This window comes from Pontibacter sp. Tf4 (assembly GCF_014212495.1).
In the GTDB taxonomy this organism is placed as follows: Bacteria; Bacteroidota; Bacteroidia; order Cytophagales; family Hymenobacteraceae; genus Pontibacter.
Window position 1 is genome coordinate 57,672 of the sequence record NZ_JACKZC010000007.1, and the last position, 57,671, is coordinate 115,342.

Annotated in this window: 47 protein-coding genes (2 of these 47 cut by a window edge); 30 read left to right on the plus strand and 17 right to left on the minus strand. The window is 49.0% G+C overall.

Translation table 11 applies throughout. The annotated features are described in order from the left end of the window. From H7F15_RS12515 to H7F15_RS12525, 3 genes are all read left to right on the plus strand, one after another. Positions 1–1,061, plus strand: partial view of an AMP-binding protein gene (locus H7F15_RS12515; RefSeq protein ID WP_185197331.1) — the 3' portion only. The gene continues 52 nt to the left of window position 1, outside the view; only the last 1,061 of its 1,113 coding nucleotides appear in the window; the start codon falls outside the window, past its left edge; its stop codon occupies positions 1,059–1,061. A 56-nt stretch (positions 1,062–1,117) separates the two neighbouring features. Further along, positions 1,118–1,984 carry an SMP-30/gluconolactonase/LRE family protein gene (locus H7F15_RS12520; RefSeq protein ID WP_185197332.1) on the plus strand — a complete coding sequence of 289 codons (867 nt, stop codon included), beginning with the start codon at positions 1,118–1,120 and terminating at the stop codon, positions 1,982–1,984. 171 nt (positions 1,985–2,155) lie between these two features. After that, the gene (locus tag H7F15_RS12525; RefSeq protein WP_185197333.1) at positions 2,156–2,545 is read left to right on the plus strand and encodes a T9SS type A sorting domain-containing protein; all 390 of its coding nucleotides are present in this window, start codon (positions 2,156–2,158) and stop codon (positions 2,543–2,545) included. 424 nt (positions 2,546–2,969) lie between these two features. Here H7F15_RS12525 and hutG read toward each other — a convergent pair whose 3' ends face one another. The 3 genes from hutG to hutU all read right to left on the minus strand — a co-directional run bounded on the left by hutG (position 2,970) and on the right by hutU (position 7,730). Continuing rightward, entirely contained in the window at positions 2,970–3,944 is a 975-nt protein-coding gene (gene hutG, locus H7F15_RS12530) for a formimidoylglutamase (RefSeq protein WP_185197334.1), read from the minus strand. Between the two features lie 168 nt (positions 3,945–4,112). Next, complete coding sequence (hutI, locus tag H7F15_RS12535) at positions 4,113–5,354, minus strand: imidazolonepropionase (RefSeq protein ID WP_185197335.1); 1,242 nt, start codon at positions 5,352–5,354, stop codon at positions 4,113–4,115. Positions 5,355–6,017: 663 nt separating this feature from the next. Then, positions 6,018–7,730 (minus strand): urocanate hydratase, encoded by a 1,713-nt coding sequence (gene hutU, locus H7F15_RS12540; protein WP_185197336.1) that lies wholly within the window; start codon positions 7,728–7,730, stop codon positions 6,018–6,020. A 120-nt stretch (positions 7,731–7,850) separates the two neighbouring features. Here hutU and H7F15_RS12545 point away from each other — a divergent pair, with 120 nt between their 5' ends. Beyond that, positions 7,851–8,471: a bifunctional 2-polyprenyl-6-hydroxyphenol methylase/3-demethylubiquinol 3-O-methyltransferase UbiG gene (locus tag H7F15_RS12545; protein ID WP_185197337.1), complete on the plus strand. Its 621-nt coding sequence runs from the start codon at positions 7,851–7,853 to the stop codon at positions 8,469–8,471. A gap of 151 nt (positions 8,472–8,622) precedes the next feature. On the opposite strand, the gene H7F15_RS12550 is transcribed toward H7F15_RS12545, so the two are convergent. The 5 genes from H7F15_RS12550 to H7F15_RS12570 form a co-directional block, all read right to left on the minus strand. After that, positions 8,623–9,057, minus strand: a complete 435-nt coding sequence (locus H7F15_RS12550; protein WP_255481232.1) for a thioesterase family protein — start codon at positions 9,055–9,057, stop codon at positions 8,623–8,625. Positions 9,058–9,141: 84 nt separating this feature from the next. After that, on the minus strand, positions 9,142–10,185 hold the full coding sequence (locus H7F15_RS12555) for an NAD(P)-dependent alcohol dehydrogenase (RefSeq protein ID WP_185197338.1): 1,044 nt from the start codon (positions 10,183–10,185) through the stop codon (positions 9,142–9,144). Positions 10,186–10,251: 66 nt separating this feature from the next. Then, on the minus strand, positions 10,252–11,154 hold the full coding sequence (locus tag H7F15_RS12560; RefSeq protein WP_185197339.1) for an SMP-30/gluconolactonase/LRE family protein: 903 nt from the start codon (positions 11,152–11,154) through the stop codon (positions 10,252–10,254). Positions 11,155–11,242: 88 nt separating this feature from the next. Further along, positions 11,243–11,719 (minus strand): c-type cytochrome, encoded by a 477-nt coding sequence (locus H7F15_RS12565; RefSeq protein WP_185197340.1) that lies wholly within the window; start codon positions 11,717–11,719, stop codon positions 11,243–11,245. Positions 11,720–11,962: 243 nt separating this feature from the next. Next, on the minus strand, positions 11,963–12,217 hold the full coding sequence (locus tag H7F15_RS12570) for a hypothetical protein (protein ID WP_185197341.1): 255 nt from the start codon (positions 12,215–12,217) through the stop codon (positions 11,963–11,965). Between the two features lie 221 nt (positions 12,218–12,438). Between H7F15_RS12570 and H7F15_RS12575 the strand changes: the two genes are divergently transcribed. The 5 genes from H7F15_RS12575 (at position 12,439) to H7F15_RS12595 (ending at position 19,664) form a co-directional block, all read left to right on the plus strand. Continuing rightward, entirely contained in the window at positions 12,439–13,995 is a 1,557-nt protein-coding gene (locus H7F15_RS12575) for a M20/M25/M40 family metallo-hydrolase (protein WP_185197342.1), read from the plus strand. Between the two features lie 178 nt (positions 13,996–14,173). After that, positions 14,174–15,085, plus strand: a complete 912-nt coding sequence (locus H7F15_RS12580) for a universal stress protein (RefSeq protein WP_185197343.1) — start codon at positions 14,174–14,176, stop codon at positions 15,083–15,085. Between the two features lie 174 nt (positions 15,086–15,259). Then, a complete protein-coding gene (brnQ, locus tag H7F15_RS12585) occupies positions 15,260–16,624 on the plus strand; it encodes a branched-chain amino acid transport system II carrier protein (RefSeq protein ID WP_185197344.1) in 1,365 nt (454 codons plus the stop codon). Between the two features lie 172 nt (positions 16,625–16,796). Continuing rightward, positions 16,797–17,771, plus strand: coding sequence for a 23S rRNA pseudouridine(2604) synthase RluF (gene rluF / locus H7F15_RS12590; protein WP_185197345.1), 975 nt, complete (start codon positions 16,797–16,799; stop codon positions 17,769–17,771). Between the two features lie 906 nt (positions 17,772–18,677). Beyond that, positions 18,678–19,664, plus strand: a complete 987-nt coding sequence (locus tag H7F15_RS12595; RefSeq protein WP_185197346.1) for a pseudouridine synthase — start codon at positions 18,678–18,680, stop codon at positions 19,662–19,664. Between the two features lie 95 nt (positions 19,665–19,759). On the opposite strand, the gene H7F15_RS12600 is transcribed toward H7F15_RS12595, so the two are convergent. The 4 genes from H7F15_RS12600 to H7F15_RS12615 form a co-directional block, all read right to left on the minus strand. Beyond that, on the minus strand, positions 19,760–20,614 hold the full coding sequence (locus H7F15_RS12600; RefSeq protein WP_255481233.1) for a pirin family protein: 855 nt from the start codon (positions 20,612–20,614) through the stop codon (positions 19,760–19,762). A 130-nt stretch (positions 20,615–20,744) separates the two neighbouring features. Beyond that, the gene (locus H7F15_RS12605; protein WP_185197347.1) at positions 20,745–21,440 is read right to left on the minus strand and encodes a type 1 glutamine amidotransferase domain-containing protein; all 696 of its coding nucleotides are present in this window, start codon (positions 21,438–21,440) and stop codon (positions 20,745–20,747) included. A gap of 276 nt (positions 21,441–21,716) precedes the next feature. Beyond that, the gene (locus tag H7F15_RS12610; protein WP_185197348.1) at positions 21,717–22,553 is read right to left on the minus strand and encodes an oxidoreductase; all 837 of its coding nucleotides are present in this window, start codon (positions 22,551–22,553) and stop codon (positions 21,717–21,719) included. A 69-nt stretch (positions 22,554–22,622) separates the two neighbouring features. Continuing rightward, positions 22,623–26,954 carry a T9SS type A sorting domain-containing protein gene (locus H7F15_RS12615; protein ID WP_185197349.1) on the minus strand — a complete coding sequence of 1,444 codons (4,332 nt, stop codon included), beginning with the start codon at positions 26,952–26,954 and terminating at the stop codon, positions 22,623–22,625. 397 nt (positions 26,955–27,351) lie between these two features. Here H7F15_RS12615 and dinB point away from each other — a divergent pair, with 397 nt between their 5' ends. The 11 genes from dinB (at position 27,352) to H7F15_RS12670 (ending at position 42,925) form a co-directional block, all read left to right on the plus strand. After that, positions 27,352–28,398, plus strand: coding sequence for a DNA polymerase IV (gene dinB / locus H7F15_RS12620; protein ID WP_221627074.1), 1,047 nt, complete (start codon positions 27,352–27,354; stop codon positions 28,396–28,398). Between the two features lie 1,016 nt (positions 28,399–29,414). Further along, complete coding sequence (locus tag H7F15_RS12625; RefSeq protein ID WP_185197350.1) at positions 29,415–31,907, plus strand: zinc-dependent metalloprotease; 2,493 nt, start codon at positions 29,415–29,417, stop codon at positions 31,905–31,907. Between the two features lie 236 nt (positions 31,908–32,143). Continuing rightward, on the plus strand, positions 32,144–33,205 hold the full coding sequence (locus H7F15_RS12630; protein ID WP_185197351.1) for a PA0069 family radical SAM protein: 1,062 nt from the start codon (positions 32,144–32,146) through the stop codon (positions 33,203–33,205). 960 nt (positions 33,206–34,165) lie between these two features. Next, positions 34,166–35,779: a CTP synthase gene (locus tag H7F15_RS12635; RefSeq protein ID WP_185197352.1), complete on the plus strand. Its 1,614-nt coding sequence runs from the start codon at positions 34,166–34,168 to the stop codon at positions 35,777–35,779. A gap of 28 nt (positions 35,780–35,807) precedes the next feature. Further along, complete coding sequence (gene yidC, locus H7F15_RS12640) at positions 35,808–37,646, plus strand: membrane protein insertase YidC (RefSeq protein ID WP_185197353.1); 1,839 nt, start codon at positions 35,808–35,810, stop codon at positions 37,644–37,646. Positions 37,647–37,757: 111 nt separating this feature from the next. Next, positions 37,758–38,342 (plus strand): hypothetical protein, encoded by a 585-nt coding sequence (locus tag H7F15_RS12645; protein WP_185197354.1) that lies wholly within the window; start codon positions 37,758–37,760, stop codon positions 38,340–38,342. A gap of 207 nt (positions 38,343–38,549) precedes the next feature. Continuing rightward, on the plus strand, positions 38,550–39,038 hold the full coding sequence (locus tag H7F15_RS12650; RefSeq protein ID WP_185197355.1) for a DUF6438 domain-containing protein: 489 nt from the start codon (positions 38,550–38,552) through the stop codon (positions 39,036–39,038). A 376-nt stretch (positions 39,039–39,414) separates the two neighbouring features. Continuing rightward, positions 39,415–40,017: a hypothetical protein gene (locus H7F15_RS12655; RefSeq protein WP_185197356.1), complete on the plus strand. Its 603-nt coding sequence runs from the start codon at positions 39,415–39,417 to the stop codon at positions 40,015–40,017. A 506-nt stretch (positions 40,018–40,523) separates the two neighbouring features. Continuing rightward, positions 40,524–41,249 (plus strand): VIT1/CCC1 transporter family protein, encoded by a 726-nt coding sequence (locus H7F15_RS12660; RefSeq protein ID WP_185197357.1) that lies wholly within the window; start codon positions 40,524–40,526, stop codon positions 41,247–41,249. A gap of 279 nt (positions 41,250–41,528) precedes the next feature. Beyond that, on the plus strand, positions 41,529–42,032 hold the full coding sequence (locus tag H7F15_RS12665; protein ID WP_185197358.1) for a YsnF/AvaK domain-containing protein: 504 nt from the start codon (positions 41,529–41,531) through the stop codon (positions 42,030–42,032). 53 nt (positions 42,033–42,085) lie between these two features. Further along, the gene (locus tag H7F15_RS12670) at positions 42,086–42,925 is read left to right on the plus strand and encodes a YsnF/AvaK domain-containing protein (RefSeq protein WP_185197359.1); all 840 of its coding nucleotides are present in this window, start codon (positions 42,086–42,088) and stop codon (positions 42,923–42,925) included. A gap of 181 nt (positions 42,926–43,106) precedes the next feature. Here H7F15_RS12670 and H7F15_RS12675 read toward each other — a convergent pair whose 3' ends face one another. Beyond that, positions 43,107–44,783, minus strand: coding sequence for an ABC transporter substrate-binding protein (locus H7F15_RS12675; protein ID WP_185197360.1), 1,677 nt, complete (start codon positions 44,781–44,783; stop codon positions 43,107–43,109). Between the two features lie 82 nt (positions 44,784–44,865). On the opposite strand from H7F15_RS12675, the gene H7F15_RS12680 reads away from it, so the two are divergent. From H7F15_RS12680 to H7F15_RS12710, 7 genes are all read left to right on the plus strand, one after another. Next, the gene (locus H7F15_RS12680) at positions 44,866–45,546 is read left to right on the plus strand and encodes a metal-dependent hydrolase (RefSeq protein WP_185197361.1); all 681 of its coding nucleotides are present in this window, start codon (positions 44,866–44,868) and stop codon (positions 45,544–45,546) included. A 7-nt stretch (positions 45,547–45,553) separates the two neighbouring features. Then, entirely contained in the window at positions 45,554–46,336 is a 783-nt protein-coding gene (locus H7F15_RS12685) for a ParA family protein (protein WP_185197362.1), read from the plus strand. Between the two features lie 12 nt (positions 46,337–46,348). Continuing rightward, positions 46,349–47,263, plus strand: coding sequence for a ParB/RepB/Spo0J family partition protein (locus H7F15_RS12690; protein WP_185197363.1), 915 nt, complete (start codon positions 46,349–46,351; stop codon positions 47,261–47,263). A 9-nt stretch (positions 47,264–47,272) separates the two neighbouring features. Further along, on the plus strand, positions 47,273–47,905 hold the full coding sequence (locus H7F15_RS12695; protein ID WP_185197364.1) for a DUF5683 domain-containing protein: 633 nt from the start codon (positions 47,273–47,275) through the stop codon (positions 47,903–47,905). Then, positions 47,905–48,618, plus strand: a complete 714-nt coding sequence (gene dapB / locus H7F15_RS12700; RefSeq protein ID WP_185197365.1) for a 4-hydroxy-tetrahydrodipicolinate reductase — start codon at positions 47,905–47,907, stop codon at positions 48,616–48,618. Before H7F15_RS12695 ends, dapB begins: the two co-directional genes overlap by 1 nt. 23 nt (positions 48,619–48,641) lie before the next feature. After that, positions 48,642–49,742 carry a signal peptidase I gene (lepB, locus tag H7F15_RS12705; RefSeq protein ID WP_185197366.1) on the plus strand — a complete coding sequence of 367 codons (1,101 nt, stop codon included), beginning with the start codon at positions 48,642–48,644 and terminating at the stop codon, positions 49,740–49,742. A 204-nt stretch (positions 49,743–49,946) separates the two neighbouring features. Next, positions 49,947–50,294, plus strand: coding sequence for a DUF1622 domain-containing protein (locus tag H7F15_RS12710; RefSeq protein WP_185197367.1), 348 nt, complete (start codon positions 49,947–49,949; stop codon positions 50,292–50,294). A 50-nt stretch (positions 50,295–50,344) separates the two neighbouring features. On the opposite strand, the gene ung is transcribed toward H7F15_RS12710, so the two are convergent. Continuing rightward, a complete protein-coding gene (ung, locus tag H7F15_RS12715; protein ID WP_185197368.1) occupies positions 50,345–51,007 on the minus strand; it encodes a uracil-DNA glycosylase in 663 nt (220 codons plus the stop codon). A gap of 100 nt (positions 51,008–51,107) precedes the next feature. Here ung and apaG point away from each other — a divergent pair, with 100 nt between their 5' ends. Both apaG and H7F15_RS12725 read left to right on the plus strand, forming a co-directional pair. Then, positions 51,108–51,494, plus strand: a complete 387-nt coding sequence (apaG, locus tag H7F15_RS12720) for a Co2+/Mg2+ efflux protein ApaG (RefSeq protein WP_185197369.1) — start codon at positions 51,108–51,110, stop codon at positions 51,492–51,494. A gap of 157 nt (positions 51,495–51,651) precedes the next feature. Further along, on the plus strand, positions 51,652–52,437 hold the full coding sequence (locus H7F15_RS12725; RefSeq protein WP_370523717.1) for an O-methyltransferase: 786 nt from the start codon (positions 51,652–51,654) through the stop codon (positions 52,435–52,437). A 974-nt stretch (positions 52,438–53,411) separates the two neighbouring features. Here the strand turns inward: H7F15_RS12725 and kdsA are convergent. Next, complete coding sequence (gene kdsA, locus H7F15_RS12730; protein WP_185197370.1) at positions 53,412–54,221, minus strand: 3-deoxy-8-phosphooctulonate synthase; 810 nt, start codon at positions 54,219–54,221, stop codon at positions 53,412–53,414. 124 nt (positions 54,222–54,345) lie between these two features. Then, on the minus strand, positions 54,346–54,933 hold the full coding sequence (locus H7F15_RS12735) for a methyltransferase (RefSeq protein ID WP_185197371.1): 588 nt from the start codon (positions 54,931–54,933) through the stop codon (positions 54,346–54,348). 95 nt (positions 54,934–55,028) lie between these two features. On the opposite strand from H7F15_RS12735, the gene H7F15_RS12740 reads away from it, so the two are divergent. Then, positions 55,029–55,970, plus strand: coding sequence for a hypothetical protein (locus H7F15_RS12740; protein WP_185197372.1), 942 nt, complete (start codon positions 55,029–55,031; stop codon positions 55,968–55,970). 173 nt (positions 55,971–56,143) lie between these two features. Here H7F15_RS12740 and cphA read toward each other — a convergent pair whose 3' ends face one another. Continuing rightward, positions 56,144–57,671 carry the 3' portion of a cyanophycin synthetase gene (gene cphA, locus H7F15_RS12745; RefSeq protein ID WP_185197373.1) on the minus strand. 1,100 nt of this gene lie beyond the right edge of the window, so only the last 1,528 of its 2,628 coding nucleotides appear in the window; the start codon falls outside the window, past its right edge — the gene reads right to left on this strand; its stop codon occupies positions 56,144–56,146.

Sequence of the window (57,671 nt, forward strand, 5' to 3'; positions counted from 1 at the left end):
TCGCGGAATATTCCTTCCGGAACAGCATTCCGCTGGATGGTTATGAATCAAAAACACTGGAATTCTGCCGCAGCTGGCTGACCGGTGTACAGGAATTCCCGATACAGACGTCAGGCTCAACAGGCACACCTAAAACCATACAGCTCACGCGGCAGCAACTCGAAGCCAGCGCCCGCAAAACGATAAACATCCTGAACCTGCAGCCCGGCGACACGGAACTGGTGTGCCTGAATACCGAATATATTGCCGGTATGATGATGCTGGCACGCGGATTTATGGCCGAAATGCAGATGATCGTGGTAGACCCTATCTCGAACCCGCTGAAACTGGTACCGGAAAATACGCCCATCGCCTTCGCCTCGTTTGTGCCCATGCAGTTGCAGAAGATACTGCAGGATACTCCGGAATTCATTCCGCAGCTTAACCATATGAAAGGCATTTTGCTGGGCGGCGCCCCGGTAAACTTTACACTGCAGCGCGAGCTTCAGAAATTAACTGTACCGGTTTACCACACCTATGGAATGACCGAAACAGCATCGCATGTGGCGCTGCGCCTGCTCAACGGCCCCGATGCTGCCGCCTATTATGATGTGCTGGATAACATTTCCTTAGGCTTTGATAACCGTGGTTGCCTGACCATACAGGGCGACGTGACCAACAACGAGCTCATCGTTACCAACGACCTGGTGGAAATGCTCACTCCTACCCGCTTCCGCTGGATCGGGCGCGTAGACAATACCATCAACTCCGGTGGTGTAAAAGTGCAGAGCGAGGTGGTAGAGGTAGCTGTGGCCGAAGCCCTGGCCGACCTGGACCCGATGCCGCGCTTCTTTATTACCTCGCAACCCGACGAGCTGCTTGGAGAGCGGGTAGTGCTGATACTGGAAACAGAACCGTTTACCGAAGACCAGGAGAAAGAACTGAAAGCGAGGTTAAAACAGCTACTCAAAAAATTTGAGCGCCCTAAAAAATATTACTACAGCCCTGCTTTCTCTGAGACACCAACCGGTAAAGTTTCGAAGCAGCGTACCCTGCGTAAACTTGGGCTGGAAGTACACTAAACAAACTGTTGCCCCGCCAAAGCGTAGGTAAGAGGTATAAACCAACAGATAAAATCATGCGGCTTATACTTCGCTATACTTTTGTGGGGCTTTTACTTGCTACGCTGCATAGTTGCGGCTCCATTTTCACGCCCAAAGGCCCCGTAGAACTTAAACAGGTCTGGGCTTCCGACAACACGCTGCGCACCCCGGAATCGGTAGTTTACGACCCGGACCGCGAGGTGCTGTATGCCTCCAACATCAACCAGAGCAACGACCGCAGAGATGGTGACGGCTTTATTTCGAAGCTTAACCCAAACGGCGAGATTGAAGAACTATACTGGGTTACCGGCCTGAACAACCCCAAAGGCATGGCCCTGCATAACAATGTGCTGTATGTGGCCGATGTAGATGAAGTGGTAGCCATCTCGATCCAAACCGGCGCCATATTAGGCAAATACGAGGCCCCGAAAGCACGCGAACTGAACGACGTTACGGTTGATGATGCGGGTACAGTTTATATTTCTGACATGGACAGAAGGGCTATTTACCAGATGCGCAATGGCCGCATTACAGAGTGGTTCGATAAAACCAGGCGCCAACGCCCGAATGGCCTTTACTGGGACAATGAACAGTTGGTAGTCGCCTTTTTCAGCAATGGTGATATACAGTTGTTGGATACAGAAACAAAAGAATTAAAAGATCTTACTGATAAGATAAAGAACGCGGATGGCATTACTAAGGCTGGCACAGACGGGTATTTTGTATCGAACTGGGAAGGCGAAGTATTTTATGTGAACCAGGAAGGTAAAAAATGGAAAGTGCTTGACACAAAAGGTAAAAACATGAACGCTGCCGACATTTATTACTCCGATAAAACACAGCTGCTTTATATTCCAACTTTTAAAGACAATAGAATCGTAGCTTATTCCGTTACTTTCTAGAGAGTCTATTTTCATGATGAAGGGCAGTTGACGTATGGCGGCTGCCCTTTGTTTTTGCCCGTCTTCCAACCTGCCTGAAAAAATTTTATCTCAGTAGAGAACTCAAGGCGAATTCTGGCCTTAAAAATGCAGTAGCCCTTGCTGAACGGTACTTTTAACTACGAGAAGTTTATGAAGACAAAACAAACCTATGCCTGGCTGATAGCTGTAACAGCGCTGATTGTAATGCAGACAGCTCCTGCAAAAGCCCAGAAACACGAGACAGAGGAACACGAACTGCATACCGCCTGCACCAATTACTCCGAAACCCTGTCTGGCATTTATCTGAAGCCGGATAAAAAGGGCACTTTTAAGCTTGATTTTGAGCAGGCGCTGAAAGAAGATGCGGTGCTGGAGATAACCAATACCGCCGGGCAGAAAGTGTTTCAAAAACCGGTTAACAATACCAAAACCCAGCACGCCTGGAGCTACAACGTAGGCAAACTAAAACCCGACACTTATCTGGTAGAGGTAAAAACATCCGATACTACTTACTGGACCAGATTCAAGGTCGGGAGGTAAAATAAAAAGGCCTTGCAAAATGACTGCAAGGCCTTTTTATATACCGCAAGTTTAGCGTTAGCGTAACTTGTGGTTATCAATGACGCCAGTTTGCAACTGGCTTTCTACACGAGCAGAAAACTATAGTTTTGCGGAAGCCTATAGTTGGGAAGAGCTATAGTTGGAATAATGACCATGGTACGAACGTCCACGCTCGTGTCGAACTATAGTTTGGGCCTCTGGCCCAGTTGGATTGCAAATCCAACATGATAGGTAAGGCACGGATCACAGATCCGCGCCAGCGTGAAATTATGGAGTTTGGCAAACTATAGTTCTATAGTTGCAGCTATAGTTTGCCTTGCTTATCCAAAACAAAGCCAGTTGCAAACTGGCACCAACGTTAACCACAAGTTACCGCTGCGCTCAAACTTGCGGTATGATACTTTTACACCTGACTCCATTGTTGTACCACATGGTAAAGCAGGGAGGCTCCCAATTTTGCTGTGCGGTTATCAATGTCGAGTTTTGGGTTGAGCTCAACAATATCCAGTGATAATAATTTGCCGCTTGCGATGATCTCCTGCAACAGGATAAGCACAATTTCGGGGTGGATGCCTAATGCAGCGGGGGCGCTTACACCGGGTGCATAAGCGGCTGCAAACACGTCCATGTCGATACTCACATACAATACATCTACCAGTTCCGTGAACTGCTGTAGTTTTTCGCGCAGCTGCTCGTAGTTGTACACCTGCATGGCTGGGGCAAATACATAGTTTACACCGTAGCTTTCGGCTGTATTAAACAGTTTATGCGTATTTCCGGATTGCTGAATACCCAGGCACAGGTAATTGAATTCTTTTCCATCTGCTACAAGCTCATCGGCAATCTGAAGAAAAGGTGTGCCCGAACTGGGTTGCTTCTCATAACTACGCAGATCAAAATGTGCGTCGAAATTAATGATGCCCAGTTGCTGCCCTTCCGGTAAGGCCTGTTTTATACCTAAAAAGTGTCCGTAAGCGGTTTCGTGCCCGCCGCCAAGAACTATAGTTTTATAGGTGTTTGAAAGCAGGGTATTCACTTTTTTGCCGAGCTGCTTCTGCGCTTCTTCCAGGTTCTGGTTGGTGCAGTACACATCGCCGGCGTCAAACAGCGCCACATCATCATCCAGGTGCCAGGCAAACGAGCCCATTGCCTGACGTAGCGCAGCGGGCCCTTCCACTGCTCCTTCCCTGCCCTGGTTACGGCGTACCCCTTCATCGCAGCAAAACCCCAGAAAAGCGATTGCCTGACTTACATCTGCCGGTTCGGTCTCTTCAGTCAGGTTCAGCTGCTTTACGCCCTGGTGCCAGCGTTTGCCTTCTTCGCCGTCGTGTGTGTCTATTCTGCCTTTCCAGGTGCTGGGTGCTGTGGGTTTATACATTTTAATTGCTGGTTGTTAGTTGTTGATTGTTGTTCTACTGTCGCGGATCTGTGATCCGCGACTTAGGTATAACGTTGGATTTGTAATCCAACTGGGCCAGAGGCCCAAACTATAGTTCGTCACGAGCGAGGACGCCCGCGCCATAATATATTTCAGGTTTTTCCTAATCTATACTCTTCTCCCCTGCTTCCAAACTATAGTTGGTTTCAGCTTACCCTGGAAGTAAAGTATCTCTTTATAGTTTGATGATTCAAATGCGATCATGTCGGCCTGGGTACCTTTTGCCAGGCAACCGCGGTCGGTCAGGTTAAGGGCTTTGGCGGCACGGGTGGTAATGGCAGCAAGTGTCTCGGCTATAGTGAGCTTTTCCGCTGCCCCGATCAGCGCTGCCTGCATAATCAGGTCGCCCATTGGCGCTGAACCGGGGTTCCAGTCGGTGGCAATGGCAACACAAAGTCCGCCATCCAGCATTCTACGGGCCGGCGCATAATGCATACCCAATCCCAATGATGCACCCGGCAACACAGTCGCAACCACACCTGCCTCTTTTAGTAAAGCAATTTCTTCATCGCCGCTGGCTTCCAGGTGGTCAGCGCTCACGGCACCTACTTCGGCAGCTACTCTGCTCCCATCGGTACTAAACTGATCGGCATGTACGGTTATATCAAAGCCTAACTCCTTTGCAGCTGTTAAATACTCCAAAGATTCCTGCTCGGTAAAGGCTGTGTCTTCTATAAAAATGTCCACCCGGTCGGCCAGTCCCTGTTCTTTCACCTGAGGCAACAGTTCTTCCAAAATGTGCTGTAAGTAAACGTTGGAATCGGTGTGCTCCGGTGGGCGCATGTGAGCAGCCAGGCAGGTCGGAACCAGGTCCAGCTCGTGATGCTTGTTTACCAGCCTGATCGCTTCCAGCATTTTCAGCTCTTCTTCTACCGTCAGGCCATAGCCGCTTTTTACTTCGCAGGTAGTTACGCCTTCATTCAGGTGTCTGTCGCAGCGTTTTTTCAGCAGGTCAACCAGCTCCACAACGGTTGCTTCGCGTGTTTTACGTACGCTGTCCAGTATACCGCCGCCGCTACGGGCAATCTCCAGGTAAGATTTTCCGGCCACACGCATGGCGTAGTCGTTGGCGCGAGAGCCTGCAAAGCATATATGTGTATGTGAATCGATCAAACCAGGCATGAGCACCATAGGTTCGCTTATTTTCTCGAGTTTGTAATGCTCTTCCTGCGCTACTTTCAGCAGTACATTATACTTGCCGATAAGTTTTATCTTTCCATCACAAACCACAACACCACCCTCTTCAATTACTTCCAGTTCTTCATCGGTAATCGGTCCGGCTTCCGGCAAATTAGCCATGGTCAGGATCTGGGTAAAAGGACCGATTAAAGTGTAGTTTTCGTGGTTCATAGTTTATAGTTGTAATTAGAAAGTTTTATACTGATGTTATCGGATTTATAGTTGAATTTTCTTGTCATTTCGAACACTCTTGAGGCGGAGCCGAAGAGAGCCAGCGTAGCTGTAGAAATCTATCTCAAACTAAAGTTTATATTCAGTCATGTCGAGCGATAGCCGAGACATCTTATAAGTCCTATAGCTAACTATAGTTGCCATTTGCCACAAGCAGTCTATTCTATAGTTATTGCTTATCCTGGGAGCTCTACTCACCTATTGTGCTATAGTTAGCTTTGGTGCGCTCCCGGCCGCGGAGCCCCGTCTTCGGGCATCGCGCGGTGTATATTTCTTTTGCTCCTACGTCGCAATGCCTGACGGCGCCAAAAATCTACAAGGCGCTCAACCCAAAGACTGTGATCACTCGATAGCTACAGCTCTTATAGTTTGATAGGTTATAGTTGCTTGGCGTTTCCGCGGTATTAGTTCCATGGGGACAGGTAAACCTGTCCTATTCGTGGTTTGAAACTATAGCACCATTGTTTAAACTATAGCAATAGCCGAAATTGTCCCCTTGAGGGGACTATAGGGGTGTTAAAGCAGCAACTATAGAACTATGGCTCAACTACTACAATGCACCAAAACTCCCTCTCCTGTTTTTAGGAGAGGGCTGGGGTGAGGTTAAATCTTCAACCCAAATTTTTCTGCATTATCCTGCGCGGTTTCATAGCCGGCGTCGGCGTGGCGGAAAATACCCATGGCCGGATCGTTGTGCAGTACGCGGCTCAGGCAACGGTCGGCACGTTCGGTACCATCTGCCAGAATTACCATACCCGCATGCTGCGAATAACCGATACCTACGCCACCGCCGTGGTGGAACGATACCCAGGTAGCACCACTCGCCGTATTCGACATTAGGTTAAGCAATGGCCAATCCGACACGGCATCAGAGCCATCCAGCATTCCTTCGGTTTCGCGGTACGGCGATGCAACAGAACCGCAGTCCAGGTGGTCACGACCGATCACGATTGGAGCTTTTACTTTACCTTCGCGTACCAGTTGGTTGAACAGCAAGCCAGCTTTTTCACGCTCGCCCATGCCCAGCCAGCAAATGCGGCAAGGCAGTCCCTGGAACGCTACTTTCTCTTCCGCTTCGTCCAGCCACTTGATCATGTGCTCATTTTCCGGGAACAGCTCTTTCAGGGCTGCATCGGTTACTTTTATGTCTTCCGGGTCGCCAGACAAGGCAGCCCAACGGAAAGGTCCTTTGCCTTCGCAGAACAGCGGACGCATGTATTCCGGCACGAAGCCCGGTATGTTAAAGGCATTTTTCTCGCCGCCCTGCTGTGCAAACTCGCGCAGGTTATTTCCATAATCAAAGGTGCGACTCCCGCGCTTCTGTAATTCCAGCATAAAGCCCACGTGGCGCGCCATGCTCTTCAGAGAGCGGGCTTTGTATTCCTGCGGATCGCTTTCGCGCAGTGCCTTTGCTTCTTCTAACGTCAGGCCGTTTGGTACATAACCGTTAATCGGGTCGTGTGCCGAAGTCTGGTCTGTTAAAATCTCCGGGGTAATGTTATCCTGAATCAGTCTTTCCAGCACATCGCCGATATCGCCAACCAGACCAATTGAGATCGCTTCGCCTTTTTCCTTGGCTTCTAAGGCCCAGCGCTTGGCTTCCTCGTAGTCGTAGGTCATTTTGTCGATGTAGCGGGTTTCGAGGCGTTTTTTGATGCGCTCCGGATCGATATCAACACCCAGGAAAGTAGCGCCGGCTATAGTTGCCGCCAGTGGTTGTGCGCCACCCATACCGCCTAAACCGCCGGTTACCAGCAGTTTGTGACGCAGGTCGCCGTTAAAGTGTATTCTTCCGCAGGCAGCAAAGGTCTCGTACGTACCCTGCAAAATACCCTGCGTACCAATGTAAATCCAGCTGCCGGCTGTCATCTGCCCGTACATCATCAGGCCACGCTCGCGCAACTCGTTAAAGTGCTCCCAGGTAGCCCAATGCGGTACCAAGTTTGAGTTGGCAATTAGCACACGTGGCGCTTCGGCATGGGTTCTTACTTTACCAACCGGCTTGCCCGACTGCACCAGCAAACTCTCGTCTTCTTCCAGGTTCAGCAGCACTTCAATTATCTTCTGCGCGTCCTGTACCGTGCGCGCCGCTTGCCCAATACCACCATACACAACCAGCCTCGAAGGGTCTTCAGCTACTTCGTCGGTCAGGTTGTTGAGGAACATGCGCAGGGCTGCCTCCGATTGCCAGTTTTTGGCGTTCAGTTCCGGGCCGGTTGGCGGAATATAAGTCGGATGATTGGCGTATTTCTGTATAAACTCGCTAACCGATAAGCCGGAGCGTTGAATCGTTTCTGTTACTGGTGCAGTATTCATAGTTTGTCTTAAAATATATGCTACTTCAATATTCTTAAAAATAAAGCAAAAAGGATAGCAAAATCGTCTTAATTTAGGGTAAATGCTTCCTCGCTGAAGTTATCTGTAACTATAAACGCCATGTTCCATCTGCCCATTACTTCTTTAAAAGCACAATTCGGCGATATCGATATTTACCTGTTCGACCAGCTGTTGAAAGGACGGATACAGAAAGGCATGAAGCTGCTTGATGCTGGTTGTGGCAACGGCAGAAACGTGTATTACCTGATGCAGGCCGGCGTAAAAGTGTACGGAGCCGATGTTTCAGAAACAGCTATCGAAAAGGTAAAGCAACTGGCAAGAGAGTTGGCTCCTACCCTGCCTGCACGCAATTATTTAGTTGCTGACTTGGAGAATTTACCTTTTGAGAACGCTGCTTTTGATGTTGTGATCTGCAGTGCCGTACTCCATTTTGCCAGAAGTGAGGAACACTTTAAAACTATAGTTTCCGAGCTATGGCGTGTGCTGAAACCGGGCGGCATGCTGTTTTGCAGGTTCAGTACAACGATAGGTTTGGAAGGGAAATTACAGCATCTGGAGGGCCGCTTCTACCGCATGGCACACGGGCCAGTCTGGTTTTTAGCAGACGAGCAGATGTTAATAGAACTGGAAAAGCAACTTGGCGCAGAACGCCTTGATCCACTGAAAACAACTATAGTTGAACAAGATAGAAGCATGACGACGTGGGTGCTTAAGAAATAGTAGTTTCATGGCGCGAGTGTCTTCGCTCGTGTCGAACTATAGTTGGGCGTCCCGCCCAGTTAAAGTACGCTCAATTAACTATAGTTATAAAAAAGGGGCCAGAGGCCCCACTATAAAAAGTCACGAGCGAGGACGCTCGCGCCATGCTTATTTACTCCATCTCCTCAAAATCAGCGCTTCGTTTGATCTGCATAAAGTGTTCTGCCAGTTCGTCTGGTAAGGCGGTTAGTTTGCGTTTCAGTACATCCATCCAGGCGCCATCCACCACTATAACAGCGGCTTTAACGCCATCTTTCTTAAAAATTTCGTGCCGGATGGACCAGCGGGAGCCGTCTTTCCGGGCTTTGCTCAACTCGGTGGTCACAGTTATCGTTTCGTTTGCGCCTATCTCGCGCAGGTAAGTAGTCTCTTCTCTGAAAAGGATCGGGCCGATGTGCAGTTTCTGAAAAACCCTCATGTCTAAGCCCATTTCTTCTAAAATCTCTAAACGGGCTTGTGCAGCAAAATCGGCGTAGGCAGAGTGGCGCATGTGCATGTTGGCATCCAGGTGCGACCACATTACTTTGCCTGTGTAGGTATGGTTCATGGTTATGTTTATAGTTGGAAAATGATCAAATAAAACGGCTTCCACTATAGTAGCAGAAGCCGCCTTCAATATAGTTTATAGTTCTTACAAAGTCGCCATGTCAATCACGAACCTGTACTTCACATCGCTGCGCAACATGCGTTCGTAGGCCGTGTTAATTTCAGCAATCGGAATCAGTTCGATGTCGGACATGATGTTGTGTTCGGCGCAGAAATCGAGCATTTCCTGCGTTTCCTGAATACCCCCGATCATAGAACCCACCAGGCGCTTACGACGGGCAATCAGGCTGAAACCTGCAACCGGAGATGGCTCCGGTGGCGCACCCAGCAGGATCATGGTTCCATCACGCTTCAGCATCGAGAGGTATAGGTTATAGTCGTGCGGTGCTGAAACTGTATCGATGATAAAGTCGAAGGAATTGCGCAGGCTCTTCAGCGTTTCCGGGTCTTTGGTAACGGCAAAGTTGTGAGCTCCCAAGTCGCGGGCATCCTGCTCTTTGTTTGGGGATGTGCTCAGCACGGTTACTTCGGCACCTTTGGCAGCAGCAATTTTAACCGCCATGTGGCCCAGTCCGCCCAAACCAACTATACCTACTCTGTGGCCTTTACCAATCTCCCATTGCATAATAGGCGAATAGGTCGTGATGCCGGCACAAAGCAACGGCGCCGTACGGGCCAGGTCCAGGTTTTTCGGCACTTTAAGGGTATAGTTCTCATCCACCACAATGTGCGACGAATAGCCACCGTAGGTAATAGTTTTGCCATCGCGTTCATAGCTGCTGTACGTACCTACATTGTGCACTTCGCAATATTGCTCTAAGCCTTCCTTGCAACTATGGCACTCACGGCACGAGTCTACAAAACAGCCCACGCCAGCCAGGTCGCCTGCTTTAAACTTCTTTACTTTACTGCCTACTTTAGTTACCACACCCACAATTTCGTGACCGGGAACCAACGGGTACATGGCGCCGCCCCACTCGTTGCGCACCTGGTGCAGGTCGGAGTGGCAAACCCCACAGTACTTTATCTCGATCTGCACATCGTGTTCCCCAACTTCGCGGCGCTCAAAATCCCATGGGCCCAGCGGGCTGGTCGGGTCGAAGGCGGCGTATGCTTTAGCTTTACTCATAGTTTATAGTTTGTTTTAATGGTTTCTGATGAACAGGATGAAGGTTTATTTGTTCAGGCTGATATCCTATAGTTTGATCTTACAGAAATGAGCCGGAACACCTTTAACTCCCGGTTTTACGGCAAATATACCACCGCTCGCCGGATACTTTTTTAAGTCTTTCTCAGAAAGACCTTCGGTTCCGGTTGTAATGTAGAGCGTATCCAGGTTTTTGCCGCCAAAGGCGCAGGCGGTAGTTTGCGGTACCGGCACGGTTATTTTTTGCAGCAACTCTCCTGATTTCGGGTTATAGTTTAAAACAGCTCCTCCGCCGTGCAAAACTATCCAGATGTTATCATTTTCATCAATGGCCATACCATCCGGCGAACCTTCCGATTTTTCGATCTTCACTACTACCCTACCGTTGTTGATCTCGCCACTTTCGAGGTCAAAATCAAATGCCTGCACCTGTTGCGAGCGGGTGTCGATGAAGTACATGGTCTTGTTATCCGCTGTCCAGACAATGCCATTGGAGATGGTCAGGTTATCCAGCATCTGAACTATAGTTTTGTCCAGATCCATCCGGTAAAGTACAGCAGTGCCTTTGCGTTTATCCAGCGCCATGGTTCCCACCCAAAACCTGCCGGCAGCATCGCATTTGCCATCATTAAAACGGATATCATTTTCCTGTATGGGATGTGCTACAAAACTAAGCTCGCCGGTTTGGGTGTCGATCCTGTGGATTCCATTCTGCAAAGCGACCACTGCACCGCCCCGCTCCAGCGGAACTATAGTTCCGACCCGCTCTTTCACGTCAAAGGTTTTGTTTTCGCCGGTTTCCGGGTTAAAGATGTGGAGTTTCCGGCCTTCTATATCTACCCAATAAAGCACATTTTCTGTCGGGTGCCAGATCGGCCCCTCTGCCAAGGTAGCTTTGGCATCCAGTACCAGTTCAGCTTTTTTAGTCTGTATTCCTGAATTGAAGTTCATACCCAACAAAAACGGAATTGCAAAAGAAAAGGCTGAAAACTGCCGCACCGGACAATTTTCAGCCTTTACATTAGTAGCAGACCTGCGCTTATTTGTTCAGAGACAGCACGTAACGGGCAATGTTCTGCGCGTCTTCTTTCTTCATATCTGCGTGCGGAGGCATTGGGATCTCACCCCAGACGCCGGAGCCACCCTTAATGATCTTCTCAGCCAGGTAATCTACGTTCTTGTCGTTAAACTCATATTTAGCAGCTACATCGTTGTAAGATGGCCCCACCACTTTCTGTTCTACTTTATGGCAGGCAAGGCAGTCTGATTTGGCCATCAGGGCCGTAGCTACTTCTTCGTACTGGTTCTTCGGTTCGGCTGGTGCTGTAGCAGCAGAGTCCGTCATTTCGTTGGTGGCAGCTGTTGCACCGGTTTTGGTCTGCGGCGCGTTCTTCATAGCAGTAGCTACAGAGTCGCGGTAATCCTGCTCATAATAACGGTCGTATTCCGATTTTTTATCGCTACCACAGGCTGCGAGCACCGCACAGCAGGTTACGGTGAATAATAGCTTTTTCATGCGTTTGGTATTTATGTTTTGCAATGTGAGTACGTACTACAGGCACAAAATTAGCCTTTAACTATAGCCAAGCAAATTATATTACAAAAAGCGCATATTCCTGCTACCGGCTACTGTAACCGATACCGGTTTTGCTGCTGTTTTGTTGTGAAACGGCATCTTTTAGCTCCCTACTACTTTGTTCTGTTGCAGACTGCATGCGTGCCTGACCAGCTTCCGGATGCGGTTAACCAGGGCCTGCTGCTACCTTTCCAGCTCACCTATATTCACCTCATTTAGGTAGGGCTCAAAAATAGCTATTTTGCTGGCGGCCTCTTTAAACGTACTGAACACCTGCGCCTGCTCGCCGCTCCATAGTTCCACAAAACGGTCGTTCAGGGCAAACAGCGTTACATGCCATTGCCCGTATCGCCGGCTGGCAACTATAGTTCCGGTTTTGGCAATCACTTCGGCCTGGCTCCGGAATGGCAGCCGCTCAAACATCGAATATTCCAGCATCTATCGTTCTCCCTGGTATGCTTATGTAAGTACGAATACGGGCAATTAGTTTCTGTAAAACTATAAAAATACAGGCGCAGGCAGCATTAAACCAACAATTGACCCATGTTATAACTGCAATTCAGAATATTCAGGTTTTCAGATTAAACCTTTATGCCTAACTTGACTCTAAACCCTGAACAAAATAAACTATCATTGCTAATCACCCTTATCTTACCTGTATGAAGAAGAAATTACAATCCTTCGTAGTACTGCTGTTTCTGGCCGGCGGCCTTGCCCACGCACAGGCGCCCAAAGACCCGGTAGTTGAAAACATTGTAAAAGAAGCCACCGAAAACTCGCAGCTCGAGACACTGGCCCACGAACTGTTAGACGGTATTGGCCCACGCCTGGTGGGTACTCCGCAAATGCAGCAGGCCAACGACTGGGCAGTAGCCAAGTACAAAAGCTGGGGCATAGATGCCCGCAACGAAAAATGGGGCGAGTGGCGCGGCTGGGAACGCGGCATTACGCACATCGACATGGTGCACCCGCGCCTGCAGACCCTGGATGGCATACAACTGGCCTGGAACCCAGGCACAAAAGGCAAAGGCGTAACAGCGGAACTGATCATCTTACCGGACCTGGCCGACTCGATCGCTTTCCAGAAGTGGTTGCCGAGCGTAAAAGGGAAACTGGTAATGATCTCGATGATGCAGCCAAGCGGCCGTCCGGAGTATAACTGGAAAGAGTTTGCTACTGAAGAGTCGCTGAAGAAGATGCAGGAAGAGCGCAAAAAAGCGACTGACAACTGGAACGAGCGCATCAAAAAAACCGGCCTGAACACCCGCACCCTGCCTGTAGCCCTGGAGAAAGCCGGCGCTGCTGGTGTGGTTACCTCTAACTGGTCCGGCGGTTTTGGCGTGAACAAAATTTTCGGTGCTTATACTAAAAAGATCCCGACTGTAGATATTGAGCTGGAAGACTATGGCATGCTGTATCGCTTGGTGGAGTCTGGCAGAAAACCACAGATCCGCATCCAGGCCGAATCTAAGAACCTGAAAAATGCCCCTGCTTTCAACACGATCGCCGAAATTAAAGGCACCGAGAAACCAGATGAGTACGTGATCCTGTCGGCCCACTTCGACTCTTGGGATGGCGGAACCGGCGCAACCGACAATGGTACCGGAACTATAGTGATGATGGAAGCCATGCGCATCCTGAAAAAAATGTATCCTAACCCGAAACGCACTATCCTTGCTGGCCACTGGGGCAGCGAAGAGCAGGGCCTGAACGGCTCGCGTGCTTTTGTGGCAGATAACCCGCAGATTGTAGCTAAAACCATGGCTGTTTTTAACCAGGATAACGGTACCGGCCGTGTGGCGAACATCTCTGGCCAGGGGTTCCTACATGCCTATGATTACCTGGGCCGCTGGCTGAGCGCTGCTCCGCGCGAGATCACAAGCGGTATCGAGACGCAGTTTCCGGGCTTCCCGGGTGGTGGTGGCTCCGACCATGCCTCGTTTGTGGCAGCCGGTGCTCCGGGCTTTATGCTGAGCTCGCTTAACTGGTCGTACGGCAACTATACCTGGCACACCAACCGCGATACTTATGATAAGATCGTGTTTGATGATGTGCGCAGCAATGCCATACTGGTAGCTATACTTGCCTACAAAGCCAGCGAAGAGCCGGAACTGTTTAACCGTGAGCGCATTAAATTACCAAACAACCCACGCACCGGCGAGCCAATGACCTGGCCTGCCCAGCGCGAGCCTACCCGTAAAGGTGGCTTAGACTAATATTTTTCCTGTTTACGATTGCTGAAAAGGCTGCCTACCGGCAGCCTTTTTGGTTTTAAAGCTGATATATCTCATACTCCACTACTGACATTAAGCAACGTTTCCGGCAGCGGAAGGCAGTACTTTTACAGTATAGTTGTTCCTTAACAGGCGAACTGAACCTAACCCGACAGCAGCCATGAAAAATATAATAGTACCCGTCGATTACTCCGAAAACTCCCGCAACGCCCTGACCTATGCTTTTGAGATAGCACAGCTGGCAGGTGCCAGGATCATTCTTTTCCACGCTTTTTACCCGATTATGTCGCCCCCGGCTGCCTACGATGCCATGGATGTGATAAAGGCCCTGGAAGAAGGCAAAACCAAAGCCCTGCTGGAATTTGGAGTACTAACCAAGCAGGACCTGAACACCCGTAGCAGTGAGGAGGGCAAATTTGATACAGTACCCCTGAAAGCTGTTGCCCGCATGGGCGGCTCTTATGAGAAAATACTGGAAGCGATTGCTACCTTTGAGGCGGACCTGGTGATTATGGGGATGCAGGGCGGCGATGCCATTGCGCAGGCGCTGCTTGGCAGTACTACCATTTCGGTGATGCAGGCGAGCCAGGTGCCCGTGCTGGCCGTACCAAAAGGAGTACACTTCGATAAGTTTGCAACTATAGTTTTCGCGGTTAACCTGAGCAAACTGCACGCCCAGGCTGATCTCCACTTCCTGAGCCATTTTGTACAGACCTTTAAGGCAAACCTACAGGTGCTGCACCTTTACAAGAACGAAGCCCAGCGCGATACTTTCGACACGACACAGCCACTTCAGCACCTGACAGAACAGTTTAAGGCTATTCCTTACACCATCAATTTTGATGTGCAGGAAGATGTGGCACGGGGCATCCAGAACTTTATCCGGACCGAGAAAGCTGACCTGCTGGTACTGATACCGCAACCCCATAACATGGTAGCACGGCTGCTGGACAAAAGTGTGACCGGCCGGATAACCGCACGCCCGCGTGTGCCGCTGCTGGCCTTGCCGGCTTCTACCCTGCAACCAGGGAAACCCGACACCTTAAAACAGGAAAGCGAGGTAAAACTATAGTTACAGAGGGCACAGTTCTTGCTACAATTCTATTTTAGAAATTTACAATTTCTATAGTGCAGCGGTGTTCTTACAGGCAATAGCACTTAGCTAAAACCCGAAATATGTGTAGGATTTTGAAAATTAGAGTGTTTACTTGCAGAACGATTATTTAACAGTACCAATTCAGCAGTCTTGAAAAATACCAATCTCTCCGTTAAAGAAACCATTACTATTGGTTTTATGCTATTTGCTGTTTTCTTCGGCGCAGGCAATCTTATCTTTCCGTTATCACTTGGTCAGGCTTCCGGCACCAACCTTTTACCCGCTATTATCGGGTTTCTGCTAACAGGTGTAGGCATGCCGTTGTTGGGTGTCATTGCCATCGGGGTCTCCAGGAACGAAGACATTCAGGCTATTTCGGCCAGGGTACATCCGCTGTTTGGTTTGCTGTTCCCGATCATTATTTACCTGACCATAGGCCCCCTGTTTGCAGTACCCAGAACGGCTACAGTTTCTTATGAAATAGGTGTTTCGCCTTTCCTGCCTGAGGCCTTGAAGACCTCTGCCTGGGGCATGGTGCTGTATTCTATCGTATTTTTTGCTGTTACCTACTGGCTCTCGCTTAACCCGGGCAAGGTGGTGGATCGCATCGGCATGATCCTGACCCCGATTCTTTTGTTTGTGTTGCTGGTGCTGCTGGTTGCCACCTTCGTTAATCCGTTGGGTGTTATACAAACCCCGCTGGCCGCTTACGAGAGCGCTCCGTTCTTTAAAGGCTTTAAGGAAGGCTACCTGACCATGGATACCATCTGTGCTGTTATATTTGGCATGATCGTGATCGAGGCTATCCGGGCAAAGGGCGTGGAAAGCAGCCGCAGCATTGCTAAAGTCTGTACAAAGGCCGGGTTAATTGCAGCAACCGGTCTGGCTGTAGTTTATGTAGGTCTTTCTTATGCAGGTGCAACCAGCGTTATTCCATTAGGCCACCTCGATAACGGCGGACAGATCATTACCGGTGTTTCGCAGTTACAGTTTGGGGTATACGGCAGCTTTGTGCTGGGTATTGCGGTGCTGTTTGCCTGTTTTACAACCAGCATCGGGTTGGTTGTGGCCTGCTCGGCTTATTTTAACAGGATCTATCCAGCCATTTCCTACAAAACCTATGTGGCCATCTTAACTATAGTTAGTACGCTGATCTCGAATGTAGGCCTTACCCAGATCATCTCTTTTTCGGTACCGGTACTGGCAGCCATTTACCCGATCGTGATCGTGCTCATAGCTTTAACCTTGCTGGGTGCTGTACTGGGCAAACGAAACAGTGTATATACCTGGTCGGTACTTTTTACAGGAATTGTAAGTTTTGTAGATGGCTTCAACGCGGCCGGTATCGAGCTTACGATCAGCAAGATATTCGCCGAATACCTGCCGCTCTATAGTTTGGGCATGGGCTGGTTGCTTCCGGCTATAGTAGGCGCGCTGGTAGGCTACCTACTCTCTATCAGGCAGCAAAAATTAGCTGTAATTGAAGTAGAAGTAAAAGAAAAGACAGCCGCTTAAAGCTGGAACATATACAGAATCAAAAAAGGCAGCCCTGCGAGGTTGCCTTTTTGCTTTACTTCGGCCCATTTTTGTTCAGAAAACACCCGGGCAGGTATTTTACTGTTCGTTTTCCGTAACTTTGAATTTTAATTCAGGATAAATCAGCTGCGCCAAGGCTGCCTGCTCAACTATGGAACCGATCAGATTAAACAAGATTATAAGCGAAACCGGCATTTGCTCGCGCCGCGAAGCCGACAAAATGATTGAACAGGGCCGCGTTACCGTAAATGGCAAGCAACCCGAAATTGGAGCCAAAGTAACCGCCCGCGACAAAGTACGGGTAGATGGCCGCTTACTGGAAGTAGACGCCGTAGAGCCTGTATACCTGCTGCTTAATAAACCTGTGGGTATCGAAACCACCACCGACCAATCGCAGCGCGACAATATCATTAGCTTTGTAAATTACCCCGAGCGCATTTTTCCGGTAGGCCGACTGGATAAAGATTCGGAAGGCCTGATCATCCTGACAAACAACGGCGACATTGTAAACAAGATTCTCCGGGCCGGAAACAACCACGAAAAGGAATACATTGTAACCGTAGACAAGCCTATAAACCAGAGCTTTGTAGAGCGCATGAGCAATGGCGTTTCTATACTTGGCGTGAATACCAAAAAGTGTTTTGTAGAACAGCTTGGTCCAAACAAATTCCGCATCATCCTTACCCAGGGCATGAACCGCCAAATCCGCCGCATGACAGAGGCGTTAGGTTACGAAGTACAAACCCTGCAGCGTATCCGTATCATGCACCTGTCGCTGAACAAGATTCCGCTGGGCCAGTGGCGCGAAATGACCGAAGCCGAACTGACCGAATTGATGCGTCTTGTTTCCGGATCAGTGAAAACAGCAGAAGGATCGACCCCTAATAAGAGCAGTAACGCAGGAAAAAACAGCGGCCACAGCAACAGAGCAAACACCCGTAATACAGGTGCTGCTTCCGGCAAGTCTTCCCGCCCGGGCGGTGCCTCTAAAACCGGCGGCAAAAAAACAGCCTCCGCCAAGCGCGACAAACCCAAAACCTCGTCCGGCAACCGCGGCTCCCGTGGCGCTGCCAAAAGCAATACCAGCGGCCGGTCGGGTGGCAGAAGTGGTGGTAAACGAAGGTAGTCTAATTTGAATCAGGATTTACAGGATTACCTCACCCCAGCCCTCTCCTTTTATCGAGGGCCCCTACCCCTAAAACAGGAGAGGGAGACTATTCTAGTCGCTGTAGTTAGGTTATAGTTGCAGTGGTTCAAACCACCCCTGCCCCTCCTTAACCAAGGAGGGGAATTTTGGCTATAGCTATAGTTGAACTTATAGTTTTATAGTTACTGCTTTAACACCCCTGTAGTCCCCTCAAGGGGACAGTCTCCGTCTTTGCTATAGTTTGAATTTTAGTTCTATAGTTACAGGCCATGAGCGGACAGGTCGCGACCTGTCCCTACAGAATTATGACCACGAGAAAAACCGATCTACTTTAACCAAGAGCAGGTACAGCAACAATAGCTAAGGCAGCAGCTATCGAATGTGCTATCAGTCTTTGGGTTGAGCGCCTTTGACTTGTTGCGGTGCCGCAGGCAATCCGAGGCACGAGGATAGCAAGAAGGCAGCAGCGCGATGCCCGAAGACGGGGCCTCCCGGCCCAGGAGGGAGCCAAATGAACTATAAAACTATAGGTAAGTAGAGCTCCCAGGATTAAAGGTAACTATAGAACTATGGCTTGTGTCGAATAGTAGGCAAAGTCAACTATAGAACTATAGCCTTTGTACTTCAACTATAGGCTGAGATAGATTTCTCACTCTGTTCGAAATGACAGAAGAGTAGAAAAGAGTTATCAGACACATAAGATGTCTCGGCTGCGCTCGACAATACTAACTATAGCCTACAGAAGATAAAACAGACTATCGCTCAGCTTGCCAGAAGAGAAATCATAATTAAAAAAGGGAAAGCCAGCCTTTTCCTGTAATTTTACAGCAGGAATAAAACTGGCGTGCACGGAACATAGTAACAGGACCATACGCTACCCATACCATGGAACCAAAGAGACTGAATAAATTTATAAGCGACAGCGGCTTTTGCTCGCGTCGTGAGGCAGACCGGCTGATAGAAGAAGAACGTGTAACCGTAAATGGCAGACTGCCGGAGCCGGGCATGCTGGTAACACCCAAAGACAAGGTGCGGATAGACGACGAGATACTGCGCGTGCGGGAGGAGAAACCTGCTTTCCTGGTAGTGAACAAACCTGTGGGGATGTCGGCTAAGTCGGACCCGGCGATACGCGATAACGTGGTGCGCGCTATTAATTACCCGGCTTCGCTGGAGCCGGCCGGCTATATGGAACGCGACCACGAAGGCCTGGTTATCCTGAGCAACGATACAGAACTGGTGCGGCAGATCACACGCCTCGATAACCGGTTCGAGAAGGAATTTATTGTAACGGTTGATAAGATTATCACGCCGGAATTTATTGCGAAACTGATCGGGGGTGGCGAAGATGAAAAAGGCGAAAAGCTGCAGAAGACCTTTATTGCCAAAGAAGCATCTACCCGCTTCAGGATTGTACTGACACCAGGCACCAACCACAACCTGAAAATGCTCTGCGAAAACCTGGGCTACAAAGTAGTGCACCTGCAGCGCGTCCGGATAGAGAACATTACGCTGGCCAAACTGGCAAGCGGTCATTGGCGCACCTTAACCGGCTCCGAAGTACAGCACCTGCGCGACATAGTAACCGGAAAAGCCAGCAGAGTTGAAAGCAGCAGAGAACGCGGCGCTACCTATAGTTCGGATCGTGGTGGCAGGAAAGAAGGTGCAAAACAGAACCCGGGTATAAAAGTAGCCAAAGTAGGCAGCACACCACGCATTGGTAAAAGCAGACCCAAAGAGAGCGGCCCCAAAAAAGGCGGGGCCGGCAGTGCAAAAGGCGCTCGTGGCAGCAGCAGAACTACCAAACCTGCCTCAAGGCCAACCGGGCAAAGCTCCCGCAAAAGTACATCCGGCCCGAAACGCAGTAGGTAAGCTTTGTGTGTCGTGTTTGGTGTTTCGTAATTCGTAGATAGTAGTTTTTTCTGCCTTACAATCTAAATACGACACACAAAACACCATTCTGACACCTACTTCCACACGCCCATTTTGCCTTGCTGGTAATCGCGGAAGGCCTGGTGAATTTCTTCTTCGGTGTTCATTACGAATGGCCCATGCGACACAACCGGCTCGTTAAACGGTTTGGCGTGGCCGAGCAGGATGTAACTGTCTTCAAGGGCTTCTACCGTCAGTTCATCGCCTTCGTTGGTGAACTCTACGAGGTGCAGTTTTTCAGCAGTTTTGCCGTTGATGGTTACCGTGCCTCGCACTACGTAAAAAAAGATGTTGTGCGCCTCTTCTATAGTTGTGGTTAAGCGGCCGCCTGCTTTCAGCTCGATGCTGGCCATATGAATGTCGCTGATGGAAGGGATCGGGCCTTTGGTATCGCGCCAGTTGCCGGAGATCACGTTCACTTTTACTTTGCCGCCGTCTTCTTCTACCACCGGTATGGCTTCTTTCTGTAAACCGATATAGTTTGGTTTCGCCATTTTGTGACTGGCCGGCAGGTTAAACCATAGTTGCAGAATTTCCAGCGGCCCTCCCTCCTGCTTAAACTTTTCTGATGATACCTCGGCATGGATCAGGCCGGAGCCAGCGGTCATCCATTGTACCCCGCCAGCTTCTATCACATCTTTGCCGCCACCGGTGTCCTGGTGCATGATATCGCCTTCCAGAATAAACGTAAGCGTCTCGAAACCACGGTGCGGATGCGGGCCAAATGGCAGTCCATAGTTGTTCGGCTTATAGATCTGTGGCCCGTGGTGGTTCAGGAACAGGAACGGGTCGATGTACTCTACGGAGTTGGTGGGCAGCGCGCGGTAGGTTACCAGGTCGCCCATGGGAGCGTAAACCGCTTTGTGTATTTTTCGGATGCTTCTGTTCATGTAGGTAGAAATCGGGTTATAGTGTAGGTACCTGAAACTACACAAATTGTTCAACTATAGTTAAAATGACAAAGTCCCGCCACAGCTTTTGCCGGACAGGGCTTTATCATGCTATCATTTAAATTTCAGATCAGGCTGTCTGGCGTTCTTTCCGCAGCATTTTCAGCAAGGCTTCGGCCGCGGGTTCCGATGATGCCGGGTTTTGCCCTGTGATCAGCAAACCATCAGTTACCACGTAAGGTTGCCAGTCTGCCGCTTTGCTATAGTTGCCGCCCAGTTCCTTCAGCTTATCTTCCACTAAAAACGGTACAATGTTGGTCAGTTGCACGGCTTCTTCTTCGGAGTTGGTAAAGCCAGCTACTTTTTTTCCTTTTACCAGCGGCTCACCGTTTTCGGTTTTGGCCTGGGTTAATACGGCCGGACCATGGCACACGGCCGCCACCGGTTTTTTCGCGCTGTAAAATGCTTCAATCAGCCTGATGGAGTCTTTGTCGGTAGCCAGGTCCCAGAGCGGCCCGTGCCCGCCGGGGTAAAATACAGCATCATAGTCTTCGGCCCGCACCTCGCTCAGCTTTTTAGTTCTGGAGAGTTTGTGCTGCAGGTCTTCGTCTTCGTAAAACCGTTTGGTTGCCGGCGTCTGCGCATCGGGTTCCGTACTTTTCGGGTCGATGGGTGGCTGTCCGCCTTTCGGGGAGGCCAGTTCTATGTTCACGCCTTCGTCGGCCAGGGTATAGTAGGGCGCGGCAAATTCTTCTACCCAAAAACCGGTCTTTTTGCCGGTATCACCCAGTTTGTCATGCGATGTTAGCACAAATAATACGTTCATAGCTTGTAGTTTATAGTTATCCTTTATCTAACTATAGCATTGCAGATTTGTTCAGGGTGACTATGGAATTAGAAATTAGAAATTAAAAATGCGGATTTTGAGAGGGAACCAAACTATAGTTACCAGAAAGCCTGTTGTCCTACGGCTGCTATTGTAATGTCTTCTTCAAATTTACCCTAACACAAACTGAACATGGAAGCCGCAAAGCCCAATGTTCAGTTTGGTATTCTGCAATATGAACAATTGACTATTGCTCGTCAGGTGATTGTTTAGAAGTTATGCATCAAAAGATGTTTTGGAAGCAATGCTTTCCCAGGCCTGCACATCCTGCTCCACCTGTTCCAGCTTTTTACGGACAGCCGTGATGGCCGTGCTACCCAACGGCAGGCGCAACGGTGGATTCTCAGCATTCACAACCTGCACAATAACCTGCGCTGCTTTTACCGGATCGCCTTCCTGCTGGCCGGCATAGCCTAAAATGGTGTTTTTAAAGACGCGGGCTGTTTGTTCGTAGGCAGGCAGTTCCTGTTTTGCAGCTCGTATGCTGGAGCCCGCAAAATTGGTCCGGAACGGTCCCGGTTCCACTATGATCACATGAATGCCCAGCGGTTTCACTTCCAGCGCAAGTGCCTCGCTCATCCCTTCCAAAGCAAATTTGCAGGCATTGTACACGCCAAAGCCCTGCGTGCTCCGGAAACCGGCTGCCGACGACATCTGCAGTATATGCCCGCTGCCCCGCTCGCGCATGTGCGGCAGTACAGCTTTGGTAACCTGCAGTGCCCCAAAGAAATTGGCCTCCATCACCTCTCTGAAATCAGCTATAGTTGCCTCCTCCACGGCTCCCAGAAAACCGAAACCGGCATTATTTACCAGCACATCAATCCGGCCCATGTGCTTTATGGCGGCCTCTACCGTAGCTTTTACCCCATCGGCATTGGTCACATCCATCAGGTAAGCAAAGGTATTGCCCGGCGATATGGCGTTAAATTCTTCGAGTTGCCGGTGTTGCCGCACTGTACCGATCACTTTGTCGCCCTGTCTGGCAACTTCTTCGGCCAGCGCTCGGCCAAAGCCACCCGATACACCGGTAATAAACCAAACTTTATTGCTCATAGCTTCCGATTTAGTAGTTTCTGCAAAGTAAAACTATACGGAAGCTATGGCAACAAGTGATGGTATTATTTACCACAGCACTACCCTGCGCGAGTACATACCCTCTTTAGTTGTAAACTGCAGGATGTAAAGGCCGCGGGCTGCCTGCCCCAGTTGTAAGGTTTCAGTAAAGGCTCCTGCCTGGCCGGTATATACTTTTTCGAGGATGATGCGGCCGCGGGCATCCACCAGGCGCAGCGTGGCATCGGTGCGTTGCGGCAGATCCACTTCCAGGTACAGCTTATCTTTTGCCGGGTTCGGGAACATCACAAACTTATGCGGCGGCTCTTCGTCTTCCACGCCAGTCGGGGTGCAGGTTGCTTCTACAACTATAGTTTGCGTAGCTGTGGCCGTGCAGTTGCTGGCATTGGTGTAACTATAGGTAATAGTGTGAGTACCCTCTCCTGCTGTTGCCGGGTTAAAAATGCCGTTGCTCACGCCCGGACCACTATAGGTACCGCCGGCCGGTTGTCCGCCGGTCAGGGTTATCGTCGTTCCTCCCACACAGGTCTTATCAAAAGCACTCAGGCTTACGGTTGGTGCTGGTGCGAGAGTAATTTTCACGGCTTCGCTGGTGCTGCTGCAACTGCCCGATGTAACAACTCTTCTGAACCAGGTAGTAGCGTTCAGGGTGCCCGGGCTATAGTTCTGAGTGGTGGCTCCCTGTATGTTGGTGTAACTGGTACCGTCTGTGCTTTGCTGCCACTGGTAACTATAGGTGCCGGCTCCACCGGTCGGGGTGCTTCCCTGCAGCATTTCAGCGGCTGCTCCGCCACAAAGGGTCTGGTTACCGGTGGCAATGCTGTTACTGCGGACGTTGCTGCTTACATTTACAGCCACCGCCTGCGCAGTAGCCTGACAGGAACCACTGCTTATGGTAACGGTGTAGTTGCCACTTTGAGTAGCATTGTAGGTTGCCGCCGTAGCCCCCGATATAGCTGTACCATTGCGCTGCCATTGATAACTATAGTTGTCTCCGGTACTGGCTTGTAGGGTTACCGAGCCGCCTTCGCAGAAAGTGGTGTTGCCGGTTGTGGTTATAGTGGCGGTTGGCGCCGCATTTACGGTTACAGTTACCTGGTCGGTAGCAGTGCAGCCATTGGAGTTGCTTACAGTTACGGTATAAGTGGTTGTCTGGCCCGGCGTTGCTGTCGGGTTAGCCACATTGGTAGCAGACAAGCCCGTTGCCGGCGACCAACTATAGGTAGTACCTCCGGATACCTGCAACTGTACACTTCCGCCAGCACATATCGTTTTATCTTCTCCTGCCGAAGCCGTTACAGCTGCCGCTACTGTTACCCTGACTGCGGTAGAGGTAGCCGGGCAACCTCCTGCATTTTGTATCACTACGGCATAATCGCCGGCGGTAGTGGCAGTGTAAGTGCTGCCGGTAGCGTTGCTGATGGCGCTGCCGTTACGGAGCCACTGGTAGGTCAGTCCGGTACCTGTTGTGGCAGTGAGCTTAACTGACCCGCCTGCACAAAGGGCAGTGCTGCCATCTGGCGTTATAGTTGCCGCTGGCACTGCCGATACATTCACAGCCATAGTTGCGGGTTCTGAGCTTCCGCAGCTGTTCTGCGCTTTTACAGAAATGCTGCCGCTTGCCGTGCCTGCCGTTACGGTTATAGTTCGTGAGCCCTGTCCGCCTGTTATGGTAAAACCAGCAGGTACCGACCAGGTGTAGGAAGTTGCGCCTGTTACTGCTGATATACTATAGGTAAGACCAGTTGCGCCGGCACAAACGGTGGCATCGCCGGTTATGGTTCCGGCAGCAGCCACGGCCGGGGTTACGGTTATAGTTTTGGTTGATCTGACGGTACAGCTGTTCTGGGTAATGGTGTACGTTAACGTATGCGTCCCCACGCCTGCAGTAGCTGGATTAAACAAGCCATTCGCACTCACACCCGGCCCGGACCACGTACCTCCAGCCGGACTGAATCCTGACAAAGTAAGTGCACTTGCATTCTCGCAGATACTTTGGTTTTCGCCGGCATTTACGGTTGGTGGTGTCGTAACCGTTACTTTTGTTACGGCCGATGTGGTGGTACAGCCAGAACTGTTGGAGACGCGCACAGCATACGCTCCGCTGGCCTGTGTGGTAAAGGAGCTGCCGGTTGCGTTGTTAATCACGTTTCCGTCTTTCAGCCACTGGTAAGTAAGGCCGGAGCCTGTGTTGGCTGTTAAGGTTACCGAACTGCCTTCGCAGAAAGTGGTAGCGCCGCTGGCAGTTATAGTTGCCGCCGGTGCCGGGTTTACAGTTACAGTTACCTGGTCGGTATCGGTACAGCCATTAGCGTTGCTCACTGTAACGGTGTAGGTTGTAGTTTGCGCTGGCGAGGCTGTAGGGTTAGCTACATTGGTTGCAGACAAGCCTGTTGCTGGTGTCCAACTATAGGTAGTTCCTCCGGATGCCTGGAGCTGCACGTTTGCACCGGCACAGATCACTTTATCTTCACCAGCCGATGCTGTTACGCCAGTGGTTACATTTACTGCTATGGCCGCTGATGTAGCAGAACAGTTACCGGCATTCACTACTACTGTATAGTTGCCTGCGGTTGTAGCCGTATAGGTTGCTGTAGTAGCACCGTTTATTGCCGAGCCATTGCGCAGCCACTGGTAACTATAGCCTGTTCCGGAATCAGCAGTTAAAACTACAGAACCTCCTGTACAGAAGGTAGTCGCGCCGCCAGCTGTAATTTTTGCTACAGGTGCCGGGTTAACAGTAACTACTACCTGGTCGGTGGCAGTGCAGCCTTCGGCGTTGGTAACAGTAACGGTGTAATTAGTGGTTTGCGCTGGTGATGCAGTGGGATTCGCCACGTTGGTAGCAGACAAGCCTGTAGCCGGAGACCAACTATAGGTTGTACCGCCTGTTGCCTGGAGCTGCACATTTCCGCCTGCGCATATTTGTTTATCTGAGCCGGCGCTGGCTGTGAAACCGGAGCAGTCCTGGTAGCGTGCAGTTATCAGGTTTACAAGTGTATTAAAGGAAGGCAAAGTAGAGATAGCTCCTGTAAAGTATAAACTTGTATCATTTATAAAACTGACGCCGGCATTTCCCTCCCGAGAAGTGGTATGCTCCATTACCTGACGCCATGTTTCTTTTCCATCCTTATTGAAGGTCGCTAAAATCAGCTTCGGGTATTCTGTATAAACTTCTGCCATACCCAATTGTGTAACCCTGAGGAATGAATAACTACCTGCAATGGCTATACTTCCATCTGCCTTCACGGCCATGCCATTCTTTGAAGAGGGCGCAAAGTAACGCACCATATTATCGGCTTCGTACACATTAAAAGTATGGTACCAGATATGGTCGGCATTTGGGTTTACCCGCGTCATGAAATGGTCCCAGGTGATGCGGTATTTCAGCAGCCGACCTAACACTATAATATCTTCATTTGCAGCGAAAACAGCATCAAACAATACTGCTTCATCAGTTTTACCTATTCCCTTTTTGTAGATCAGTGTACCAGTTGGGGTCGTTTTATAAAAGAAAACCTGCTTTTCGGAGCCATTATAGCCCCCTTCTTTATTCACGAGTATATAAATCTCGCCAGCTTTGGTGATCATTATCTTTTCAGCGGTCTCACCATAACCAGGGATGCGAGGTGTATTGAATACCTGTTGCATTTGCTCTTCGCCTGTTGCCGCATCAAATTTTAACAGAATAATACTTTCGTTACCAACATTTAAAGAGGAGGAGGAGGTAGCCACGAATACACCTCCTTTATTGTCGACAGCTATTGTTTCTCCTGCCCCTAACCCTGCTACTTTGCTAGTCCAGAGCGCTGTACCTGCTGCAGAAAGCTTTTGTGTGCTCAATACACTTGTACCGTTGTCACTGATCAAACCTGTCAGGTAAATATTTCCAGCTGCATCCAGCTCCATAGTTGCTATACTAAATATAGTCCCCGGTGCACCGTCAAAAGTCTTGTTCCAGATTAAATTTCCGGATGGTCCATACTTAAGGAGCTGATTTCCCCATAGGGCATAAATGTTATTTGCGTTATCTAAATGTAGAGCACGGTTTGATGGGAAATTGTCATTTGTTTCCTGCCTGGCTGTCCAGAGTTGCTTGCCTGTTGCATCGTATTTAAATAAGGTAAGACCCGACCCTAAAATAACCAGATTACCAGCTCCATCAACTTGCTGCTCGACAAAACCATTGCCCGAACCCGAACTATGCTTATAAGGTGGCGTTTCCCAGACCTTGGTGAGCTGGGCGGCAGCCGGAGCAGTAACCAGGAAGAACATAAAAAAAGCCGGTAACATATAGTAAAGGCAACTATAGTTCCGGCCAGAAGTGCTGGTAACAGAGGATTGCGGGAAGATGTACTTTCTGCGTAAAATTTGTTTCATAGCGGTGATTTAGAGGGTTCAGAAAATAAAGGTGCATCAGCATCTGCAGCTTAATACGCAGATTATCAGCACCGGACAGGCCAAAACACGTTGAGAAGAACTTTACCTTATATAATACTCTATTTTATTACCAAAGTTATATAACATGAAAATTTCATCAGAAGTGAGTATGACAGGATGTGTTATAGTAGCCAGGTTTCAGAAGCATACAACTATGAGCACCTGAAACAGCTGATCTATAGTTTGATAACGGTAACACGCCCTGATGCAACCTGTAATTTCTAAACTTGCTCACTCCCAAACTCTCTTCCCTTTAAACTTCCAAACTTTCGTAAATTTGCAGTTCTAAACCAGCCATCACGTGAGCCAGCCTATCCGTAAGATCATCCACATTGATATGGACGCCTTTTTTGCGTCGGTGGAGCAGCGTGATAACACGGAACTGCGCGGCAAACCAGTAGCAGTTGGTGGCTCCCGGGCGCGGGGTGTGGTGGCAGCTGCCAGTTATGAGGCCCGTAAATATGGTGTACATTCGGCGCTGGCCTCTAAAATTGCAGCCCAACGTTGTCCGCACCTCATTTTCGTGAAAGCCCGGTTTGATGTCTATAGTGCTGTGTCGCGGCAGATACGGGAGATATTCTATAGTTACACCGACCTGGTAGAGCCCCTTTCGCTGGACGAAGCTTACCTGGATGTGACTGAGAACAAGGTCGGGATGCCCTCGGCTACTATTATTGCCAACCAGATAAGGCAGCGTATTTTTGAGGAGACCGGTCTTACGGCTTCGGCGGGGGTATCGTACAATAAATTTCTGGCCAAGATAGCCTCGGACATGAACAAGCCGAATGGTTTTACGCTCATCACCCCGGACAAAGCCGAAGAACTGGTAGCAGGCCTGGAGATTGGCAAGTTTTATGGGATCGGCAAGGTGACGGCGACCAAGATGCAAAGCATGGGTATCCTGACGGGTGCCGACCTGCGCCAGCGCTCCGAAGAAGAGCTTGTGCGTGTTTTTGGCAAAGTGGGCCGCTATTATTACCGCATTGCCCGCGCCCAGGACGACCGCGACGTGCAGCCGCACCGTATCCGCAAATCCATTGGCTCGGAGCGCACCTTTGAAACCGACCTGGCCGAAGAAGAAGCGATGCTGGAGCAGTTGCAACACCTTGCAAAAGAAGTAGCACACGACCTGGAACGCCTGAAAGCCACCGCCAAAACTATCACACTCAAGATCAAATACTTCGATTTCACCCTGAACACCCGCAGCAAGACCTTCCTGAGCGAAATAAGCTCTGCCGATGCCATTTTCACAGTAGCCAGGGACCTGCTCCGCACACCGCATCTGCCCCCACAGCCGGTACGCCTGCTCGGCATTTCTACCAGCTCGCTCCTCTACCAGCACGACCGCCTGCAGGAAGGCTACCAGCTTACCCTGGAGCTTTGAAATAGATTAGGGCTTTACCTCACCCCAGCCCTCCCTTTTTATCGAGGGCCCCTACCCCCAGAACAGGAGAGGATGTTTGTGCTTTAGTTATAGTTGAGGCCATAGTTCTATAGTTTACTGGTTTCAAACCACCCCTGCCCCTCCTTATCCAAGGAGGGGAACTTTGATACTGCTATAGTTGAACTTATAGTTCTATAGTTGCTGCTTTAACACCCCTGTGAGCTGCGCTCGCAAGTTTCGAACTCTCGTTCTCACTTGTCCTAAAGGGGACAGTCTGCGTCTTTGCTATAGTTTATGCTATAGTTTCATAATTACAAACCAAGAGCGGACAGGTCGCGACCTGTCCCTTTGGATCTACAACCACGAGAAAAGATGATCTGCTCTAACCAAGAGCAAATAAATAAACTATAGTTATGGCATGAGCTATCGAACTGTTATCAGTCTTTGGGTTGAGCGCCTTTGACTTGTTGCGGTGCCGTCAGGCAACACGAGCTTTAGCGAGGGTAGCAAGAAGGCAGCAGCGCGATGCCCGAAGACGGGGCCTCCCGGCCCGGGAGGGAGCCAAAGTAACTATAAAACTGTAGGCTCTTAGAGCTCCCAGGATTGGTATAAACTATACAACTATGGCTTGGTTCAATTAGTAGGCAATGTCAACTATAGTACTATACACTAGCAGGAGCTGCGCACGCTGCTAGGTCTTTAGCAACTATAGGCTAAGATAGATTTCTCACTCTGTTCGAAATGACAATAGTTACTATAGGATACATAAGATATCTCACAGCTACGCTTGCTCTCTTCGACTTCACGTCTCAAGAATGCTTGACATGACAATATTCATTGATCCCTCAATTAACGATCAACGATACAAAAGAGAAAACTTTGATTAAACCATTACACCAAGTTCCAGTCTTAACAACAGCCACAGGTACTATTGCCATTCTCTAAGACTTTCCTATCTTTAAGAAAAACACAGCTCCTGAGCTACTAACCTAATCTAACTAACACATTTCTAACACATGAGTAAAAATTTACGTTTTGCTCCGGTGGTGGCCTTATTACTGGCGGGTGCCGTTATAGCACCTCCTGCTTCCGCCCAAAAAAGCAAAAAGAAAAAGAAAGCCCAGCAAGAGGTAACTGTCCCGCAGCAGGCTCCTAAAAAGGACGACGGCCAGCCGAAGCCTTATGCGCAGGTGATCACCGACAAGGCCCTGACCGACGAAGGTCTGTTTAAAGTGCACCGCCTGGACGACAAGTATTATTACGAAATTCCGGATACGCTGCTGGGCCGCGACATGCTGATGGTAAGCCGCATCGCTAAAACTGCTGCCAACATTGGCTATGGTGGCGAGGAACTGAACACCCAGATGCTGCGCTGGGAGAAAAAAGGAAACCGCATTTTGCTGCGCGTGATCTCTTACGAAAACGTGGCCGCCGACTCGCTGGAAGTATATCACTCGGTACAAAACTCCAACCTGGCTCCTGTCATTCAGGCGTTTGATATAAAAGCGTTTAACAATGGTGCTTCTGTAGTAGAGGTAACCGATTTCTTCTCGAAAGATGTGCCGGCTCTGGGCCTGGACCAGCGCAACCGCGATACCTATAAAGTAAGACGTCTGGACGACAAACGCTCTTTTATCGAGAGCATCAAAAGCTTCCCGACCAACATCGAGGCCCGCTCTCTGATGACCTATGAGGCCGGAAACGCACCTTCCAACTCCAGCACCGGAACCATCTCTTTAGAGCTGAACCACTCGATGGTGTTGTTGCCTAAAACGCCAATGCCTGCCCGTACCTACGATCAGCGTGTTGGGTTCTTCACCATTTCGCAGACAGACTATGGCACCGATGAGCAGCGTGCTGCCAAGCGCCGCTACATTGTGCGCTGGAAACTGGAGCCAAAAGACAAAGAGGCCTATGCCCGCGGCGAACTGGTTGAGCCTGTAAAACCTATTGTTTATTACATAGACCCAGCCACCCCAATGAAGTGGCGCCCTTACCTGAAACAAGGTGTAGAGGACTGGAACAAGGCATTTGAAGCGGCCGGTTTCAAAAACGCGATCATTGCCAAAGATCCACCCACCTTTGAAGAAGATCCTGAATTCAGCACAGAAGATGCTCGTTATTCGGTAATCCGCTATTTTTCTTCTGAAACACAGAACGCTTACGGACCAAACGTACACGACCCGCGCTCTGGCGAAATTCTGGAAAGCCACATTGGCTGGTACCACAACGTAATGAATCTGTTGCGCAACTGGTACTTTGTACAGACAGCGGCCGTTAACCCGGATGCGCGCAGCATACAGTTCTCTGATGAAGTAATGGGCGAACTGATCCGTTTTGTATCATCTCACGAAGTGGGCCATACCCTGGGCCTGCCACACAACATGGGCTCCAGCGCAGCTTACCCGGTTGAGAAACTCCGTGATGCAGAATTCACTAAGAAAATGGGTACTGCACCGTCTATTATGGACTATGCCCGCTTTAACTATGTGGCGCAGCCCGGAGACAAAGACGTAGCACTGATGCCGGGCATTGGTGTGTACGATAAGCATGCCGTTAAATGGGGCTATAGTTACTTCCCGGAAACCCACGGCTACGATAATAAAACGAAGCTGAATGCCTGGATCAAAGCCCACGAGAACGACCCGATGTACCGCTTTGGTCGTCAGCAGTTCGGTACCATAGACCCTTCGTCGCAGACCGAGGATTTGGGAGATGATGCGATGCTGGCCAGTACCTATGGTATTGCCAACCTGAAGCGTATTATGCCAAACCTGATAAAATGGACCGCCGAGGATAACAAGAACTACGACGACCTGGAGGAAATGTACATGCAGGTACTGGGCCAGTGGAACCGCTATATGGGCCACGTAACGGCTAACGTAGGCGGTGTGTACGAAACCTATAAAACCTACGACCAGGCCGGTAACGTGTACGAGCCGGTTGCCAAAGAAAAGCAGCAACGCGCCATGAAGTTCCTCAACGAGCAGGGCCTTGCCACGCCAACCTGGATGCTGGATGATAACATTCTGCGCAAAATAGAATCGGCTGGAACTATAGACAGAGTGCGCAATGCACAGGTAAGCATTGTGAACAACCTGCTGGAGCCGGGCCGCATGGCACGCCTGATAGAGGGACAGGCCACACTGGGTAACAAAGCCTACACCCTTCCGGAAATGATGGCCGACCTGCGCAAAGGCGTTTGGTCTGAGATCACGACTGGTAAATCAATAGATGTGTATCGCCGCAACCTGCAGCGTGGTTACCTGGAGCGCATGGAGTTCCTGATGACAGACCAGAAAGATGCCCCATCGGCAGCATCGCGTTTCAGAGCGGGCACGCCGGTGAATGTATCGCAGTCTGATATCCGCCCGCTGGTACGTGGCGAACTGACAACACTGCGCAACCAGATCAGAACATCTATTGCCAAAACCAACGATACCATGACCAAATACCACCTGCAGGATGCTCTGGTGCGTATTGATAACATCCTGAACCCGAAAAGTTAATGAAGTAACTATAGATCAGTTTGTAGAAAACACCGGCCCCACAAGGGCCGGTGTTTTTTTATGCCGCTATCGTTTGCGTCCTGCTTTTAAGCTGCCCGGTTTTGCGCTCCTGATCATAGCTTAGGTTATTTTCCTGTGCTTGAGCTTTGATCTTCTCAACTACCCCATCATAAATTCAAAAACAAAAACTAACTTATTTAGCAAAACTAATTAACTTAGCACAAGTATTGATAACTATGAAAGCAGAAGATTACCTGAAAGGCCGCGGTGCACAATATAATCCGGCTAATGTTTACCTGAAGCAGGAATATGTAGCAGCGCACATAGAAGGCCTGGACGAGCCAATGATGAACAACGCTAAAACTGAATTTATAACAGGGTATCCGAAAACTATAGTTAACAAAATTGATAGCCCGGATCTGGGCATGGGCTATTCGCTGAACCCGTACCAAGGCTGTGAGCATGGTTGTGTGTACTGCTATGCCCGCAACACGCATCAGTACTGGGGCTATAGTGCCGGGCTGGATTTTGAGCGCAAAGTGATAGTAAAGGAAAATGCGCCGGAACTGCTTATAAAACAGCTCGAAAGCAAAAACTGGCAGGTAATGCCCATCATGCTGGCTGGCAACACCGACTGCTACCAGCCCATCGAAGCCAAAAAACTATTGACCCGCCGCATCCTCGAAATACTCCTGCAATACAAACACCCGGTCAGTATCATCACCAAAAACGCGCTGATCCTCCGCGACCTCGACCTGCTGACCAAACTGAACAAGTTGGACCTGGTGCACGTGAACATCAGCATTACGACCCTCGACGAGAAACTACGCCAGAAACAGGAACCACGCACTGCCTCGGCCCTGAAAAGGCTGGAAGTAGTACGCCAGTTAAGTGCCGCTGGCATCCCTGTAAACGTAATGGTGGCGCCCATTATCCCCGGCCTCAATGATTCAGAAATTCCGCAGATCATAAAACAGGCTGCCGATGCCGGTGCCTGCAACGCCGCTTATACCATCGTCAGGCTGAACGGCGAGGTAGGGCCCCTTTTTGCTGACTGGGTAACACAGGCCTACCCGGACCGCGCACAAAAAATTCTGAACCAGGTAGCAGACTGCCACGGCGGACAACTAAACGACAGCCGGTTTGGCACCCGCATGCGCGGCGAAGGCAAATTTGCCGAAACCATAGCCAGGCTGTTCAATATAAGTAAGCACAAATACATGTCCGGCCGGGCAACTAAGCCCTACAACTATAGCCACTTCTGCACCAGCAAAGGCAAGCAACTGGGTCTGTTTTAAATTTGACCAGTGATTAGAGGGATTTGACTGATTTTTATGATTGGGGTTATAGTTCTATAGTTGGAGCTATAGTTTATAGTTAATGATTAACACACCTAAGTTATACCTCACCCCATCCCTCTCCTAAAAACAGGAGAGGGAGTTTGTCTGAATCAGGATTTACAGGATTTAGGGATTTTCAGGATGAGGGCTTTTGCTATAGTTTGAGTTACAGTTCTATGGTTACGGTTGGTCATCCCCCTACCCCCTTCAAAGGGGGACTTTTCTGCCCTTGCTATAGTTGGAACAGCTATAGTTTTATAGTTGCTGCTTTAACACCCCTGTAGTCCCCTCAAGGGGACAGTCTCTGTCTTACTATAGTTGAAGCCATAGTTCAGTTACAGACCATGAGCAGGCCAAGTTCACTTGGCCCCACGGAACTATAGCCATGAGTAAAACAGATCTGCATTGACTAAGAGCATGTACAAGCAACTATAACTTACCTATCAAACTGATATCAGTCTTTAGGTTGAGCGCCTCGAGAGGTTCCGGTGCCGTCAGGCATGGCGACGCAGGGGCCAAGGAAGCGAAAGCAGCGCGATGCCCGAAGACGGGGCCTCCCGGCCCAGGAGGGAGCCAACGAAACTATAGAACTATAGGCTCTTAGAGCTCCCAGGATTGGAGGAAACTATAAAACAACGGCTTGGTCCAAATTGCAACTAACGTCAACTATAGCGCCAGACGCTAGCAGGAGCTGCGCACGCTGCGAGGTCATTATCATTAACTATAGCCAGCGCTAAAGGCAAGCCTATCCCTGCCGGATCAGTTTAGCCGGGAGACTTGACACCATACAAAGTCACGAGCGGGGACGCTTGCGCCAGCAATTGACAACTATAGCAAAATTAACACAATGCCGCACCTCGCTGCCGGATAATCAAATAAAAGATGTAACTTTGCAGCCCATACAGTTAAACCTAACTTATGGCTACTAAATATATATTTGTTACCGGTGGTGTAACATCCTCCCTTGGTAAAGGCATTATTTCCGCTTCACTCGCTAAACTGCTGCAGGCAAGAGGGTTCTCTGTAACCATCCAGAAATTCGATCCTTACATTAACATAGATCCGGGTACCCTGAACCCGTATGAGCACGGCGAATGCTATGTAACCGAAGATGGCGCCGAGACTGACCTGGACCTGGGCCACTACGAGCGTTTCCTGAATGTGCCTACCTCCCAGGCAAACAACGTAACCACCGGCCGCATTTACTATAACGTAATTATGCAGGAGCGCGAGGGCGCCTACCTGGGCAAGACCGTGCAGGTTATTCCGCATATTACTGATGAGATAAAGCGCCGCATGCTGCTGTTAGGCCAGACCGGCGAGTATGATATTGTCATTACCGAAATTGGCGGCTGTGTAGGCGATATTGAGTCGTTGCCGTTTATTGAGGCCGTACGCCAGCTGCGCTGGGAGCTGGGTGTGAACGAAACCTGCGTGATACACTTGACTCTGGTACCTTACCTGAAAGCTGCCGGCGAATTGAAAACAAAACCAACCCAACATTCTGTCCGCGACCTGTCGGAAGCCGGTGTGCAGCCCGATATTCTGGTTTGCCGCTCGGAACACCACATTCCGGTAGAGCTACGCAAAAAAATAGCCCTTTTCTGTAACGTAAAGCAAAATTCGGTAATTGAGTCGCTGGATGCGGAAACGATCTACGATGTGCCGCTGATGATGCGCAAGGAAAAGCTGGACGAACGTGTGATCAGCAAACTGAAGCTGCCGCAGCGTGCCGAGCCGGAACTGGAACGATGGAAAGAATTCCTGGGTCGCCTTAAAAACCCGACTGCGGAGGTAAATATCGGCTTGGTGGGCAAGTACGTAGAGCTGCCGGATGCTTATAAATCTATAGTAGAGGCGTTTGTACACGCGGGTGCTGCCAACGAGTGTAAGGTAAACCTGAAGTGGTTCCAGTCAGAAACTATAAACGACGAGAACGTGGTGGCGACGCTGCAGGGCCTGGATGGTATTTTAGTAGCTCCTGGCTTTGGCGAGCGTGGTTTTAAAGGTAAACTGGAGGCTATCCGCTTTGCCCGCGAAAATAATGTGCCGTTCTTTGGCATTTGCCTTGGTATGCAGTGCGCAGCCGTGGAGTTTGCCCGCAACGTGCTGGGCCTGGAAGGCGCCAACTCTACCGAAATGGACGAGAATACCTCTCACCCGGTGATCGACCTGATGGAAGGCCAGAAAGAAATTACGCAGAAAGGGGGCACCATGCGCTTAGGTGCTTACAGCTGTGAACTTAAAAAGGGCTCAAAAGCTTTCTCTATTTACGGGAAGTCTAAAATTTCGGAACGCCACCGCCACCGCTATGAATTTAACAATGAGTATATTGCCGCTTTTGAAGAGGCCGGTATGATGGCAACCGGTATAAACCCGGACACCGGGCTGGTAGAAGTGATAGAGCTGCAGAGCCACCCGTGGTTTGTAGCGGCTCAGTACCATCCGGAGTTAAAAAGCACTGTTGTAAACCCGCACCCATTGTTCACTAAATTTGTGAAAGCGGCCATGAACTATACAAAATCTAAATAACACCTATAACACATTACACTTTTATTAAATGGATAGAAATCAAGCTATTGGCTTCGGACTGATTGCCCTGCTGCTACTCGCCTACTCGTTCTTTTTTGCGGGTACCGATGAGCAGGCCACTACGCCACAGGCAACAGAGCAGGTAGCCAATGTAGAACAGGCGCCTCTTACCACTACAGCCCCCGACGACTCGCTGGCGCAGGCGAAACGCGCAGCTACCCTGGGCTCTTTTGCTACGGCAGCCACCGGCCAGGCCACTACTACCACCCTCGAGAACCAGAACATCCGTGTTACGCTTACCTCTAAAGGCGGGCAGGTAGAAGAAGTATTGCTGAAGAACTATAAGACCTACCAGGGCGAGCCACTGGTGCTTTTTGACAAGGAAAGTAACAAGACCGATGTAGCCTTTACTACCAAAGATGGTAAGGTTATCAAATTGTCGGACCTGTACTTCACCGCTTCTGAGGTAAAAAAAGGTACGGATAAGGATGTAAGCACGCAGGTAATTACGTTCCGTGCCGATGTGGGCAATGGCCAGTACATTGAGCAGACGTATACCCTGTATGATGAGACCTTCCAGGTGGGTTATGCCCTGCACTTTGAAGGCCTGCAAAGCCAGCTGAGCGGCAAAAACCTGACCTTTACCTGGACAGACCGCATTAAGCAGCTGGAGCGCGACATTAAGCAGAACCGTGCCAAAACAACGCTTAACTATGCTACTGTTGAGGACGGTTACGACCACCTGTCTATCTCCGAAGAGAAAGAAACCCTTGACCTGAACGAGCCGGTAAAATGGGTGGCCAACAAGCAGAACTTCTTTACAGCCGGTATTATAGCCGACGAGGCTTTTGCCGGTGCCAAGCTGCAGTCCGAAACCAACCCTGCCGATACCACTATAGTTAAAACGCTGGCCACGCAGGCACTCATCCCAGCCGACGATGTGCTGAAAGGCGGCGCGGAGTTTATGTACTACTTCGGCCCGAACGACTATAAGATACTAAAGAACATAGGCGATAATTTTGAGAAGAACCTGGACCTGGGCTGGGGTATTTTTGCCTGGGTAAACAAGTGGCTCATCATCCCGGCATTCGACTTCCTGGAGAACTACATCGGCAACTATGGTATCATCATTATCCTGCTGGTACTTTATATTAAAACGCTGCTGTTCCCGCTTACTTACAAGTCGTTCTACTCTATGGCAAAAATGAAGGTGCTGAAACCTGAAATTGATGCTATTAAAGAGCGTAACGACGGCGACATGCAGAAAACGCAGATGGAGACCATGAAGCTCTACAACGAAATGGGCGTGAACCCGCTGAGCGGCTGTATCCCGATGCTGTTGCAGATCCCGATCCTGTTTGCGATGTTCAACTTCTTCCCGAACTCGATCGAACTGCGCCAGGAGCCCTTCCTGTGGGCAACCGACCTTTCGACCTACGACGTATTTGCCAAACTGCCGTTCACCATTCCGTTTTATGGCGACCACGTGAGTATGTTTACCTTGCTGATGACGGCTTCCACGATCCTGTACACTTGGTCTAACAACCAGATGAACGCCCAGATGCAGGGTGCCATGAAGTTCTATAGTTACCTGATGCCGGTTATCTTTATGTTCGTACTGAACTCGTTCCCGGCAGGTCTGTCGTTCTACTACTTTGTTTCCAACATGGTAACATTTGGTCAGCAGGCCATTATCCGCCGTTTTGTGGATGAAGGCAAAGTGCGCGCTAAACTGGAAGACAACAAAGAGAAACGCAAAGACAAAAAGAAAACAGGTGGCCCGTCGTTTACCGAGCGTATGCAGGAAGCAATGCGCTTAGCCGCTGAAAAAGAACAGCAGAAAAAGAACAAAGGCGCTAAAAAATAAGCCTCAGGTTTTCTGATTTATACACAAAAAGCCCGCCTGCACTTGCAGACGGGCTTTTTGTTTGACTATACTTGCCGCAGTATCGTATGTAGGACTACAAACTATAAAACTATGCATCAGAACCTGAAATATGCCCTTTTGCTGCTTTCAGCAACTATAGCCGTTGCCTGCAACTCCAACTCCGACGAAGACAAAGGCCTGGCAAGCACACACCCCAAACTGGAAAAACAACTTCACCGCGACTCTGTCAACGCAGCCACACATCCCAAAGAAGACCTTGACCAATACGAGCACTACCGCATCACTACCGAAGAATATATGAACAGTGGCAACTATAACGTGCCCAATATGTTCCGGGGTAAGCTGGCCCCTATTGATGAGGAAAGCCACAAAGATGCCCGTAGCTTTAAAATTGCCCTGCGCGAAGGCATGGCCAAAGGCGTAAATTTTGCCGGGAAATATACAGTGGTAAGCGTTGGGTGCGGCACCACCTGCCAGCAGCATTTTATAGTTGACCGCGAAACAGGCAAGATCGTGGAGAAGATACAAAGCAGCGTAGGTGCCAAGTTCAGTGAGAACAGCCGCATTTTTATAGTTAACCCACCCGACTCTACCCTAAACTACAAGGAATGCAACTACTGCACACCCGAAGTGTACGAAATGCAAAACGGCAAACTGGTAAAAGTAAAAAAGTGAAGACATTTAGAAAGATTGAAAGTTAGAAAGTTAGAAAATCTGGCTTCGTAGTGTGCTATACTTTATAACTCCGCCGCTAAAATATAGTTTGAGCCGGGACAAACGAGGGTTCACAGCTGAACCTGATATTATAACTATAGCTCTATAGTTGCCCGGCTCAACATTTCTAATTTCTAATTTTTAATTTCTAATTCATAATTGGTAAAGATGCTCCATACCTTACTTAATATAACAAAACAACTGATCACTCTAACTATAGTTGTGTTGAGTATGGCTTTGCTGGGTTGCAAAAGCGCTGAAACTATAGGCACAGTTACGGAAGCTGAAGAGCCGCTGTTGGTTTACCGGAAATCGCCGTGCTATGGTCCCTGCCCTGCCTACGAGGCTACCATCTATAGCACAGGCAAGGTGCTGTTTGCTCCCTTTAAATACACACCTGTTACAGACACCATCACTTTCCAGCTTTCGGAAAAAGAACTGAAGAAACTGCAGACCAACCTCGATAAATTAAACTATAGCAAGCTCCAAAAGCTGTACAAAACCAGCTGGACCGACATGCCGGCCACACACCTGTATTTTTACCAGTCAGGCAAAGAAGTAAAACACATCAAACATCAGGAAGGCGGCCCAGAGGAATTGATCCGGTTTATAGATGAGGTGCATGCACTGCTCTGGAAGCATGTGCAAGGTAAATGAAAACAGCTTCGAAAGAATTTGTACAGTTGGTGAATGGTACTAAAGCCTTTCCGTGTTATACGGGTACAACACGGATAACCTCACCGCACAAAAAGGCTTTACACGCCAGGTTCACATTTCAGGCTACTATCTACGCTTCCTGAAAGGCTATTTGGTTTACATTGCTAACCTATTCCAACCGATGCAATTATTTTTCACCAAACAGGATAACTAAATAGTAAAATGCAGATACATTTTTTATATTTATATAGGGTGGTTCGGGATATAATACATCTTGTGGGCTATAGTGAATCAGTAGCTTAAAACAACACCACACATAGTGCAGATTAACAGGAGTAGTACTCCTGTTATACCATAGTTGTGTCAAATAAGAAGCATGAAAACACTCTTAGCCATACTTAGTTTAACGGCTCTTTTTTCTTGTAGCTACGTTTCAGAAAAGGAAACAGAAAGTACAACTACCAATCAAACTTCAGAAATACCTCTGCCAGTTACAGCAGAAGAAGATACATTAAGGATACCATCACATCAGTATTATTTAGCAGACTTAAGCCAACAGGAGATAGTAAGGCTTATATTAAAAGACAGCCTTCAGCCAGCGGACAACCATGTGACGTTTGCCCTAATGGATTCGTTAAGCTCTTCCAATAAAGCAACCAGAGATTCAGTATTTCCTGCCTTCAAAGTTGTTGTAGAAAAGTCAGACGGTGCTTTATCTGAAGTTGTAGGACTTTACGCAATGAAATATGTGGAAGCTTACCCGAAAGAGTTCGCTGAAAGATACTCGTGCTGTCCTGTTGAGCTATCTCAACTGACCAACTATATTGGGTACGAAATTATGATGTCAGAAGAGCCAACATCTGAATACAAGCAGCTCTTTGAGAAAATAAATCAGAAGTATCCGAAGTACGAGCAAGAAAAAAGTATACAAGCCTTTAAAGAGAAGCTTGTAGCATACATGCAGGAATTTGAAGAATAAAGAATTACTTAACACAACACGAGCTTCACGGTAGCTGCGCCACCGCAAAGCCTAATCCGCTGTAACTAATTAAAATTATAAATTAAGGTGGCTAATGATAGTACACAAAAGACCGTGCTATCAATGTATAATCTTAAAGTTTAACACCTTATAACCCATAAAGAAGAAAGTAAATACTGATGCAGGTAGTGTATTCATTAGTTTCATTTTTAGTAGGCTTTGTAATTCTTTACATAACTTATAAAGATGAAAAGGCTCGTAAACCCTCACTATCAGTAAGCTATATTATGCATTTAAAAGGGTATATAGGCGGTATAGCATTTATACTAATTGGCATTATGCTTTTGAAAGAAGGGGTAGAATAATTTCTTACAACACTATATAAAATACACATCAGCGTATTTTATACCAATCCGTTAAAAACACTAACTATACAGCATCAAAAATGCCGGACCAAACTTTGCCCGGCATTTTTGATTTCACGGTGTTCTGCGTACCTTAAGTGCATGGCGCACAACGAAAAATCGGCACATCAGCTGTTCTCTAAGTTTCAGGAGTACCTTGCCCAGTTTGTGTATGGCGGCATAGATGGCTGCGTTACCACGTTTGCAGTTGTGGCTGGTGCTGTAGGCGCTAACCTCGAGAGCTCTGTTATCATTATTCTCGGGTTTGCCAACCTGCTTGCCGATGGTTTCTCGATGTCGGTAGGTGCTTATTTGTCGGCCAAATCGGAGCGCGACAACTACGACAAGCACAAACGCACCGAGTATTTCGAGATTGAGAACTACCCCGCTATTGAGAAGGAAGAGGTACGGGATATTTACCGCGCCAAAGGCTTTGAGGGAGAGCTGCTGGAGCAGGTGGTAGCCGTTATTACCCAGGATAAAGAACGCTGGGCCAACGAAATGATGGCCAATGAGCTGGAGCTTATCCGAGACAGCAAATCCCCGTTTGCCATTGGGGTCGTCACCTATAGTTCATTTCTGCTGATCGGGTTCATTCCGCTGCTGGTCTATCTGTGGGATTACGTGTTGGGCTTTCCCGGCGATGTGTTTCTGTGGGCCTGTACGCTTACCTTCCTCGGTTTCGGCGTTATTGGTTTCCTGAAGAGCTACGTGACAGGCGTAAACCGTTGGCGCGGCATTCTGGAGACGGTTACACTGGGTGCCCTGGCTGCCGGCGTCGCTTTTATAGTTGGCGATCTGTTGGAGCGCTGGATCACGGGAAGTTAAGCGGTTTAAGCGTTTCAGAGTTTGGAAGTTGCACTTTGTACTAACTCCGGAACACAAAACTATCGTTATTGCCTGGCTATAGTTCGTTCAGTTCCGATGCAGCCTGCCTCCTTTTTCAGGGACTTTTGCTAAAAAATAGCGCCATTCCTACTCTATCCTGCCGCTCATCAAATTGCAGTTCAAATAACTCCTCCACCCTACGGTCGTAGAACTATAGGGCAGTATCATTTATTTTACTGTCTTCAAAAAAGCTATTACACTATATCATATTTATCAGATATGAGCAAAAAGGATAAAAAAGTACAATTATCAGAATTCGAGGAAAAGCTACGGGAAAGTGCCCGAAACCCTGATACCACCATACCTACGGCAGATTATGCTCCGGGAGAAACCGAAGAGAAAGTAATTCCGGTGATAGAAGAACAGGCACACATCACGAAGCAGACCGTAGAGTCGGGCAGGGTGCGCATTTCTAAAAATGTACGCGAAGATGAAGTGCTGATAGACATGCCGGTGGTGCACGAGGAAGTAGACGTGCAGCGCGTGCCGGTTGACCAGTACGTAGACGAGGCCCCGCCAGCTGTGCGTTACGAAGGCAATAAAATGATAGTGCCGGTGCTGCGCGAAGAGCTGGTGCTGGTAAAACGCATAAAGGTGGTGGAAGAGCTGCACATAACCAGGCGCCGCACCGAAGAACACCGGACCGAACCGGTACTGCTGCGACGGGAGGAAATAAACGTAGACCGGGAACAGAACGACAACCTAAACAACCCTGCCCAATGATACACAGCTACTGATCTTTCAACCCATGTACAACCTAAAAACAGTATAAAACTATGGCACAAACAGTGATTGGAATTTTTGAGAAGGGTATTGATGCGCAAGCTGCTGTGCAAAAACTGGAAAGTAACAGAATACCATCGGATCATATTGATATATCGGACCAGACCACGAGCGATAAAGTAGGGGGCACCACTGCCCGGCACGATAAAGACCGGGTAAGCAATTTTTTCGGCTCCCTGTTCGGAAGCGATAAAGAGGAAACCAGAAAGTATAGCGATGTTGCCCGCAAAGGCTGGGTAGTCACCGTACACGCAGACTCGCGGAAGGAAGCAGAAGCAGCTGCCAGAACGCTGGACCAGTGTGGAGCTGTGGATGTGGATGAGCGTGCAAGCCAGTTCAGAAGTGGTACAAATACCACCACCAGCGACATCCATGAACGAAGAGACCTAAACACCAACCAGTCGGTTCCGATCGTGGAAGAGCGCATGAACGTTGGTAAACGCGATGTAGAGACAGGCGGCGTGCACATGCGTAGCCGCATCATCGAAAAGCCGGTGGAAGAGCACCTGCGCCTGCGCGAAGAGCATGTACACGTGGAGCGCAGACCAGTTAACCGGCCAGCCACCGAGCGCGACTTCCAGAATTTTAAAGAGGGCAGTATTGAAATGACAGAGCATAAAGAAGTGCCTGTTGTGAACAAAGAAGCCCGTGTGGTAGAAGAAGTACGCCTGAGCAAAGAACAGACCCAGCGCGACGAAATTATCCGCGACAAGGTCCGCAAAACCGACGTAGAGGTAGACCGCCTCAATCCGAAAAACAGAAACATCAGACCGGAAGATGACCCGAACTGGAATGACCCGACCAGACGCGACCCTTCGGATCGTGAGCTGTAAGTAAAAATAAACCTGAATAAAAAAGCCCGGCTAACGCATTAGCCGGGCATTTCTGTTATAATACTCCAATTCTATAGTTGTCCAAAGAAATTCCTAATTCCTAATTCCTAATTCCTAATTCCTAATTCCTAATTCCTAATTCCTAATTCCTAATTCCTAATTCCTAATTCCTAATTCCTAATTAAATCTTCCGCACCCGCTCCAGTTTTAACATGTTCATCGGGTTTGGCTCCAGGCCTTTGATGTTGTTCTGAGTTAATCTAAGCACTTCGTCGTAGTACAGCACAATAACCGGGCATTCTTCTACCACTATCCTATCCATAGCCTGGTATAGTTCCCAGCGTTTTTTCACGTCTCGCTCCAGTTTTGCCTGCTCGTATAGTTTGTCGAAGTCCTTGTTTACGAAGTGGGTTTTGTTAGGCCCGGCTGGTGAGAAGTTTTTGCTATAGAACAGCGCCAGGTAGTTTTCGGCATCCGGGTAGTCGCCCAGCCACGATTTCATCCAGAACTCTGAGCGACCGTTGTCTACCATTTCCTGGTGGGCCGGTCCCTGGTTGATGTCAATCTCAACCTGCACGCCTACCTCGGCCCACTTTTTTTGCATGTACTCTGCCAGTTCTTTGTGCTCGGCTACAGTGCCCAGGCGCATTTTAAGCGGTTTCTGTAAACTATAGCCGGCAGCAGTTAGTAATTCGCGTGCCTTTTTAGGGTTGTAACTATAGCCGGGCACTTTCTCCTGGCTGAAAGATGGCAGCGACGGTGGCACCATGCCCGAATGCCCCGGTATACCGATGTTGTTCCGGAAGTAAGCGATCATCTCTTTTTTATTGATGGCATAGTTCAGCGCCTGTCGCACACGTTTATCCTGTATCGCCGGGCTTGGGTTTTTCAGGTTTTTAGGATCCAGCTGAAAGCCAATGTACTCTGTGTTCAGGTAAGGCTCTTTTCGTACCGTAAATTTGCCTTTGAAATCGTCCTGCACCGTTCCATCGTTGTTCAATATCAAATCCCGCGAGCCTTCTCTCACCCCGGAAAGGAAATCCAGTTTGCCCTGCATAAAGGTCAGAAACTCCGATTTACGGTCGGTAATAAACGAGATTTGCACGGCATCCAGGTAAGGCAATTGCACTCCTTTTTCATCCTTCTTCCAGTAGTTCGGGTTCTTGTGCATCACAATGGCATTGCCTTCGTCCCACTGCTTAAACACAAAAGGGCCTGTACCTACCGGGTTTGCCCGGAAGTCTTTGCCATACTTGGCTACGGCTTCCTGTGGAACCACAAACGCATACGGCATTGTCAGTATCTCCAGGAAAGCAATAAAAGGCTCATTTAAGTAGATCTTGAAAGTAGAATCGTTCACCGCCAGGAAAGCCGTATCTGAAATTGCACCGTTTATATCAGTTAACACCTTGTCGTTAAAGATCCATGCGCCGGTGCTGGCGGTAGCGGGGTCAATAATACGTTTGAAACTATAGGCTACGTCCTGTGCCGTTACTTTGCGGCCTTTACCGCCTTTAAAAACTTCGTGGTCGTGAAAGTAAACATCATCCCGAAGGATAAAACTATAGGTTCGGCCATCTTCCGATACTTCCCAGCTTTTGGCAATGCCAGGCCCAATTTTCAGTTCTTGGTCCAGTTCTACCAGCCCGTTATACAATTGTGTGGTGGCCCAGATATTAGCCTGGTTGCGGGCAAAAGCAGGGTCCAGCGACGATAAAGCTTCGGGTTGATTATACCTGAAAACAGTTTTGTTCGTTCCATTTTTTCCGGCCTCAGTGCAAGACTGGCTCACGAGCAAAACGGTGGATAACAGGGCAAAAACGGTGGATAAATAAAGGCGTTTTGTTGTGATTTGCATCCGGATAAAGTGGTCAAAAAAATGTATCTTTGTGCAAGATAAAAATAACTAACGTAGATAAGTAAGCACTAATCAGTAAATCATGGAAATAACATACTACGGACAGTCTTGCTTTTTAATTAAGATCGGGGATCACAACGTTTTGTTCGATCCGTTCATTTCGCCTAACGAACTGGCAAAGGATATTGATGTAGACAGCATCAAAGCTGATTACATACTGTTGTCGCATGGCCACCAGGACCACGTGCACGATGCCGAGCGCATTGCCAAGAACAACGAGGCAACTATAGTTTCTACATTCGAGATAGCGACCTGGTACGGCGAGAAAGGGATTGAGAAAACGCACCCGATGAACATTGGCGGTAAGGTTACATTGCCTTTCGGAACAGTGAAGATGGTAACTGCTGTACATTCAAGCTCCTTACCTGATGGTACGTATGCTGGTGTAGCTTCTGGGTTTGTGGTAGAAACAGAAGATAAAGCTTTCTATTTTGCCGGCGATACCGCCTTAACTTACGATATGAAACTGATACCGGAGCAGTTCGACCTTGATTTTGCACTGTTGCCGATCGGTGATAACTTTACAATGGATATACACGATGCCCTTATCGCTGCCGATTTTGTGCAGGTAGATAAGTTCATCGGAATGCATTACGACACGTTTCCATACATTGCCATAGACCACGAAGAGGTGAAGGAAGTAGCGCAGATGGCTGGCAAAGAGTTAATTCTGATGGAGATAGGTCAAACTATAAACCTATAAGTATAGCATGGGAAAAATAATAGCGGTTGCCAATCAAAAAGGGGGCGTAGGTAAAACCACCACAGCCATAAACCTGGCGGCAAGCCTGGCAGCCTTGGAATATAAAACACTGCTGGTTGATGCCGACCCGCAGGCCAACGCCACATCTGGCCTTGGCTTCGACCCGGCGAGCATCACATCCAGCATCTACGAGTGCATGGTTGAGGATGTAAAAGTGGAAGACATCATCCTGAATGCGCCAAATATTGAGTTTCTGGACCTGATCCCGTCGCACATCGACCTGGTTGGTGCCGAGGTGGAGATGATCAACCTGGACAACCGTGAAGAGAAAATGCGCCAGGTACTTAACCCGCTGCGCAGTAAATATGATTTCATCATCATCGACTGCTCTCCTTCGCTGGGTCTGATCACAGTTAATTCGCTTACTGCTGCTGATTCGGTAGTAATTCCGGTACAGTGCGAGTATTTCGCTTTGGAAGGCTTAGGCAAGTTGCTGAACACGATCAAGATCATTCAGTCGCGTTTGAATACGGAACTGGCTATAGAAGGCATACTTTTAACCATGTATGATGTGCGCCTGCGCCTGAGCAACCAGGTGGTGGAAGAAGTGAAAACACACTTCCAGCAAATGGTTTTTGATACGATCATTCCAAGAAATGTGAAGTTGAGTGAGTCGCCAAGCTTTGGTTTACCGGCTATTTTGCACGATGCTGAAAGTAAAGGAGCTTTGAGTTACCTGAACCTGGCCCGTGAAATTGCGGAGAAAAACAGCGTGGCACTGGAGAAATAACCCTACCCTTACATGTCTGATAACACAAATAAAGCACCTAAACGCACAGGAGGCCTCGGCAGAGGCCTTGGCTCTCTTCTGGAGGGTAACAAGTACACAGGTAAAATTGATTCGAACACCATTAATGAAGTCAATACTATCGCAGATATAGCCATAGACCAGATACAGACGAACCCATACCAGCCGCGTACCCACTTCGATCAGGGCGCACTGGAAGAACTGGCGGAGTCTATCAAGATACAGGGCATTATTCAGCCTATTACCGTTCGTCAGCTCGACCAGAAAAGCTACCAGCTTATTTCGGGGGAGCGCCGTTACCAGGCGGCTAAAATGGCTGGCCTTACCACTATACCAGCCTACATTCGCAAGGCCGACGACCAGCAGATGCTGGAAATGGCCCTGATCGAGAACATTCAGCGTGAAAACCTGAACGCGATCGAGATTGCACTCTCCTACCAGCGCTTACTTTCGGAGTGTAGCCTGAAGCAGGAAGAACTGGGCGACCGTGTAGGTAAAAAGCGTACAACTGTAACAAACTACCTGCGCCTGCTCAAACTGCCACCAGATATCCAGATCGCCCTGCGCGATAACGTGATCTCGATGGGCCACGCGCGTGCGCTTATTAACATCGATACGGTTGAGAACCAGCTGGAAGTGTTCAAGAAAGTGGTTGCTGAAGAACTTTCGGTTCGTAAGGTGGAAGAGCTGGTGCGTAACCTGCAAAACGCTAACAAAAAGCCGGATCCGCAGCAGAAACTGCAGTTCAATAAATACGAGGATGAAATAAAGCAGGTAGAGACCCGTTTGTCTTCGCAGTTTGGTACTAAAATACAGGTGAAAGCAAACAACGACGGTAAAGGCGAGATCAAGATCCCGTTTGTATCTGTTGATGAGCTGAACCGTATTTTAGAGTTACTTAACTACTAACCCATCCGCATGAGGCTACTTGTCGGTATCGTTCTATTACTCAGCATGTTTTTACCTGGTGCTCCTGCCCGGGCGCAGGTAATTACGGCTGGTCCCGACTCAGTTATAGTTCCGGTACCCGATACAGCTGCCAGCGACAACAACTTTTTCCTGAGTAAGTGGAACAAGCCTGCCAAAGCGGCTTTATTCTCTGCTGTGGTGCCGGGCATGGGCCAGGCTTATAACAAAGCTTACTGGAAAATGCCGATCGTTTATGCCACCGGAGCGGTTTTAGCCTACTTCTGGATAGACAACCACACCAAATACAAGGATTTTGAGCAGGCGCTGCTTATACGCCTGGATGGTGATTCGACGACGGTAGATAAATTTGTAAACGAAGGGTACTACAGTGAGTCCCGGTCGAATGGAACGGCAAACCTGAAACGCGCCAAAGATTATTACCGCCGTAACCGCGACCTGACCATCCTCCTGTCAGTAGCTGCCTATGGCTTGCAGATCGCCGAAGCCTATGTGCACGCCCACATGAAGGAATTTGACATCAGCGATAACCTGGCTTTAAAAGTTCAGCCCAAAGTGATGTCCGTACCCACACAACTATCCTATACGCCGGGATTAAGCTTAACGCTATACACCAAAAAATAATGAGAATACTTTTGATCGGCTATGGCAAAATGGGTAAAACCATTGAGCAGATGGCCCTGGCCAAAGGCCATGAGATTGCCGGAACCGTAGACCACACCAACTCCGAAACCCTGCAAAACTATAGCGCTGCCAATGTAGATGTGGCCATTGAGTTTACGCACCCGGAGGCTGCTTTCGGAAATATTGCTTACTGCCTCAGCAACGGCATACCGGTTGTTTCGGGCTCTACAGGCTGGCTCGATAAGTTTGATGATGCCAGACAGCTTTGCGCAGACAACGATGGTGCCTTCTTTTATGCCTCCAACTTTAGCGTGGGCGTTAATTTGTTTTTCCACTTTAACGAGTATATTGCAGCTAAAATGCAGGCTTACAAGGCTTACAATGTAGGCATTCGCGAGATACATCACCTGCAGAAAGTGGACAAGCCAAGCGGCACCGGCATTACCACCGCCGAAGGTATACTGGCGCATTTCCCGGCACTGAGCGGCTGGGTGGCCGACCAGGAAACCGAAGGAAAACTGAACATTATTTCGGAACGTGAGCCCGATGTTGTTGGTACCCATATTGTTACCTATAGTTCAGAGGTTGATAAAATTGAACTGTCGCATGTAGCGCACAGCCGTGCCGGTTTTGCCGAAGGCGCCCTGATGGCCGCCGAATGGCTGAAAGACAAAAAAGGCGTTTACGGCATGAAAGACATGCTGAACCTGTAAAATATCATCATAGCTAACCCTGCATGAAAGTTAAGTTCTGGGAGAAAAAACCTGCTGCCAAGGCACCTAAAAAGAAGAAAAGCTTTGCCCGCGAGTGGGGCGATGCCATCCTGTTTGCCGTTGTGGCAGCCAGCCTTATCCGCTGGGCTACTTTTGAAGCTTATACCATCCCTACCCCATCCATGGAAAAGTCGTTGCTTGTCGGCGATTTCCTGTTTGTGAGCAAGCTGCATTATGGTCCGCGCACGCCTATTACGCCGCTGCAGGTTCCGCTTACCCACCAAACCATCTGGGGCACCAATATTCCGTCTTACTCTGATGCCATCCAGCTGAAATCGTACCGCTTACCGGGCTTTTCGGAAGTGAAGCGTGGCGATGTGGTAGTATTTAACTATCCGCCGGAAGAGCAGCACCCTGCTGACCTGCGCACCAACTATATCAAACGTTGCGTAGCCATTGCCGGCGATTCCATTGAAGTGCGCGACATGCAGGTACTTGTAAACGGCAAACCGATGGAGAACCCGGAAATGCTGCAGTATGAGTATTTTATGGCTACCTCCAAAGTACTGACGCAGGATTTCTTTCTGGACCGCGATATTACAGACGTGAGTGGCTGGGAAGGTGGTTTCAGGCTGCACACTACCCCGGAACGTGCCGCAGAGCTTGCCAAACTGGATTTTGTAAAAGAAGTAACGCTTGTAAAAGAACCAAAAGGCACTGAAAACACGCAGATCTTCCCGCATGTGCCGAGCCTGTATAAATGGAACATGGACTTTTTCGGGCCGCTTTATGTGCCGAAGGAAGGTGCTACTGTAGCTATAACACCAGAAACACTGCCACTTTACGAGACCGTGATCCTGAAATACGAGCACAACGATAATGCACGCGTAGAGGATGGCAAACTATACCTGGATGGCAAAGAAGTAAACCAGTATACCTTTAAGCAGAATTACTACTTTATGATGGGCGATAACCGCCACAACTCCGCCGACTCGCGTTTCTGGGGCTTTGTGCCCGAAGACCACATTGTTGGTAAAGCAGTAATGATCTGGATGTCGACAGACCCGTATGGCAGCTTCCTGAACAAAATACGCTGGAGCCGCATCTTCAATATCATCGAGTAAACAAACTATAGTTCCACTCCCCAAAAGCCAGGCCTCACCGTCTGGCTTTTGTTTTTTCACTGCCTCTCAGCTACTCTTCTACGCTACTGATAAACGGACACAAGCCTTAAGTCAGGCAGCTATAGTTCCTTTCATGGCTGAACGCAGCCCTGTCCCTGAATACTCGTATAGAGAGGCAAACGAAAAAGAAGCGAACCCTGCGTTATGGAAATAGTGCGTACCTACATCGAATATGTCGTCGCGATTATAGAGGCCATTGGTGTTATGATCATATCAGTGGGAGCTGCCATTGCGTTGGTCAGGTACCTGCTCCCCATGATGACCGGTAAAAAATACTACAAGGAACTGCGCCAGGACCTGGGCAAAGCTATTCTGCTGGGCCTGGAAATACTGGTGGCAGCCGACATCATTGCAACGGTATCTACCAAACCAGACCTGCAGGGCGTACTGATACTGGGCATGATCATTCTGATCAGAACGTTCCTGAGCATTTCGCTGCAGGTAGAGCTGGAAGGTAAGTTCCCGTGGAAAAACAAAGACCCCGAACTATAGCCGGTATAAAACATTACCAACTATAGCCCGGGGCCTCACCAAACTATAGGTTACCAGTCTATCGGTTCTTTGCCATGTGCCACCAGATAGGCATTAGCTTTACTGAAGTGCCGATTCCCGAAAAAGCCACGGTCGGCGGCAAACGGCGATGGATGCGCCGACTCTAATATTAAGTGTTTGCTGGCATCTATAAAAGCGCCCTTTTTCTGGGCATAGGCTCCCCAAAGCATAAATACCACATGTTCCTTCAGGTCGTTCACTTTCTGTACTACGGCATCGGTAAACTGCTCCCAGCCTTTTTTCTGGTGCGAGCCCGCCTGCCCTGCCCGTACGGTAAGTGTTGCATTTAATAGCAGAACCCCCTGCTCCGCCCAACGCTCCAGGTTGCCTGTCGGGGGCAGGTCTTTGCCCAAGTCGCTTTTAATCTCCTTAAAAATGTTTTGCAGCGAAGGCGGCGTGCGCACATGGTCGCTTACCGAAAAAGCCAGTCCGTTTGCCTGGTTCGGGCCATGGTACGGGTCCTGACCAAGTATCACTACTTTCACTTCATCGAAGGGGCACATTTTAAAAGCATTAAAGATCTGGTTCCCCGGTGGATAAACTTTTTGGGAATTGTATTCGTCTTTAACAAAAGCGACAAGGTTTTTGAAATATGGCTTTTCAAATTCATCTTGCAGCACATTTTGCCAGCTTTCTTCTATCTTTACATTCATATTGATGGAGTGAAGGAGTGTGAATTTTACCGGAAACTTAGCTAAAAGCAATAACTCTTTTACGCTTCAGCAGTTTCTAATATACAATAATCTCTGTAACATGGATACAAAAACGACAGAAGGAGTGAAAGTAACAGTCACCACCAACTACCTTCCAGATTATTCCAGTCCGGTACAGCAGCACTATGTATTTGCCTATAAGATTACCATAGAAAATAACAGCGAGTTTACCGTTAAATTACTGCGCCGCCACTGGTACATACACGATGCCACCGGCTCGGTGCGCGAAGTGGAAGGAGAAGGCGTAGTAGGCCAGCAACCTACACTGGAGCCCGGCGAATCGCATGAGTACGTATCGGGGTGCAACCTGAAAACCGGGGTAGGCAAAATGCACGGCACCTACCTGATGGAACGCCTGGTAGATGGCAAGCAATTCCATGCTACTATACCTGAATTCACCCTGATCGTGCCTTATAAGTTAAATTGATTGTTAAATTGTTTGATGGTTAAATGATTAAATTGCTGACGAACTTATTCTTTAAATCCTCTGTGATCGCTTAGTCCAAAAGATTTACTATACAGTATTTAAACTACATTACTGTACAACTAACAATACAACCATTTAGCAATTCAACAATTAAATCGTGTCCCTCATTCGCCAGGCTATAGATTACCTGCTTTACAGAGCAAGAGCGTTTAAGCTGCATGGCGTGCACTCCCCTTTCGTGTTCGACCTGTACCATCAGGTCATCCTGCACGACGGCACTTATTATGCTTTTCCGCGGGTAGAGGCTATACGGCAGGAGCTGCTGGCAGACACCACAACTATAGCCGTAACAGATTTTGGCGCCGGCTCTAAAAAGCTGAACTATAGCACCCGGAAAGTAGCCGATATTGCCCGTACCTCGCTTAAACCGGCAAAATATGGACAGTTACTCTTCAGGCTTGTCAACCATTTTCAGCCGAAGGTTGTGTTTGAGCTGGGCACCTCGCTTGGCATTACCACAGCCTATTTAGCTGAGGCTGCTAAAAATGCGCGGGTTTATACTTTTGAAGGATGCCCTAACATTGCAAAGATGGCAGCGCAGAACTTTGAAAGCCTGCAATTGCAGAACATTACCCAGATAACGGGCAACCTGGACGAAACCCTGCAGTCACAACTACAGCACATCCCGCAACTTGACTTCGCCTTTCTGGACGGCAATCACCGCTACGAACCAACAATGCGCTACTTTGAGCAATGCCTGGCAAAAGCACATGAGCACAGCGTATTCGTAGTGGATGATATATACTGGTCTGCAGAGATGAAACGCGCCTGGCAGGAAATCAAAAAGCACCCGCAGGTAGGGCAAACGGTCGATCTGTACTTTGTAGGCCTGGTCTTTTTCCGGACAAAGCAGCCAAAAGAGCATTTTACGCTGAAGTTTTAGACGAAGGAGATTTCTGACAAAGGACAAAGAACTATAGTTTTATAGTTAGCCAACACACCCCTAACCCTCTCAAGAGGGGAATTGCTGCTGTTGCTATAGTTCTATTACAGTTTTATAGTTACAGTTGGTCCAACCACCCCTACCCCTCCTTATCCAAGGAGGGGAACTCTGATACTGCTATAGTTGAACTTATAGTTCTATAGTTGCTGCTTTAACACCCCTGAAGTCCCCTCAAGGGGACAGTCTCCGTCTTGCTATAGTTTGATTCATAGTTCTATAGTTACAGACTAAGAACAGGACAGGTTTACCTGTTCCCTACGGAAATACAACCACGAGAAAAGATGATCTGCCCTAACCAAGAGCAAATACAGCAACTATAGCTAATACTATGGCTATCGAACTGTTATCAGTCTTTGGGTTGAGCGCCTTGTAGATTTCTGGTGCTGAAAGCATTGCGAGGCACGAGCAAAGGAAATGTACACCGCGCGATGCCCGAAGACGGGGCCTCCCGGCCTCAGAGGGAGCCAACGAGACTATAAAACTATAGGCTCTTAAAGCTCCCAGGATTACATGTAGCTATGAAAGAAAAGGCTTGGTTCCAGCAGTAGGCAATGTCAACTATAGCATCAGACACTAGCAGGAGCTGCGCACGCTGCTAGGTCTTCACAAACTATAGTTTGAGATAGATTTCTCGCTATACTCGAGATGACAACAGGGAAGGGATGGCCTTTTGACAACTTCAGCAAGCGCTATTAGAAAGCCTGTTCCTCTCGGGCCAGTTGAGTCTGGAGACTCGACAACAACTTTAGACACGAGCGGGACACTCGCACCGGCAACGGCCGGGAATTAACAACTATAGCGAATGAAACGATGCCATGAACCCTCTCAAAAAGAAAATCTGAACTCTAACTATAAAACAAAAAGGACAAAAAACCGAAGCCTTTTGTCCTTTGTCAGTAAGTCTATAGTCCAGCTTAGCTTACCGCCTGTCTGATCCTGATCAGTTTCTGCATCAGTGCTTCCAGTTGGTCTAAAGGCAGCATGTTGGCTCCGTCAGATTTAGCGATGCTTGGTTGTGGATGTGTTTCGATGAACAGGCCGTCGGCTCCTACCGCAATGGCTGCTTTAGCTATTGTTTCGATTAGTGCTGGCTTCCCACCAGTAACACCGGAGCTTTGGTTCGGCTGCTGCAGCGAGTGCGTCACGTCCATTACCACCGGTACGCCGGTTGCCTGCATTTCAGGCAGGTTACGGAAATCCACTACCAGGTCAGAATAGCCGAAGCTGTTGCCGCGGTCGGTCAGTATCACCTTCTCGTTTCCGGATTCGCGCACTTTATCAACAGCAAAACGCATGGCTTCCCCAGACAGGAACTGGCCTTTTTTAATGTTCACCACTTTTCCGGTTTTGGCAGCTGCCACTAACAGATCTGTCTGGCGGCACAGGAAGGCCGGAATCTGTAGCACGTCCACGTACTCGGCGGCCATAGCGGCTTCGTTGGCTTCGTGTATATCGGTAACAGTAGGCACATCAAAGGCCTGGCTTACTTTCTGTAAGATGCGCAGCGCTTTTTCGTCGCCGATGCCGGTAAAGGAGTCCAGGCGGGAACGGTTAGCTTTGCGGTAAGAACCCTTAAATATCCACGGAATCTGCAGCCGGTCGGTAATGTCTTTCAGACGCTCAGCAATCTGCATGGCCATTTCTTCGCCTTCTATCGCGCAGGGGCCGGCCATCAAAAAGAAGTTTCTGCTATCGGTATGTTTTAATTTTGGTATCTCGAACATGGTATCTATAGTTTATAGTTGCCTTCGGCACAACAAAGGTAGGCGAACTATAGTTAATTATGAATTAGGAATTAGGAATTATGAATGGGCATGTAGATTATAGGGCTGATTTATAGTTTGTAACCTACTTCTTCTGCAGGTTAATGAACAGCTCCCGTCCCTGTCTTGGCGGAATAGAATTATAGGCCCGCTCAAAATGGCGGAAATGGAAATAAGGCGCAAAATAAGCCCGGTACTCTTCTGCCGACCCACCAAACGGCGGGCCGTCGTGCTCAAAAGTAGTATCGAAAAGCAGGCCGACCAACCGGCCGCCCGGCACTAACAGTTCGGCACACTTGCGGGCGTAGGCGGCGCGCAGGTCCGGGTTCAGGGCACAGAAAAAGGTCTGTTCCACTATCAGATCGTACTGCCCCTGCAGGTCGAAGAAGTTTTGCAGCAACAGGTGGTCCTTCGGGAAATCCTTCACCCTTTCCGAGAAATTCTCCAGCGGGGCGGGCGCCACATCGGCTACATACACTTGCGTAAAGCCCTGGTTAAAGAGGTATTCGGCTTCGTAAGCGTTGCCACAACCCGGTATCAGTATGCGCAGGTCTTTGTTTTGCAGCTGGTCAAAATAAGCTTTTAACGGTGTCGTTATGCCTTGTGTATCCCAGCCGGTCTGGTTGCTGAGGTAGCGCTCCTGCCAGTACGCTGCGTTAAAATCTTGTTTCATGAGATTGAGAAATATAATGCAAAAGTCTTATATTTGATTCTTATACGTGCACACCCTTCGTGCAAAATCTGCTTTAAAATAACTATAACATACGTATGTCAACGAACACACCTGAGAACAGAGGCAACAAAAAGCTTTTAATTGTAGGTTTCATCGTTATCCTGACCAGTATAAACGGTATTCTGCTTTACATGAACTATCAGAAAAAAGAGAAGAACGAGGAGCAGGAAGAGATCATCAGGGTTAAGGATGTAGAACTGGAAAACCAGATAAAAGTTTACGAAGCCCTGAAAGCTGATTTCGAGCGCCAGAGCCAGGAACTACAGGCCATGGGCCTCGAGAACGACTCGCTGGAGTCTCAGATTGCCGCCATAAACGCCGACCTGAATAAGCTGCGTGGTTTCCGGACGAGCAGCTACAGCCTGGCCGACCAGCGCAAATTCCGTGACAGAGCACAGGCTTTTGAGAAGCAACTGATCGAGAAAGACCGTGAAATTGCCAAACTGAAAGAAGACAACGAAGTGCTGTTTACCGAGAACACGACGCTTAAAACTACGCAGAACAAACTATCGGACAGCCTGACCACCATGAAGTCCAGCAACCAGGACCTGACCGAGAAAGTGAAACTGGCCTCCCGCCTCGAAGCCAAGAACATCAGCGTAAACATTATTAACCAGCGCGGCAAAGAGAAAGACGACAACGACAATGAGTACCGCGCCAAAACAGTTGATAAGATAAAGGTCGGCTTTAACCTGGGCCAGAACGATGTGGCGCCGAAAGAGCCTAAAACTATTTACATGCGCCTGATAGAGCCGGATGGCGCTGCGCTGTACAACCTGGCTATGGGTTCTGGTACGTTCCAGATAGATGGTGAAGACATGTACTATACCGCCAAGCGTGACATCGTATTCGACAACACCCAGCAGCAGGTAAGCTTTACTTATGATAAGAACGCGGCTTACAAAAAAGGCCAGCATACGATAGAACTATACGCCGATGGCTTCCTGATCGGGAGAACGAGCTTTGTTCTGAAATAACAAATAACCTATAGTTACCGAAGGAGCCTCTGCTTATGCAGGGGCTTTTTTATGCCTTCCTTTCTGTATGGCTTTGCAACTATAGTTTATAGTCTGGCCATAAAAAAGCCCTTCCTCTACGGAAAGGGCCTTAGTCCATCGTTCACAAGTAAAAGTCTGAGGTAATGCTATCATTACTCGACCAGCATTTTGCGGTCCTGTATCACTTTAAAATGCTCCACCATCTTCACCGATTCGGTTATGTCTTCGGTAAATACGGCTATAAAAGAGTCGGGCTTCGCATGTTCCAGGGCATAGGCAATGGCCCGCATTTCTTCCGGTATCAGGCTCACTTTCCTGGAGGAGTCGGCATCTTCGATGCCCTGCAGGATAGGCCCCGTAATTTCGTCCGGCTTTTTGCCGCGCAGGTCGCTGTCCAGCCGCACAATGATCTCGTCAAATATGTGTGCAGCGGCAAAGCCTAAGTCGTAAAAATCCTCGGTGCGGCGGTCGCCTACCCCGGCAATGATGCCTACCTTCCAGCTGCTTTCCTGGCTGTTTATAAAGTCACCTACTGCTTTCAGGCCACCCACGTTATGGGCATAATCTACCAGCACCTCAAAATGCGGAAACCTGAACAGGTTCATACGGCCCGGTGTTTTGGCCGGCGAAGGAATGAAGGTGCGCAGCGCCGTTTTAATATCCTCGATCTCGAAATGCGAAATATAGCCAGCCAGTGTAGCGGCCAGTATGTTCTCGATGTTGAACCTGGCACGGCCCCCAAAGGTAAGCGGCACATCGCCAACGCGGTCAACACGCAGTTTATAGCTGTTTTTAAAGATGGAGATGTAGCCGTTCTCGAACACGGCAGCCAGGCCACCTTTGGCAATATGCTTCAGAATGCGCGGGTTGCTCTCATCCATACTGAATAAGGCTACCTTGCACTGCAGGCCATCTGCCATGGCATACACCAGATCGTCGTCCGCATTTAATACCGCATAGCCGTCAGGCCTTACACTTTTCGGGATAACGGCTTTTACCTGGGCCAGTTCTTCCAGCGTATGAATATCGCGCAGCCCTAAGTGGTCGGCACTTACGTTGGTAACAATTCCTATATCGCATTGCTGGAAACCTAAGCCGGAACGCAACAAGCCTCCGCGGGCGCATTCCAGCACAGCAAAGTTTACAGTCGGGTCTTTCAGCACAAACTCGGCACTATAGCTGCCTGTAGTATCGCCTTTCACCAATAGTTTATCCTGTATATAAATGCCATCGGTGGTGGTATAACCCACCTGGTACCCTTTGTGCTTCACCATGTGCGCTATCAGGCGGGTGGTAGTGGTTTTACCGTTAGTGCCCGTAACAGCAATGATCGGGATGCGGGCCGGCTGCCCGTGCGGGAACAGCATATCAACTACCGGCTCGGCCACGTTGCGCGGCAAACCAAAAGTTGGCGAAATGTGCATCCTGAAACCAGGCGCCGCATTTACTTCCAGCACTGCACCGCGGGCCTCGTTCAGCGGAATGGCAATATCGGTGGTCATCACATCTATACCGCAAACATCCAGCCCTACAATGCCTGCAATACGCTCTGCCATCAGGATATTGTAAGGATCTACCAGGTCGGTTACGTCGGTAGCGGTGCCGCCGGTGCTGATGTTGGCTGTGCTTTTCAGGTATATCTCCTGCCCTGCCGGCACCACTGACTGCGTTGTGAGGCCC

Excerpts from the sequence above, each read along its gene's own strand:
- H7F15_RS12520 (WP_185197332.1), top strand. The coding sequence starts at position 1,118 with ATGCGGCTTATACTTCGCTATACTTTTGTGGGGCTTTTACTTGCTACG.
- H7F15_RS12525 (WP_185197333.1), top strand. The coding sequence starts at position 2,156 with ATGAAGACAAAACAAACCTATGCCTGGCTGATAGCTGTAACAGCGCTG.
- hutG (WP_185197334.1), bottom strand. The coding sequence starts at position 3,944 with ATGTATAAACCCACAGCACCCAGCACCTGGAAAGGCAGAATAGACACA.
- hutI (WP_185197335.1), bottom strand. The coding sequence starts at position 5,354 with ATGAACCACGAAAACTACACTTTAATCGGTCCTTTTACCCAGATCCTG.
- hutU (WP_185197336.1), bottom strand. The coding sequence starts at position 7,730 with ATGAATACTGCACCAGTAACAGAAACGATTCAACGCTCCGGCTTATCG.
- H7F15_RS12545 (WP_185197337.1), top strand. The coding sequence starts at position 7,851 with ATGTTCCATCTGCCCATTACTTCTTTAAAAGCACAATTCGGCGATATC.
- H7F15_RS12550 (WP_255481232.1), bottom strand. The coding sequence starts at position 9,057 with ATGAACCATACCTACACAGGCAAAGTAATGTGGTCGCACCTGGATGCC.
- H7F15_RS12555 (WP_185197338.1), bottom strand. The coding sequence starts at position 10,185 with ATGAGTAAAGCTAAAGCATACGCCGCCTTCGACCCGACCAGCCCGCTG.
- H7F15_RS12560 (WP_185197339.1), bottom strand. The coding sequence starts at position 11,154 with ATGAACTTCAATTCAGGAATACAGACTAAAAAAGCTGAACTGGTACTG.
- H7F15_RS12565 (WP_185197340.1), bottom strand. The coding sequence starts at position 11,719 with ATGAAAAAGCTATTATTCACCGTAACCTGCTGTGCGGTGCTCGCAGCC.
- H7F15_RS12570 (WP_185197341.1), bottom strand. The coding sequence starts at position 12,217 with ATGCTGGAATATTCGATGTTTGAGCGGCTGCCATTCCGGAGCCAGGCC.
- H7F15_RS12575 (WP_185197342.1), top strand. The coding sequence starts at position 12,439 with ATGAAGAAGAAATTACAATCCTTCGTAGTACTGCTGTTTCTGGCCGGC.
- H7F15_RS12580 (WP_185197343.1), top strand. The coding sequence starts at position 14,174 with ATGAAAAATATAATAGTACCCGTCGATTACTCCGAAAACTCCCGCAAC.
- rluF (WP_185197345.1), top strand. The coding sequence starts at position 16,797 with ATGGAACCGATCAGATTAAACAAGATTATAAGCGAAACCGGCATTTGC.
- H7F15_RS12595 (WP_185197346.1), top strand. The coding sequence starts at position 18,678 with ATGGAACCAAAGAGACTGAATAAATTTATAAGCGACAGCGGCTTTTGC.
- H7F15_RS12600 (WP_255481233.1), bottom strand. The coding sequence starts at position 20,614 with ATGAACAGAAGCATCCGAAAAATACACAAAGCGGTTTACGCTCCCATG.
- H7F15_RS12605 (WP_185197347.1), bottom strand. The coding sequence starts at position 21,440 with ATGAACGTATTATTTGTGCTAACATCGCATGACAAACTGGGTGATACC.
- H7F15_RS12610 (WP_185197348.1), bottom strand. The coding sequence starts at position 22,553 with ATGAGCAATAAAGTTTGGTTTATTACCGGTGTATCGGGTGGCTTTGGC.
- H7F15_RS12615 (WP_185197349.1), bottom strand. The coding sequence starts at position 26,954 with ATGAAACAAATTTTACGCAGAAAGTACATCTTCCCGCAATCCTCTGTT.
- dinB (WP_221627074.1), top strand. The coding sequence starts at position 27,352 with ATGGACGCCTTTTTTGCGTCGGTGGAGCAGCGTGATAACACGGAACTG.
- H7F15_RS12625 (WP_185197350.1), top strand. The coding sequence starts at position 29,415 with ATGAGTAAAAATTTACGTTTTGCTCCGGTGGTGGCCTTATTACTGGCG.
- H7F15_RS12630 (WP_185197351.1), top strand. The coding sequence starts at position 32,144 with ATGAAAGCAGAAGATTACCTGAAAGGCCGCGGTGCACAATATAATCCG.
- H7F15_RS12635 (WP_185197352.1), top strand. The coding sequence starts at position 34,166 with ATGGCTACTAAATATATATTTGTTACCGGTGGTGTAACATCCTCCCTT.
- yidC (WP_185197353.1), top strand. The coding sequence starts at position 35,808 with ATGGATAGAAATCAAGCTATTGGCTTCGGACTGATTGCCCTGCTGCTA.
- H7F15_RS12645 (WP_185197354.1), top strand. The coding sequence starts at position 37,758 with ATGCATCAGAACCTGAAATATGCCCTTTTGCTGCTTTCAGCAACTATA.
- H7F15_RS12650 (WP_185197355.1), top strand. The coding sequence starts at position 38,550 with ATGCTCCATACCTTACTTAATATAACAAAACAACTGATCACTCTAACT.
- H7F15_RS12655 (WP_185197356.1), top strand. The coding sequence starts at position 39,415 with ATGAAAACACTCTTAGCCATACTTAGTTTAACGGCTCTTTTTTCTTGT.
- H7F15_RS12660 (WP_185197357.1), top strand. The coding sequence starts at position 40,524 with ATGGCGCACAACGAAAAATCGGCACATCAGCTGTTCTCTAAGTTTCAG.
- H7F15_RS12665 (WP_185197358.1), top strand. The coding sequence starts at position 41,529 with ATGAGCAAAAAGGATAAAAAAGTACAATTATCAGAATTCGAGGAAAAG.
- H7F15_RS12670 (WP_185197359.1), top strand. The coding sequence starts at position 42,086 with ATGGCACAAACAGTGATTGGAATTTTTGAGAAGGGTATTGATGCGCAA.
- H7F15_RS12675 (WP_185197360.1), bottom strand. The coding sequence starts at position 44,783 with ATGCAAATCACAACAAAACGCCTTTATTTATCCACCGTTTTTGCCCTG.
- H7F15_RS12680 (WP_185197361.1), top strand. The coding sequence starts at position 44,866 with ATGGAAATAACATACTACGGACAGTCTTGCTTTTTAATTAAGATCGGG.
- H7F15_RS12685 (WP_185197362.1), top strand. The coding sequence starts at position 45,554 with ATGGGAAAAATAATAGCGGTTGCCAATCAAAAAGGGGGCGTAGGTAAA.
- H7F15_RS12690 (WP_185197363.1), top strand. The coding sequence starts at position 46,349 with ATGTCTGATAACACAAATAAAGCACCTAAACGCACAGGAGGCCTCGGC.
- H7F15_RS12695 (WP_185197364.1), top strand. The coding sequence starts at position 47,273 with ATGAGGCTACTTGTCGGTATCGTTCTATTACTCAGCATGTTTTTACCT.
- dapB (WP_185197365.1), top strand. The coding sequence starts at position 47,905 with ATGAGAATACTTTTGATCGGCTATGGCAAAATGGGTAAAACCATTGAG.
- lepB (WP_185197366.1), top strand. The coding sequence starts at position 48,642 with ATGAAAGTTAAGTTCTGGGAGAAAAAACCTGCTGCCAAGGCACCTAAA.
- H7F15_RS12710 (WP_185197367.1), top strand. The coding sequence starts at position 49,947 with ATGGAAATAGTGCGTACCTACATCGAATATGTCGTCGCGATTATAGAG.
- ung (WP_185197368.1), bottom strand. The coding sequence starts at position 51,007 with ATGAATGTAAAGATAGAAGAAAGCTGGCAAAATGTGCTGCAAGATGAA.
- apaG (WP_185197369.1), top strand. The coding sequence starts at position 51,108 with ATGGATACAAAAACGACAGAAGGAGTGAAAGTAACAGTCACCACCAAC.
- kdsA (WP_185197370.1), bottom strand. The coding sequence starts at position 54,221 with ATGTTCGAGATACCAAAATTAAAACATACCGATAGCAGAAACTTCTTT.
- H7F15_RS12735 (WP_185197371.1), bottom strand. The coding sequence starts at position 54,933 with ATGAAACAAGATTTTAACGCAGCGTACTGGCAGGAGCGCTACCTCAGC.
- H7F15_RS12740 (WP_185197372.1), top strand. The coding sequence starts at position 55,029 with ATGTCAACGAACACACCTGAGAACAGAGGCAACAAAAAGCTTTTAATT.